Here is a 57,671-nt window from a genome sequence, read left to right as displayed (position 1 = left end):
GACCGCGCCGGACCCGCGGACGAGCGCGAGCGGCGGGGTGCCGTAGTTGTCCATGAGGGCGTGCCGCCACCGGTCGATCAGCGTCATTTCTCCACCACCATCGTGCCGAAGTCCGCGGGTCCGAAGATGTCGAGCAGGGTCGCGTGCGGTACCCGCCCGTCGATGACGTGCGCCACCGGCACCCCGTCGCGGACCGCGCGCAGGCACGCCTCCATCTTCGGCACCATGCCGGCGCGCAGCTCCGGCAGCAGCGCCGCGAGGGCGTCGGCGGTGATCCGGGGGATCGGGCGGTCGCTGTCCGGCCAGCCGGGGCACAGGCCGGGCACGTCGGTCAGCATGATCAGCTTGCGCGCGTCCAGGGCCGCCGCCAGCGCCGCGGCGGCGGTGTCGGCGTTGAGGTTGTGCAGCCGGCCGCCGGCGTCCGGCGCGCAGGTCGCGACGACCGGGATCCGGCCGGCGGCGAGCAGCTCGTCGAGCAGCGCGGTGTCCACCCGGGCGGCGTCGCCGACCAGCCCGATGTCGACGGCCGCGCCGTCGACGTACGCGGGCCGGCGGACCGCGGTGATCAGCCCGCCGTCCTCGCCGGACAGCCCGACGGCCAGCGGGCCGTGCGCGTTGATCTCGCCGACCAGCTCCCGGCCGACGCCGCCGACCAGCACCATCCGGACGACGTCGATCACCTCGGGCGTGGTCACCCGCAGGCCGCCGCGGAACTCGGTGGCGAGGCCGAGCCGGTCCAGCATCGCCGAGATCTGCGGGCCGCCGCCGTGCACGACGACCGGCTTGAGCCCGGCCCGGCGCAGGAACACGACGTCCGCGGCGAACGCGCGGCGCAGCGCGGGGTCGACCGCGACGTGCCCGCCGTACTTGACCACCACGGTCGCCCCGGCGTGCCGGGCGAGCCAGGGCAGCGCCTCCACCAGCGCGGCCGCCCGCGCGCTCGCGGCGGCGAGGTCGGGGCGGGTACCCCCGCTGTCGGGGTCGGCGTCGCCGGGGTCGGGGAGCGCCGCGGCGGCGGCCGGCGCGGGGGCCGGCGTCAGCGTGTCGGTCACGAGGAGTAGGCCGAGTTCTCGTGCACGTACGCGTGGGTCAGGTCCGTCGTCCGGATCGTCGCGGTCGCCGCCCCGGCGTGCAGGTCGACGACGATGGACACGTCCCGGCCGGACAGGTCGACCAGCGACCGGTCGGCCGCCGCCGCCCCGCCGCGGCACACGTCCACGCCGTTGATCGTGACGTCGAGGGCGTCCGGGTCGAACGCCGCGGCGGTGGTGCCGACGGCGGCGAGCACCCGCCCCCAGTTCGGGTCGTTGCCGAACAGTGCGGTCTTGACCAGGTTGTTCCGGGCCACCGACCGCCCCACCTCGACGGCGTCGGCCTCGTCGGCCGCCCCGCGCACCTCGATCGCCACCTGCTTGCTGGCCCCCTCGGCGTCGCCGATGAGCTGCCCGGCCAGGTCGTCGCAGACCGCGGTCAGCGCCGCGGCCAGCTCGGCCGGCGCCGGCCGCACCCCGCTGGCGCCGCTGGCCAGCACCAGCACGGTGTCGTTGGTGGACAGGCAGCCGTCCGCGTCGATCCGTTCGAGGGTGGACCGGGTCGCCGCGCGCAGCGCCGCGTCCAGTTCCGGCCCGTCCACGAGCGCGTCGGTGGTGAGCACGACGAGCATGGTGGCCAGCGCCGGCGCGAGCATCCCGGCGCCCTTGGCGATGCCGCCGACGGTCCAGCCGGCGCCCGCGGCGACCGCGGTCTTCGGTACGGAGTCGGTGGTCATGATGGCCGCCGCGGCGTCGTCGCCGCCGTCCCCGGCGAGCGCGGCGGCGGCGGCGTCCACGCCGGCCAGCAGCGCCGGCATCGGCAGCGGCACCCCGATCAGCCCGGTCGAGCAGACCGCGACGTCGTCCGGTCGCAGCGCCGCCGAGCCGGCCTTGACCACCGCGGCGACCCGCTCCGCGGTCGCCCCGGTGTCCCGCAGCCCCGCCGCGCCGGTGCAGGCGTTGGCGCCGCCGGAGTTCAGCACGACCGCGCGGACCGTACCGGCGGCGAGCACCCGCTCGCTCCACCGCACGGGCGCGGCCTTGACCCGGTTCGCGGTGAACACCGCCGCGGCGGTCGCCGCGGGGCCGTCGTTGACGACGAGTGCGACGTCCGGGGCGCCGCTGGCCTTCAGCCCGGCCGCGACCCCGCTGGCCCGGAACCCCTTGGGAGCGGTGACGCTCACGGCGCCACCCCGTACGCCGTCAGCCCGGCCGCCTCGGGCAGCCCGAGCATGAGGTTGGCGCACTGCACGGCCTGCCCCGCGGCGCCCTTGCCCAGGTTGTCGATCGCGCTGACCACGATGACCCGCCCCGTGTCCCGGTCGACGGTGGCCTGGAGGTGGCAGGCGTTCCCGCCGGCGGTGGCGGCGGTGTGCGGCCACCGGTCCGGCGGCAGGAGGTGCACGAACGGCGCGTCCGCGTACGCCGCGGCGAGCACCTCGCGCGGGTCGGCGTCGCCGGTCGGCGCGGCGGTGACGGTGGCCAGGATGCCCCGCGGCATCGGCGCGAGCACCGGCGTCAGCGACAGCCCGCGGGCGCCGGTGGCCTGCTTGATCTCCGGTACGTGCCGGTGCGTGCCGACGGCGTACGGCGACAGGTCCCCCATGACCTCGCTGCCGACCAGGTGCGCCCTGGCGGCCCTGCCGGCGCCGGAGGTGCCGGACGCGGCCACGACGACGACGTCGTCCGCGGCGACGGCGCCGGCCGCGATGAGCGGTGCCAGCGCGAGCGTGATCGCGGCGGCATAGCAGCCGGTGTTGGCCACCCGGGTCGAGTCGGCGATGCGCTTGCGCTGGCCGGGCAGCTCGGGCAGCCCGTACGTCCAGGTCCCGGCGTGCGGCCCGGCGTAGTACCGCCCCCAGGCCGTCGCGTCGGCCAGCCGGAAGTCGGCGCCGAGGTCGACGATCCGCACGCTGTCGGGCAGCTCGGCGGCGAGCGCGGCGGAGTGCCCGTGCGGCAGCGCGAGGAAGACGAGGTCGGCGCCGGCGAGCGCCGCGGCCCCGGTCGGGACCAGCGTGGCGTCGATGCCGGTGAGCTGCGGGTGGACGGCGGCGACGGGCTCGCCGGCACGGCTGTGCGCCGTCGCGGCGACGAGGTCGAGGTCGGGGTGTCCGGCGATCAGGCGGAGCAACTCGCCGCCGACGTAGCCGCTCGCGCCCGCGACGGCTATCCGCATATTCATACTATCCTCCGCATGAGTATGCAGACAGCGTACCAACGTCATCGGGCCGGGGCAACGCGTTGTGGTTTAGGGCACCCTGAGTAAGAATCGGGCGGGCGCGGGTCCGGGGGCGCCCGCCCGCGCGAACGCCCCCGGCAAACCACCGGGCCGTACCGCCCCCCACCCCGGGGACGGGCGTGGCCGCACGGTGGCGCGGCGCAGTCGCACGGCGCGGCACCGACCGGCGTGAACACCACCGGGGCCCGGTGGCGACCAGCGGACCGGCCGGCCGAGTGCGACTGCTCGCTGAGGGTAACTGCGCAGGTCCGGGGCGGTCAGCAGCCGCAAACTGGCGCCGACTGGATGATCGTTCCCGTCCCTTGTCGACCCGCCGCCAACCCGTGAAGCAGGTCAGCCGCTGCCGCAGCGACCACGTGGTCGACCTGCCGCTGGAGCCGATGATCGGCACCATCGGCGTCGCCCCCGCGGCCGGGGAGTCGCGACTGACGATCGTCCCGGACCGGCACGGCGGGAACCTCGACACCCCGCACGTGCGCGCCGGCAACACCCTGTACCTGCCGGTGAACGTCGAGGGCGCCCTGCTGGCGTTGGGTGATGGGCACGCCCGGCGGGGGGAGGGGGAGTGCTGCGGCGTCGCGGTCGAGACCGCGATGACCACCGTCCTGATCGTGGACCAGCCGCTGACCGAGGTGCGCCGCGCGGTGGCGACGCCGTCCGCCGGATCCCCGACCGGTACGCCGGCGCGCCGCTGGCCGGCCTGCCGATCATCGGCACGGCGACCGGGGCCGCCGTCGGCGACGCCGCCACCGCCCTCCACACCTGACCGCCGCCGCCGGCGAATAGGGCGAATAGGTGGTGCGGCTGGCCCCACCCACACCCCGAGGGTGGGAGCCAGCCGCACTCCCGCCGGCGTCCCGGCGGGTCGACCGCCTAAGCGGTCTCGGTGAGGTCCCGCTGTACCCAGCTCATCATCGACCGCAACTTCTTCCCGGTCTCCTCGATCGGGTGCTCCGCGCCCTGCTGCCGCCACTTGCTGAAGTTCGGCCGGCCGGCGTCGTCCTCGGCGATCCACTCGCGGGCGAACTCGCCCGACTGGATCTCGGCGAGGATGCGCTTCATCTCCTCCTTGGTCCGGGCGTCGACGACGCGCGGGCCGCGGGAGTAGTCGCCGTACTCGGCGGTGTCGGAGACGCTGTACCGCATCCGGGCGATGCCGCCCTCGTACATCAGGTCCACGATGAGCTTCAGCTCGTGCAGGCACTCGAAGTAGGCGATCTCGGGCGCGTACCCGGCCTCGGTGAGCACCTCGAACCCGGTCTGCACGAGCGCCGCCGCGCCGCCGCAGAGTACGGCCTGCTCGCCGAACAGGTCGGTCTCCGTCTCCTCCCGGAACGTGGTCCGGATGGCGCCGGCCCGGGTGCCGCCGATCGCCGCCGCGTACGCCAGCGCGAGCGCGAACGCCCCGCCGGTGGCGTCCTGCTCGACGGCGACCAGGCACGGCACGCCGCGGCCCTCGGTGAACTGGCGGCGGACCAGGTGGCCGGGGCCCTTCGGCGCGACCATCGCGACGTCCACGTCGGCCGGCGGCTGGATGAAGCCGTACCGAATGTTCAGGCCGTGGCCGAAGAGCAGCGCCTTGCCGGCGGTCAGGTGCGGCGCCACGTCCTGCGCGTAGAGGGTGCGCTGGACGGTGTCCGGGGCCAGCACCATGATCAGGTCGGCCTCGGCGGCGGCCTCGGCCGGGGTGACCACCCGCAGCCCCTCGGCCTCGGCCTTCGGGCGGCTCCTGGAGCCCTCGGGCAGGCCGACGCGCACGTCCACCCCGGAGTCGCGCAGCGACAGCGCGTGCGCGTGGCCCTGGCTGCCGTACCCGAGCACCGCCACCTTCCGGCCGCGGATCACCGACAGGTCGGCGGCATCGTCGTAGTACACCTCGGCGGGCATGTGATTCCTTTCGCTGGGTGGGCGGCGGCCGGGCGGATCCCGGCGCCGCTGGGGTCGGGGGTGCGGGCGCCCCGGGCGGGGCGCCCGCGGGTCAGGACGCGGCGCGCAGCAGCGGGCCGCCCGCTATCGAGCGCGCCCCGCGCCCGATGGCGACGAGCCCGGACTGGGCCATCTCCTTGATGCCGTACGGCTCGAGGTCGCGGATCAGCGCCGCGATCTTGTCGGTGGTCCCGGTGGCCTCGATCGTCAGGACCTTCGGCGACACGTCGACCACCCGGGCGCGGAACAGCGCCACGGTCTCCAGTACGCGCGAGCGCACCGACGGGTCCGCGCACACCTTGATCAGCAGCAGTTCGCGCTGGACGCTCGCGTCCTCCTCCAGTTCCACTATCTTCAGGACCTCGACGAGCTTGTCGAGCTGCTTGGTGCCCTGCTCCAGCGGGCGCGGGTCGGCGTCCACCACGATCGTCATCCGGGACACCTCGGGGTGCTCGGTCTCGCCGACCGCGAGCGAGTGGATGTTGAGGCCGCGGCGGGCGAACAGGGCCGCCACCCGGGTGAGGATGCCGGGCTTGTTCTCCACCAGCACCGACAGCGTGCGCTTGGGCATGATTCGTCACCGATCCGTTTCGGTAGCCGCGGCCTACAGGTCGTCCGCCTCGAACCGCGGCGCGACGCCGCGGGCGAACATGATCTCGTCGTTGCTGGTCCCGGCCGGCACCATCGGCCAGACCATCGCGTCCTTGCCGACGATGAAGTCGACGACCACCGGGCGGTCGTTGATCCGCATGGCGGCCTCGATCGTGGCGTCCACGTCGGCGGCGGTCTCGCAGCGCAGGCCGGCGCAGCCGAGCGCCTCGCCGAGCGCGACGAAGTCGGGCACCCGGTGCTGGTGCGTGCCGAGGTCGGTGTGGGAGTACCGCTCGCCGTAGAACAGGGTCTGCCACTGCCGGACCATGCCCAGGTTGCCGTTGTTGATGACCGCCACCTTGATCGGGATGCCGGCCAGCGCGCAGGTGGCCAGCTCCTGGTTGGTCATCTGGAAGCAGCCGTCGCCGTCGATCGCCCAGACGACCGCGTCCGGGCGGCCGACCTTGGCGCCCATGGCCGCCGGGACCGCGTACCCCATCGTGCCGAGGCCGCCGGAGTTGAGCCAGGTGCCGGGCTTCTCGTACCGCACGAACTGCGCCGCCCACATCTGGTGCTGGCCGACGCCCGCGGCGTAGACCGCGTCCGGGCCGGCCAGGGCGCTGAGCCGCTCCAGCACGTACTGCGGGGCGAGGGTGCCGTCGGTCGGCTCCTCGTAGCCCAGCGGGTACCGGCCGCGGATGTCGTCCAGCGTCGTCCACCAGGCGCGCAGGTCGGGCTTCTCGGTCACGGTGTACGCGGTCCGGACCGCCCCGACCAGCTCGCTGATCACCGCCCTGGCGTCGCCGACCAGCGGGACGTCGACCTCGCGGTTCTTGCCGATCTCGGCCGGGTCGATGTCGGCGTGGACGACCTTCGCGTGCGGCGCGAACGTGGCCAGGTCGCCGGTGACCCGGTCGTCGAAGCGGGTGCCCAGGGCGATCAGCAGGTCCGCCTTCTGCAGGCTGTACACCGCGGGGACCGTGCCGTGCATCCCCGGCATGCCGAGGTGCTGCGGGTGCGAGTCGGGGAACGCGCCGCGGGCCATCAGCGTGGTGACCACGGGCGCCCCGGTCAGCTCGGCCAGCCGGCGCAGCTCGGCGGTCGCCCCGGCGCGCAGCACGCCGCCGCCCACGTACAGCACGGGCCGGCGCGCCGCGGCGATCAGCTCGGCCGCCTCGCGGACCCGGGCCGGCGCCGGCTGGGTGACCGGCCGGTAGCCGGGCAGGTCCAGCGCGGGCGGCCAGGAGAAGTCCATCGGCCCGGACAGCACGTCCTTGGGGATGTCCACCAGCACCGGCCCCGGCCGCCCGGTCGCCGCCAGGTGGAACGCCTCGGCCAGCACCCGGGGCAGCTCCGCGCCGGACCGGACCAGGTAGCTGTGCTTGGTGATCGGCAGCGTGATGCCCCGGATGTCCGCCTCCTGGAAGGCGTCGGTGCCGATCGAGGAGCTGGCCACCTGCCCGGTGATGGCGACCAGCGGGACCGAGTCCATGTTCGCGTCGGCGATCGGCGTGACCAGGTTCGTCGCGCCGGGCCCGGAGGTCGCCATGCAGACGCCGACCCGGCCGGTGGCCTGGGCGTAGCCGGTCGCCGCGTGGCCGGCGCCCTGCTCGTGCCGGACCAGGATGTGCCGCAGCTTCGTCGAGTGGAACAGCGGGTCGTACGCGGGCAGGATGGCGCCGCCCGGGATCCCGAAGATCACCTCCACGCCGAGGAGTTCGAGCGAGCGCACCAGCGCCTGCGCGCCGGTGAGCCGCTCGACCGCCGGCGCCGCGGGCGGTGCGGCGGTCGGGGCGAGGGTCATGGTCGCGGCGGGCGCGGCGAGGGTGGCGCCCGCCGGGCGATGGTCCAGGACGTCGGACGCTGGGCTCGTCGTCATCACAAATCAGTACTTTCGGCTCGGGTACGGGCTGCGGCTGCGCGGTGGCGAACGGCCCCGAGGGGGCCCCACGGCTGGGTCGGGCAACAAAAAAGCCCCCGTGCTCGGAAGCACGCGGGCTAGCGCGTCGACGAGGTGCATCGACGCGCTACATGAGAATTACCTGGAACAGTCGGTGGGACATGAGGCCGACTCTGGCGCATCGGACGGCCGCTGTCAACCGGTTCGGCGGAATCCCACACCGCCGGGTTCCGGCGCCGCCCCGCCCCGCGGCTATGCCCGCTGAGCTGCTGGTGTCACACTCGGGTCATGCCCGAACTGCGGTCCAGGACCTCCACTTCCGGCCGGAACATGGCCGGCGCGCGCGCCCTCTGGCGCGCCACCGGCATGACCGACGACGACTTCGGCAAGCCGATCGTGGCCATTGCCAACAGCTTCACGCAGTTCGTCCCCGGCCACGTACACCTGCGGGATCTCGGCATCATCGTGGCCGACGCGGTGGCCGGGGCCGGCGGGGTCGGCCGGGAGTTCAACACGATCGCCGTGGACGACGGCATCGCCATGGGCCACGGCGGGATGCTCTACTCGCTGCCCAGCCGCGAGCTGATCGCGGACGCGGTCGAGTACATGGTCCAGGCGCACTGCGCCGACGCCCTCGTCTGCATCTCGAACTGCGACAAGATCACCCCCGGCATGCTGCTGGCGGCGCTGCGGCTGAACATCCCGACGGTGTTCGTCTCGGGCGGCCCGATGGAGGCCGGCAAGACCGTGTCGGCCGACGGCGTGGTCCGGCGCAAGCTGGACCTGGTCGACGCGATGGTCGCCGCCGCCGACGCGGGCGTGTCCGACGAGTCGCTGGACGCCATCGAGCGCTCGGCCTGCCCGACCTGCGGCTCCTGCTCCGGCATGTTCACCGCCAACTCGATGAACTGCCTCACCGAGGCGATCGGCCTGGCCCTGCCCGGCAACGGCTCGACGCTGGCCACGCACGAGGCCCGGCGGGCGCTGTTCGAGCGGGCCGGCACGCTGGTCGTGGACCTGTGCCGCCGGTACTACGGCGCGGACGACGGCGCGGTCCTGCCCCGGGCCATCGCCAGCCGGGCGGCGTTCGAGAACGCCGTCGCCCTCGACGTCGCCATGGGCGGCTCGACGAACACCGTCCTGCACCTGCTGGCCGCCGCCCGCGAGGGCGAGGTCGACTTCACCGTCGCGGACATCGACGCCATCTCCCGCCGGGTGCCCTGCCTGGCGAAGGTCGCGCCGAACAGCCCCGACTACCACATGGAGGACGTGCACCGGGCCGGCGGCATCCCGGCCCTGCTCGGCGAGCTGGACCGCGCCGGCCTGCTGCACCGCGACGTGCACGCCGTCCACGCCCCCGACCTGGCCGGCTGGCTCGCCGACTGGGACATCCGCGGCGGCACCGCGACCCCGGCCGCGCACGAGCTGTTCCTGGCCGCGCCCGGCGGGGTCCGCACCACCGAGCCGTTCTCCACCGCGAACCGCTGGGCCACCCCGGACACCGACGCGGCCGGCGGCTGCATCCGGGGCGCGGCGCACGCGTACTCGGCCGACGGCGGGCTCGCCGTCCTGTTCGGCAACCTGGCCCCGGACGGCTGCGTGGTCAAGACCGCCGGCGTGGACGAGGGCAGCCTGCGGTTCACCGGCCCGGCCCGGGTGTTCGAGTCGCAGGAGGACGCCGTCGCCGGCATCCTCGGCGGCGCGGTGGTCGCCGGCGAGGTCGTGGTGATCCGGTACGAGGGGCCGCGCGGCGGCCCGGGCATGCAGGAGATGCTGTACCCGACGTCGTTCCTCAAGGGACGCGGCCTCGGCAAGAGCTGCGCGCTGATCACCGACGGCCGGTTCTCCGGCGGCACCTCGGGGCTGTCCATCGGGCACGTCTCGCCCGAGGCGGCCGGCGGCGGGCTGATCGCGCTGGTCGAGGACGGGGACCCGATCGAGATCGACATCCCGGCCCGCTCGGTCGCCCTGCGGGTGGACGAGGCGGTGCTGGTCGAGCGGGCGGTGACCCAGGACAAGCGGGACCGGCCGTACACGCCGGTGGACCGGGAGCGGCCGGTGTCGGCGGCGCTGCGCGCGTACGCGTCGATGACCACCGCGGCGAGCGACGGCGCCTACCGCCGCGTCCCCTGACCGGCCCCGCGCCGCGGGGCTACCGGCCGGGTTGCTGGCCGCCGAGCGCGGTGATCGCGGCGCGGATCTCCTTGGCGAAGACGCTGACCTGGGCGTAGAAGCCGGGGGTGCCGCGGCTGCCGCAGCCGTACCCCCAGCTCGTGATCCCGACCAGCGTCCAGTCGCCCGCGGCGCCCGCCAGCAGCGGGCCGCCGGAGTCGCCCATGCAGGTGGTCTTCCTGTCGTCGCCGGCGCAGATGTGCAGGTCGGGGCGCTCGAAGTCGGGGTCGTCGGCGCACCGGCGGTCGGTGTCGGGGACCAGGGGAAGGTCGACCTCGCGCAGGATCTTCGCCTGGTGCGAGCCGTACGAGGTCATGCCCCAGCCGATCGCCCGGAACGCCGGCGCGGTGTCCCGGCCGGCGTCGTCGGCCAGGCGCGGGTAGTGGGCGGCCCGGTACGGCTGGTCCAGTTTGACGACCGCCCAGTCGGACTTGCGGACGCCGCGGCCGTAGCGGTAGGCCGCGCCGGTGCGGCGCTGGCCGGCGGCCTCGGCGGTGGTGGGGTCGATCCTGCCGATGTCCAGGACGACCCGGTCCGGCTTGCCGTCGCTGGTGGTCTCCAGGAAGCAGTGGGCCGCGGTGACGACGATGTCCGGGGAGACCTGGCTCCCGCCGCACATCGCCACGCCCTTCGGGACGTGCAGTTGAATCCGGGCCATCCACGGGTAGCGGGCGTCGTCGGGGACCTCGGTGCCGCCGACGATCCGGGGCGCCGGCTCGGGCCGGACGGCCACCGGCGGCGCCGCGCCGACGGCCGTCGCGCCGGCGGCCGTGAGGGTCGCCGTGAGGCCGGTGACGAGCGCGGCGAGCAGGGCGTGGCGGACGGGCACGACGCCTCCTTGGCGGGTGGTGGGCGGACGCCCGTGATGTCGTCGCGAGCGATGCCGCGGACGGGGCGCCGCCGGCCGAACCTACCCCCGGAAGGCCGCCGCCCGACAGAGCCACATATCTACATATGCCGCTTGCCCGCGGGCGGGGAATTACATCTGTACAGATGTACGCGGTGGGTTATCACGAATGCTGTCAACGTTCAATGCTGTCTCGCGCCGACCCCGCGGACATACGTTTCACGGCATCGATCAGCGCCACTGTCTTCGCGGTGGCGCGCCGGGTTTGCCCGGCGATCCCGCGACCCACCCGTCGAGGCCAGGAGACGCCACCATGGGCCACCGCACCGGTTCCACCCGCCGAAGAGTCGGATTCGTCATGGCCGCCGCCGTCGCTGCGGCCGTCGTCGGCGGCGGCGCCGCGCACGCGCAGGAGGCCGTCGGGCCGGTACTCGCCGCCGACAGCCCCGCGGCCATCGCCGGCAGCTACATCGTGAAGTTCAGGGACGGCGCCGTCGCCCGCGGCGGGGCCGCGGCGACCGCCGGCCGGATCGCCGACGCGTACGGCGGCCGGGTCGTCCGCACCTACGACGCGGTGTCCGGCTTCCAGTTCGCCGGTACCGCGGGCGCCGCCGCCCGCCTCGCGGCGCACGCCGCCGTCGCCTACGTCGAGCAGGACCAGCGGGTCAGCCTCGACGACCGGCCGGGCCGGCCCGCCGCCCCGTGGGGCCTGGACCGCAGCGACCAGCGCAAGCTGCCCCTCGACGACCGGTACACGCCGACGGGCAAGGGCGGCGCGGGCGTGAACGCCTACATCATCGACACCGGCATCAAGCAGACCCACACGGACTTCGGCGGCCGCGCCGTACCCGGCTTCGACGGCGTGACCAGCGGCGGCGGCGCCGTGGATTGCCACGGCCACGGCACCCACGTCGCCGGGACGACCGCCGGCACCGCGTACGGCATGGCGCCCGGGGCGAAGGTCCACGCCGTCCGGGTGCTGGGCTGCCAGGGCACCGGCGACATGAGCGTCGTCGTCGCCGGCGTCGACTGGGTCACCAAGAACGCCGTCAAGCCCGCCGTGGCCAACATGAGCCTGGGCGGCCCCGTCAGCCAGGCGTCGGACGACGCGGTCCGGCGCGGCATCGCCTCGGGGGTCGTATTCGTCCTCGCCGCCGGCAACGACCGCAAGGACGCCTGCCGCGCGTCGCCCGCCCGTACCAAGGAGGCGATCACGGTCGCGGCGAGCCAGCGGACCGACGCGGCGGCGTCGTTCACCAACTGGGGGAGCTGCGTGGACATCTGGGGGCCGGGCGTCGACATCGTGAGCGCGTGGGGCAAGGGCGACGACAACGCCACCAAGAGCAGCAGCGGCACGTCGATGGCCGCGCCGCACGTGGCGGGCGCCGCGGCGCTGTACCTCGAGGCCAACCCCGCCGCCACCCCCGCCGCGGTCGCCGAGGCCCTGGCGGCCGCCGCGACCCCGGACGTGATCACGGGCGCGAAGGACACGGTCAACAAGCTGCTGTACGTCGGCTCCTGACCGACCGCAGCCGCGTCCCCTCGGGAGCGGGTGCATTCGTTGTCGTCGTGGCGACCACGGATGCACCCGCTCCGCCGGACGGAGCGCCGGCGCGCGGTCGTCAGTGGGGGATGGCGTCGATCAGGTCGCGGGCGCCCTGCTTGAGCAGGGTGAGGGCGGCGGACGTACCGAGGATCAGCGGGTCGCGGTCCCACTCGTGCGCGTCCAGGACGGTCTTGCCGTCGCTGCTGAACACCTGCGCGCGCAGGCCGATCCGGCCGTCCGGCTCGGTCCGGGCGTACCCGGCGATGGGGCTGTTGCAGTGGCCCTGCAGGACGTGCAGGAACATCCGCTCCGCGGTCGTCTCCCGCCAGGTCTCCCGGTCGCCGAGCGGGCTGACCGCCTCGATCGCGGCCGCGTCGTCGGCCCGGCACTGGAGCCCCAGCACCCCGGCACCGATCGGCGGGCACATCGCCTCGGCGGACAGGATCTCGGTGATCCGGTCGGTCCGGCCGATCCGCTCCAGCCCGGACACGGCGAGCAGCAGCGCGTCCGCCTCGCCGGCGTCGAGCTTGGCCAGCCGGCTGTTGGCGTTGCCGCGGATCGGGACGGTCTCCAAGTCGGGGTGCGCCCGGCGGAGCTGGGCCACCCGGCGGACCGCCGAGGTGCCGATCCGGGTGCCGGGCGGCAGGTCGGCCAGCTTCGCCCCGCCCGGGTGGACGAGCGCGTCGCGGATGTCGTCGCGGGCGAGGTACGCGGCGAACGTGGTGCCGGCCGGGACCGGCCGGTCGCCGGGTACGTCCTTCATGCAGTGCACCGCCAGGTCGACCTCGCCGGCGAGCAGCGCCTGGTCGACCTCCTTGGTGAACGCGCCCTTGCCGCCCAGCGCGGACAGCGGCCCGGCCCACCTGTCGCCCGAGGTGGTGATCGGTACGACGGTGGTGTCGATGTCGGGGTGGGCGGCGGCGAGGTCCCGGCGGACCCGGGCGACCTGGGCGAGCGCCATCGGGGAGGAGCGGGTGCCGATGCGGATGAGCCGACGGGCGGGCATGGCCCCCAGGGTAGGCGGCGGCCGATCCGCCCCGGCGCCGAGCCCACCTCCTCACCCGACCGGGTCACCGCCGGGCCGGCCCGGGCAGCCCTACCCGATCGGCGCGGCATCTCGTGTCCCTGACGAACCGACAGCAAGCTGAACTGCGGAAACGTTGGTCAAATATCTATCAGTCCCATATGACATAGCGGTCTACTGGGTGATGCCGGTCACATACCTCTGGGACACCCGCCCGCCACCGCCTATATTTCGGGAATGGATCGAAGCAAGCGTCTCGTACGGCGCCGCTTCATCGACTTCCTCCGCACGTGCAGCAGCGGTTGTTGAGGTCGCCGAGCGGTGCCGACCGGCACCCGTCCGCCCCGCGCACCCGCGGGCGCTGAACCTCCGACCGCCACACCCCTCCGCCGCACCGCCCGCGCACCCCCGCGCCGGCGGCGCCCCGCCGTACCGTCCGCGCGGCCCACCCGGCGCCGCGCCGACCCCGCACACCCGCCGGCCCCGCCGCCAGCGAAGGAGCAGCCGTGAGCCACACCACGCCCCGATCCGACCGCCACCGAGCCCCCCTGGTCCACCGCCGCACCCTGCTGGGCGGCCTGCTCGGCGTCGCCGCCGCCGGCCTCGCCGGCTGCGCCGACGACGACGCCGCGCCGGGCGTCGAGCTGGCCGCGGCCGCGCCGCTGCCGACCGCCGTCGCACCCGACACCGAGCTGGTGATCTCGATCCACCAGACCCGGCGCGCGCTGGAGGCGTCCGGCGAGATCGGGAAGCTGCCGTTCCGGGTGCGGGACTGGCCGAACATCCAGGCCGGGCCGGACGTGATCCAGGGCTTCCGGGCCCGCTCGATCGACCTCGCGTCCAACGCGGGCATCCCGCCGATCCAGGCCCGGGCGATCAATGTGGGCGCGCGGATCGTGGCCGTGCAGACCAAGCGGGCGCCGATCTACCGATTCGCCACCGCGCCGGGCGGCCCGGTCGCCGGCGTCAGGGACCTGCGCGGCAAGAAGATCGGCTTCTCCCAGGGCCAGGCGCAGGGGCTGGTCGTCCTGCGCACGCTCAAGGAGCAGGGCCTGAAGCCGACCGACGTGAAGCTGGTGACGCTGAGCAGCACCCAGTTCCTCGTCGCGCTGCAGAGCAAGCAGATCGACGTCGCGCCGCTGGCCGAGCCGTCGCTGACCAAGTACCTCGCCGAGTACCGCAAGGACGGCGCGACGGCCATCCCGATCACGGCCGTCGACTACCTGACGATCCTGTGGGCGCCGCAGGACGTGCTCGCCGACGCGCGGAAGGCGGCGGCGATCCGGGCGTTCATCCCGTACTGGGCGCAGTCGAAGGTGTGGGCGCACCGGCACCCGCGGGAGTGGATCGACGCGTACTACGTCAAGGACCAGGGGGTGACCGCCGCCGACGGCGCGCGCATCGTCGACGCCGAGGACAAGCCCGCCTTCCCGCGCAACTGGGACCGGGCGCTGGCCTGGCAGCAGGAGTCCGCCGACCTGCTGGTCGCCGGCGGGTTCATCAAGCCGGTCAGGGCCGGCGACCTGTTCGACCGCCGGTTCGAGACCATCGCCGCGGACGCCGTCCCGGCCGAGTACCGGGAGTGAGCATGAGCGTCCAGGCGTACCCGAAGATCGTCGCGCTCCCGACCGCCGGCCGCGCGCCCGCCCGGGCGGCCCGGGTGCGGCGGCGCCGGCTGGGGCCCGGCCGGCGGGTGCCGTACGCCCGCGCGGTCGGCCCGCTGCTGGTCGTCGCGCTGTGGGCCGCGGCCTCGGCCACCGGCCTGCTGGACCCGCGGCTGCTCTCCGCCCCGTGGACCGTCGTCGCCACCGCCGCCGACCTGATCACCACCGGCAAGCTGCACGCCCACGTGCTCGCCTCGCTGCAACGGGCGGTGCTCGGGTTCGGCATCGGCGCGGTGATCGGCACGGCGCTCGCGGTGGCCGCCGGGGTCAGCCGGGTCGGCGAGGCGCTGATCGACGGCCCGGTGCAGATCAAGCGGGCGATCCCGACGATCGGCCTGATCCCGCTGCTGATCCTCTGGCTGGGCATCGACGAGGGCTTCAAGATCGTGCTGATCGCCATCGCGGTGGCGGTGATCATGTACGTGCAGACGCACGCCGGCCTGACCGGCATCGACGCGCGGTACGTCGAGCTGGCCGAGGTGCAGAACTACACCCGCTGGCAGTTCCTCCGGCACGTCGTGCTCCCCGGCGCGCTGCCCGGCTTCTTCGTCGGGCTGCGGCTCGCGGTGACCGGGTCGTGGCTGATCCTCATCACGGTCGAGCAGATCAACGCGCTCAGCGGCATCGGCTACATGATGGCGCAGGCGCAGTTGTACGCGCAGACCGACGTGATCGTCGTCGGCCTGGTCGTGTACGGGCTGTTCGGCTTCACCTCCGACTCCGTGCTCCGGCTGATCGAACGGAGGGTGCTGGCATGGCGCCGCACGCTGACGAGCTGACCGCCGGTACCGGCGTCCGGATCGCGGGCCTGACCCGCCGGTTCGGCAGCCACCTCGTCCTCGACGAGCTGGACCTGGACCTCGCGCCCGGCGAGTTCGTCGCCGTCCTCGGCCGCAGCGGCTCGGGCAAGAGCACGCTGCTGCGGGCGCTGGCCGGGCTGGACCACGCGGTCGAGGGGGACGGCGACCTGCACATCCCGCGCCGCGTCTCGGTGGTGTTCCAGGACTCCCGGCTGCTGCCCTGGCGCCGGGTGCTGGAGAACGTGATCCTCGGCCTGCGGCACGCCGAGGCCCGCCGGCTCGGCACCGAGGCGCTCGCCGAGGTCGGCCTGGCCGGCCGCGAGCGGGCCTGGCCGCACCAGCTCTCCGGCGGCGAGCAGCAGCGGGTCGCGCTGGCCCGGTCGCTGGTCGGCGAGCCCGAGCTGCTGCTGGCCGACGAGCCGTTCGGCGCGCTGGACGCGCTGACCCGAATCCGGATGCACCGGCTGCTGCGCGAGCTGTGCGACCGGCACCGCCCGACCGTCCTGCTGGTCACCCACGACGTCGACGAGGCGGTGCTGCTCGCCGACCGGGTGGTCGTGCTGGACGCCGGCCGGATCGCCGTCGACCTGCGGCTGGAGCTGGCCGGGCGGCGGTCGCCGCGCGACCCGGCGTTCCAGGGGTACCGGGAGCGCCTGCTGGCCGCCCTCGGCGTCGTCGAGGACGGGGTGCCGGCATGAGCCGCCGCCCCGGGCACCTGCACCTCAACGCGTTCCTGATGACCGTCGGCCACCACGAGGCGGCCTGGCGGCTGCCGGCGACCGACCCGCACGCGCACGTCGACATCGGCCACTACCGGCGCCTCGCCCGGACCGCCGAGGCCGGCAAGCTGGACTCGCTGTTCCTCGCCGACAGCCCGGTGCTGCGCAACAACGTCGGCCGGCGGCCGTCCGGCGGGCTGGAGCCGACCGTGCTGCTCACCGCGCTGGCCGGGGCGACCGCGCACATCGGGCTGATCGGGACGGCGTCGACGACGTACAACGAGCCGTTCAACCTGGCCCGCCGGTTCGCCTCGCTGGACCACGTCAGCGGCGGCCGGGCCGGCTGGAACGTCGTGACCACCGCCGGCATCGACGCGGCCCGCAACTTCAACCTGGACGAGCTGCCGGCGCACCGGGAGCGGTACGAGCGGGCGGCCGAGTTCCTGGACGTGGCGATCAAGCTCTGGGACAGCTGGTCCGACGACGCGGTGCTGGCCGACAAGGCCGCCGGGGTGTGGGGCGACCAGGACCGGATCCACCCGGCCCGGCACGCCGGCCGGCACTTCCGGGTGGCCGGCGCGCTGAACCTGCCGCGCTCGCCGCAGGGCCACCCGCTGCTGGTCCAGGCCGGCTCGTCGGCGGACGGCCGGGAGCTGGCCGCCCGGTACGCCGAGGCGGTGTTCACCGCCCAGCAGACGCTCGACGAGGCCCGCGCCTTCTACACCGGGCTGAAGGACCGGGCCCGGGCGCTCGGCCGGGACCCGGCCGCGGTGAGGATCCTGCCCGGCCTGGTGCCGGCGATCGGCTCGACCGAGCGGGAAGCGCTGGCGCTCGAGGAGGAGCTGGACCACCTGATCCGCCCCGAGTACGCCAAGCGGCAGCTCGCGCAGACTCTCCGGGTCCGCCCGGAGGACCTGGACCTGGACCGGGAGCTGCCGGCCGACCTGCCGGGCGAGGACGAGATCGAGGGCGCCAAGAGCCGGTACACGCTCGTGGTCGGGCTGGCCCGGCGGGAGCGGCTGACCGTGCGCCAGCTCATCGGCCGGCTCGGCGGCGGGCGCGGGCACCGCACGTTCGCCGGTACGCCGGAGCAGGTCGCGGACGCGATCCAGCACTGGTGGGACGCGGGCGCCGCGGACGGGTTCAACATCATGGCGCCGGTGCTGCCGTCCGGGCTGGAGGTGTTCGTGGCCGAGGTGGTCCCGATCCTGCAGCGCCGCGGGCTGTTCCGCACCGAGTACACCGGCCGGACGCTGCGGGAGCACTTCGGCCTGCCCCGCCCGGCCAACCGGCACGACACCGCGCGGGCCCCGGTGGCCTGACACCGACCGAAGGAGCAGACATGGTGGAGTACCGGCCGTTCGGCCGCACCGGCGTCGAGGTCAGCACGCTGACCCTCGGCGCGATGAACTTCGGCCCGCGCGGGAACCCGGACCACGCCGACGGCATCCGGATCATCCACCGGGCGCTGGACGAGGGCATCAACGTCATCGACACCGCCGACGTGTACTCGCAGGGCGAGTCGGAGACGATCGTCGGCAAGGCGCTGCACGGCCGGCGGGACGACGTGTTCCTGGCGTCGAAGTTCCACGGCCAGATCGGCGAGGGCCGCAACACCCGGGGCAACTCGCGCCGGTGGATCCACGCCGCGGTCGAGCACAGCCTGCGCCGGCTGGACACCGACTGGATCGACCTGTACCAGGTGCACCGGCCCGAGCCGGGCACCGACTTCGACGAGACGCTGGGTGCGCTGAGCGACCTGGTCCGGCAGGGCAAGATCCGGTACATCGGGACGTCCACGTTCGAGCCGTCGGCGATCGTCGAGGGCCAGTGGATCGCCGACAAGCGCGGGCGGGAGCGGGTGGTCAGCGAGCAGCCGCCGTACTCGATCCTCGCCCGCGGCGTCGAGCGCGAGGTGCTGCCGGTGGCCCAGCGGTACGGCCTGGCGGTCCTGCCGTGGAGCCCGCTGGCCGGCGGCTACCTCTCCGGCCGCTACCACGGGGGCCTGACCGCGCCGATCTCGAAGCGGGCCGACCGCTTCCCGGCCCGGTACGACCCGACCCGGCCGGACAACGCCTCGAAGCTCGCCGCCGTCGAGCACCTGACGGCGCTGGCCGAGGAGGCCGGGTTGTCGCTGATCCACCTGGCGCTCGGCTTCGTCCTGCAACACCCGGCCGTGACCTCGGCGATCATCGGGCCGCGCACGCTGGAGCACCTCGAGTCGGCGCTCGGCGCCGCCAAGGTCGCCCTGCCGGCGGACGTGCTCGACCGGATCGACGAGATCGTCCCGCCCGGCGTCACCCTGAACCCGGCCGACGCCGGCTACCAGCCTCCCTCCCTGACCGAGCCCGCGGTGCGGCGCCGCTGAGCCGGTCCCGACCCGGTCGCCGGCGCGTGTGGACGGACGCGCGCCGGCGACCGGGTTCCCCTGTGCGCGCCGGTGCGGCGTGGCGCGGTATGCTGGTCGATTCGCCCCGAAACATCAGACCTGACGCTTTCGCTATGATCATGGCCGATCCGCCGCGCCGGCCGCCGGCCTGGCCGATCATGATTCGGTGGGCTCCCTGCTCAGTGCGCTCGCGCGGGGCGACAGCCGCCACACGGCTGTCGCATTCGCGGTGATCACGCTGGGTATCGGGCTCGCGGTCACCCTGGTCTCGGCGGACCTGCTGGAAGCGAACCGGGACGGGGTCGCCCGGCAGGTGATGGACCGGCACACCGCGCTCGCCCGGCAGGCCGTCAGCGCCGAGGCCACCCGGTACGTCGACGCCGTCCGCAACGTCGCCGCCGCCGCCGGGTCGCAGACCGACCTGACCCGGGCGGACTTCCAGGACCTGACCGCGCCCCTGGCCGACCAGCAGTTCAGCGGCGCCTCGGCGGTGGTGTTCGTGGTACCCGCGGCGCACGACCGGGTGCGGGCGGTCGAGGCGTTCTGGCGCGGGCGGGGCGCCGGCGGCCTGACCCTGCGGCCGGTCGGCGCGGGCGAGCACATGTTCAGCGTCTTCGAGCGCAACCTGGACGGGACGAACGAGACCGTCACCGGCATCGACGTCACCCAGGCGCCGCAGTCGCGGGCCGCGCTGCTGCGGGCCCAGCGGGCCGACGCGGTGACGGCGTCGGACACGTACCAGCTCCTCCGGGACCGGGACCTGCCGCCCGACCAGCAGCAGCACTCGTTCGTCATCGCCGCGCCGGTGCACAGCCCGGTCGGCGCCGACGGGCGGCGGGCGTTCCGCGGCTGGGTGCTGATGGGCCTGCGCGGGCAGGACTTCATCGAGGGGACGCTGCGCAGCTCGGCCGGCGACCTGCTCGGCGCGACGCTGGTCGCCTCCGGCGCGGCGGGCCCGGAGCCGGTGGCGGCGTACGGCGGGCCGGCCGGCGCCGACCTGAACCGGACCGTGACGATCCCGGTCGCGCAGGAGCAGTGGTCGCTGCGCACGACGGCCCGGTCCACCCGGCTGCCGGGTGGCGGGACGTTCCTGGTCCGGCTGGCGCTGATCTGCGGTACGGCGATCGCACTGCTGCTGTCGGTGCTCGCGTTCATCCTGCTCAGCGCGCGGGCCAGGGCGCTGAGCCGGGTGGTCGAGGCGACCGCCGAGCTGCGCCGCCGGGAGCAGGAGGCGCGGGAGCAGGCCGACCTGCTCGGCACGATCATGGACAGCATCGGCGAGCCGGTGCTGGTGGTCGACCGCGGCGGCGCGCTGGTCCACCACAACGCGGCCGCCCGGGTGCTCGTCGGCGCCGACCCCGGCGCCTGGCCGGCCGGGGACGCCGTCCGGCACCCGGACGGGTCGCCGTTCCCCGAGCCGGAGCTGCCGTGGATCCGGGCCGCCCGCGGCGGCGAGGCCGTCGACCGGGTGGAGCTGACGATCGTCGGCAGCGGCCCGTACGAGGGGGCGGTGCTGAGCGCGAGCGCCCGTGCCCTGCGCTCGGCGGACGCGCCGGGCGCGGTCGCGGTGCTGCGCGACATCACCGCCCGCAAGCGGCACGAGGAGCAGCTCGCCCGGGCGGCCGACCTGCTGGAACGGGAGCTGGGGCAGCGCCGGGAGACCGAGGAGCAGCTCCGCGAGCAGACCGCCGAGCTGGACGCGTTCGCCGGGATCGTCGCGCACGACCTGAAGGCCCCGCTCGCCGCGGTCGCCGGGTACAGCGAGCTGCTCCAGTACGACCTGGCCTCGGGCCTGACCAGCGAGGCCGGGCGGGCGGCCCGGTCGAGCGTCGACTCGATCGTCAACGGCGTGGACCGGATGCGCCGGCTGATCGACAACCTGCTCAGCTACGCCACCGCCCGGGACGCCCCGCACCACCCGGTCCGGGTGGACCCGCGGCTGCTCGTCGACCAGATCGTCACCGAGCGCACCGCGCACCTGCGGGCGGCCGGCGGGGTGCCGCCGGTGATCGAGGTGGTCGGCGAACTGCCGACGGTGCGCGGGGACCCGGCGATGGTCCGGCAGCTCCTGGACAACCTCATCGGCAACGCGGTCAAGTACACCGCGCCGGGCCGCCCGGCCGCGGTGACGGTGTCCGGCGGCCCGCGGCCGGACGGGACGGTCGAGCTGGTGGTGGCGGACCGGGGCATCGGCATCCCGGCCGACCAGGCCGACAAGGTGTTCCAGACCTTCCACCGGGCGCACCCCGGCACCGGGTACCAGGGCACCGGTCTGGGCCTGGCGATCTGCCAGCGGATCGTCCAGCGGCACGGCGGGAGCATCCGGGTGGAGCCGAACCCCGGCGGGGGCAGCCGGTTCCGGTTCACCCTGCCGGCTGCCGGGAACCGCCGGACATTGCCCGTTATTGACTGACTACAGGCTGTTTCAATTGGCATCGAGTGGCGATTGAAACCCTTCAAGATTGCTTCTGGTTTCCGACGTTGTCGGTAGTCGGCGGGCTCTCTCACGGTCACGCGGGGTGATACTCGGTGCTTCCCCGGCAGCAAGGAATCGACAATGACCGAAACGTTGGCCCGACCTTTGGATCGGGAACTAGAGCAGGTACTCCGTACCGGTCCGTTCTCGGTCGCCCTGCACCTGGCGATCGAGTGCCGCGGCTGGAGCCTCGAGCGGATCCAGCAGGAGCTGCTGGCCCGCGGCATCGGGCTGAGCCTCAGCACGCTGAGCTACTGGCGACGCGGCCGAAGCCGTCCCGAGCGGCCCATCTCGATGCGGGCCGTGCCCGTGCTGGAGGAGCTGCTCAAGCTCCCCGGCGGATCCCTGTCCGCCCTGCTCGACGTGCCGCGGCGGCCGCGCGGCCGCTGGCTGGACCGGACGGTGCCGAGCCTGCCGCCGCAGCGGCTGTGGCCGGCGCCGGAGGGGCTGAACCGGCTGTACGCGCAGCTCGCCGTCCCGCCGCAGGACCACCTGCTGCGGGTGTCCATCCACGACGAGTACCGGCTCGGGCCGGACCGCCGGTGCCGCTCGCTGCGCACCCGGCTCGTGGTGCTGGCGCTCGCCGACCGGGTGTCCCGGTGCCGGGTCGTGTACTGGTGCGAGGAGCCCGGCGCCGACCGGCCGGTCATCGGCCGCACCCGGTACTGCCGGCCCGGCCGGCTGCGCGCCGACCCGGAGACCGGCTTCTCGGTCGCCGAGCTGGTGCTCGACCGGGTGCTGGAACGGGGCGAGTACGCCACGCTGGACTACGAGATCGTCCCGCCGCCCAGCGACGCCGTGATCGACGAGTACGTCCGCCGGCACGCCCTGCCGATCCGGGAGTACTCGCTGTCGGTCGACTTCGACCAGGCGGCCCTGCCGGCGCGCTGCTTCAAAGTGGACCGCCGGTCCGCGGACACGCACGCCGACGAGGGCGAGGAGCTGTGGCTGGGCACGTCCGGCACGGCCCAGATGGTCACGGTCGACGCGCCGCCCGGCCTGGCCGGGATGCGCTGGGAATGGGAGTGAGCAAGGGCTGAACGCCGTGGGGCCCGGTCCGCGAACGGACCGGGCCCCACGTCTCGGTCGGGACGGCGCCCCACTTGACCCGCCGAGTCCGGAGAGAACCGGAATTACTTGATGTCGCCCGTGTACACCAGCAGGTTCGGCGAACCGCTGCCCGGGTTGGTGACCTTGCCCTTGATCGCCGAGTCGGTGAGGGCCTTGGTGACCTCGGCCTGGTTGGCCTGCGGGTGGCGCTGGAGGTAGAGCGCGACGACGCCGGTCACGTGCGGGGCCGCCATCGAGGTGCCGGACATCGTGGCGCTGCCGGTGTCGCTGCTGTGCGACGCCGACGGGATGTTGTCGCCCGGCGCGAAGATGTCCAGGCAGGTGCCGTAGTTCGAGAAGCTCGCCCGGGCGTCGTTGCGCGAGGTGGCGCCGACGTTCAGCACGTCCTTGGCCACGCCGCCGGGGCCGGTGGAGCAGCCGTCGGTGTTGCTGTTGCCCGCCGCGGCGACGTAGACGAAGCCGGCGGCGATCGAGTTGGCGAGCGCGGTGTCGCCCAGGTGGGCGTCGTCGAACGTCCAGCTCATGTTCACCACGGCCGGCTTGACGCCGTTCTTGGTGATCCAGTCGATCGCCTCGACGCCGGCCGAGTCGGGGCCGTTGCCGGTGCAGTTCGTGCCGAGCATGCGCAGGGCGACGACCTTGGCCTTCTTGGCGACGCCGACGGTCTTGCCGACCGAGGTGCCGGCGGTGTGCGTACCGTGGCCCTGGCAGTCGATGCCGTTCTTGCCGTCCTTGATGAAGTCGGCGCCGACGGACGCCCGGCCCTCGAACTCCGCGTGGGTCGGGCGGATGCCGGTGTCGGTGTCGTACACCGTCACGCCCTCGCCGGTCGCGTTGTACGTGTACTTCTTGTCCAGCGGGAGCGCCTGCTGGTCGATCCGGTCCAGGCCCCAGTTCGGCGGGTTGTCCTGGGTGTCGACCGCCCGGGCGAGCCCGTCGGCGCGGACCTGCGCGACCGCCGGGTCGGCGGCGAGCCGGTGGGCGGCCCGGTCGGACAGGCCGCGGACGGCGAAGCCGTGCAGCGCGTGCGTGTACACGGCGTGCACGTCGCCGCCGTAGCGGCGGCCCAGGCCCGCGGCGGCGGCCTCGATCGCGGCCGGGCCGGCGGCGATGCGGGCGCTCTCGCGGAGCTGGACGATGTAGGCGCCGGCGATCGGCCGCTCGACGGCCGAGCGGACGAAGCCCTCCGCCGGGGCGCCGAGGGCGGCGGCCGGTACGGCGATGACGGTGGCGAGGGTGACGACGCCGGCGGCGGCGAGGGCCCAGCGTCCGGTTGCGGTGCTTTTCACAGTTGGGTGCCTCCTGCAATAGGCCCGGCCGACGGCGCTCACAACCGGGTACGCCGCCCGGAATGGGTGTGTTTCCCGGGCGGAAGATATTGACGCTAACCAGTGAACGCTATTCGCGGATAGCTGGCTACAAGCCGACCGGCCCCCACGGTTCGCAACTTTCGGTTTATTGGTGCCGATGCCCGAATGTGTCCGGGGAACCGCTGGTCACGGCCCCGGCGCGGGCTAGAGCCAGCCGCGGTGCGCGGCCTGCAGGGCGGCCTGGAACCGGGTGGCGGCGCCCAGGCCCTCCATCAGCAGGGTGATCCGGCGGGTGACCGTGCGCTCGGTGACGCCCAGCGCCCGGGCCATCGCCCGGTCCTTCATGCCGGCGGCGAGCATCATCAGCAGCTCCCGGTCGCGCGGGCTGGGCCCGTCCGGCGCCGGCCGGGCGCCCACCGGGGTGGCCTTGTCCCAGAGCAGGTCGAACAGCATGACCAGCACGCTCAGCAGCGGCGACTGGTGGATGAGGATCCGCACCTTGGTCTCGGCCCCGCCGAAGCTCAGCGGGATCACCGCGACCCGCTGGTCCACGATGATCATTTTGAGGTGGATGTCCGGCAGCGCCCGGGCGTCCTCGCCGAGCGCCATGCACTGCAGGACGTTCTGCAGCTTGGTCGGCTCGGCCAGCAGCGGGGCGTGGTAGATCGCCCGGTACCGGATGCCGCGGTTCATCGCCTGCGTCTGCTCGTCGTTGGCGATCGGCTGCCCCATCAGGTACGGCGGGCAGTCGATGATCGTCACCTCGCGCTCGGCCGCGAGCTGGATGCGGGCGAGCTGGTGCAGGACGGCCTGGTCGCCCTCGATCAGCTCGATCAGGTCGGTCGCGTTGCCCCGGGGGATGGCGGCCATGCCCCGGGTGAGGTCGCGGGCCCGGGCCCGCAGCCGCTCCAGCGCCTCCTGCCGGCGCAGCGCGAGCGCGTCGATCGCGAGGTCCGGGGGCGCGGGGACGTACCGGGCGGGGGTGCCGGCGAGTCGGGTGATCAGCGCGTGCTCGGTCAGCCGGGTGAGCGCGCCGGTCAGCTCGGCGGCGGGCAGGCCGGTGGCGACGGCGAGGTCGTCGGCGCTGCTGCGGGGGGCGGCGAGCAGGCGCACGTAAAGGGCGCTCTCCAGCGCGCCCAGGCCCACGGGTTCCAGTAGCTCGTCCATACCGGCGCCAGCCTATCCACGTGCCCGAGTGGGCACCGCCATTGTCGGGAATCCGAAAAATGCGGCGGGGCGGGCGCCGGATGCGCCCGCCCCGCCGTCGCCGGCTCGGCGCTCAGCCGGACGTTCGGGTTCCCGCTGCCGTACCGATCTCGCCGACGGCCCAGTCGCCCAGCTCGCCGGTCAGCTTGGCGAAGCCGCTGGACGAGCCGCAGCCCGTCTTGACGAACGAGGCCACGCCCACGACGACGCCGTCGACGAGCGTGCCGCCGCCGGAGTCGCCCTGGCAGATGCCGGTCTTGCCGTCGGCGAAGCCCGAGCAGAACATGAACTTCGCGTTGTACGTGGGCAGGAACGACTTGCAACTGCTCTCGGCGATGACCGGCAGGTCCGTCTTGAGCAGGACGGCGCTGTCGTTCTCGTCGGCCTTGATCCGGCCGTACCCGACGAAGTTGGTCGTCTTGCCGATGGCGGTCAGCGCCGTGTCCTTCGACGTGGCGACGCGCGGGAACTTGTACCCGGACGGCACCGGCACGTCGGCCGCGAGCGTCACGACCGCGACGTCGTACCCCTTCTGCCACCCGTTATTGCTGTCGTACTTCGGGTGGGCCTTGTAGTCGGTGACCTCGATCCAGGTGCCGCCGGCATCGCTGGTGTATTTGTCGAGGCCGTACAGGAATCGCTTGTCGCCGTCGGCGAACTTGCAGTGCGCGGCGATCAGTACCTTGCGCGGGGCGACGACCGAGCCGGTGCAGCTCGCGCCCTGCGGGCGGGGTCCGCCCTTGCGGGTGCCGATGATGACGTACGGGTAATCCTTCACGGAGGCGGGCGAGCCGTTGATGACCCGGGGGGTCGCGGTCTCGTCCGCATTCGGGGTGGTCGCGACGGGCGCGGCCAGTGCGGGTGTACTGGTGATGGCCTGCACCGCGATGACCGCGGCAACGAGCCCGAGCCTACGAATTTTCACCGTGCTCCTCTCTCGAACAGCAATTGCACGGTAGGCGTCCGGCAGGCCAAGACATAAGTATCCTTCAATGCGTTGATCCCACGGGCCAGCTATTCTGTTGAATAGCGGGGCTCGCCATTAGCCACAGTGGCCGCCAATGGATTGCAGGGAATCGCGCTGTACGACCCGAATTGCCGCACCGCGCCCGGCGGCTTTCCCGGGCCCGGGGTCGGCGGGGTGGCGGCGCCGGCGCGCGCCGGGACGGGTGGCGAAACGCCTGCTCGGCGGCCTCGCTCCTCGGACGACCGGACCCTTGTGTCGCACGTTCGGCCGCCCACGGGCCTCCCGAACCACCGACCCCGATCGCTTTGGTCTGATGTTCCCCCGCGGCGGGGGCGTTCCGGTTCGGCGGCGGCGCCGTTGGGATCTCCGAACGGACAAATCGGGCATTCGGCGTCGGCTATGGAACGCCCGTTCGTCCTCCATTCAGGACTCGCCGCGGGAGGCCACGCCCATGCAGTGCACCACACCCTCGCCATTCCGGGTCGCCGTCGTGGGCCAGGGGTACGTCGGCCTGCCGGCCGCGCGCGCCGCCGTCGCCGCCGGGCACACCGTCGTCGGGTACGACATCGACGCGGCGAAGGTGGCAGCGCTGCGCGCGGGGACCTCGCCCATCGACGACCTCGGCGACCGCGACATCGACGACCTGCTGCGCACCGGCCGGTACCGGCCCACCGGCGACCCGGCCGACCTGGCCGGCTTCGACGTCGCCCTGGTCACCGTCCCGACCCCGCTGCGCGACGAGCGCCCCGACCTGACCGCCGTCCTGGCCGCCGCCGCCGAGCTGGCCGAGCACCTGCGCCCCGGCTGCCTGGTCGTGCTCGAGTCGACCGTCGCGCCCGGCACCACCGACGGGGAGTTCCGCGAGGCGCTGGAGCGCAACCCGGCCGGGATCACCGCCGCGGACGGCGACCTGCTCGTCGGCTTCTCGCCCGAGCGGATCGACCCCGGCAACATCCGCTGGCACTTCGGCAACACGCCCAAGCTCGTCGCCGGGATCAACCCGGCCAGCCGGCAGGCCACCGAGAGCTTCTACGCGTCGCTGTGCGACACCGTCGTGCCGTGCCGCAGCGCGGCCACCGCGGAGATGGCCAAGCTGCTGGAGAACACGTACCGGCACGTCAACATCGCCCTGGTCAACGAGCTGGGCCGGCACGCGCACGAGCTGGGCGTGTCCATCTGGGACGTGCTCGACGCGGCCGCCACCAAGCCGTACGGGTTCCAGCGGTTCGACCCCGGACCCGGCGTCGGCGGGCACTGCCTGCCGGTCGACCCCGCCTACCTCTCCGACCGGATCGAGCGGCGGCTCGGCCGCCGGTTCGACTTCGTCGACCTGGCCATGCGGGTCAACACCGACCAGCCGCGGTACGTGTACGGGCGGATCGCCGACCTGCTCAACCGGCACCGGATCGCCGTCAACGGCGCCGAGATCCTCGTCCTCGGGCTGGCGTACAAGCGGAACAGCGGCGACACCCGGGAGACCCCGGCCACCGGGCTGATCGAGCAGCTCGTCCGGCACGGCGCCGCGGTGTCCGTCGGCGACCCGCTCGTCCGGGACCTGCCCGAGCGGCTCGCCCGCGCCTTCCCCGGCGTCAAGCCGGTCGACCCGGCCGACCTGGTCGCCGCCGCCGCGCGGTCCGACCTCGTCGTACTGGTCACCGACCACGACGCGTTCGACTACGCCGCGATCAGCGCGGCGGCGCCCCGGCTGCTGGACACCCGCAACCGGCTCGCCGTCGCCGCGCACGTCGCGGCGCTCTGAGGCGGCCGCCGTGTACCAGCGCACCCCGCCCGAACCCGCCGCGCCCGCGGCGGCCCCGCCCGCCCGGCCGCCGGCGGCGCCGGCCTGCGACACCACCCGGTACCGCACCGGCCCGATCGGCGTCGCCGCGCTGCTCGCCGTCGGCGCGATCTGCGCGCTGATCGCCTGGCACCTCGGCGTCAAGGTCGCCTACCTGCGCGGCGACCTGCTCACCGCCGGGTACACGGTCGTCGTCACCAGCTACGTGCTCAGCCGGTTCGGCCTGGCCATCCTCTACCGGCGGCCGCGCGACGTCGGGCACGAGCCGACCGTGGCGATCGTCGTGCCCGCGTACAACGAGGGGGCCGCCGTCGCCCGGACCATCCACGCCTGCCGGCAGCTCGACTACCCCGCGCACAAGCTGGAACTGGTCGTCGTCAACGACGGCTCGGCCGACGACACCTGGCAGCGGATGACCGCCGCCGCGGCGCAGTACCCGCACGGCGCCGTCCGCTGCCTCGACCTCGGCGGCAACCGCGGCAAGCGGGCGGCGATGGCCGCCGGCATCCGGGCCACCACCGCGGAGATCCTGGTCTTCGTCGACTCCGACTCGGTACCCGAGCCGGACGCGATCCGGCAGCTCGTCCAGGGCTTCGCCGACGAGCGGGTCGGGGCGATCTCCGGGCTGACGTTCGTCCGCAACGCCCGGGCGAACACGCTGACCCGGATGCAGGCCACCCGGTACTACATCTCGTTCCAGCTCCTCAAGAGCGCCGAGTCGGTGCTCGGCGCGGTCACCTGCTGCTCCGGCTGCTTCGCCGCGTACCGGCGGGCGGCGGTGCTGCCGCTGCTGGAACGGTGGGAGCACCAGCGGTTCCTCGGCACCGCGTGCACGTACGGCGACGACCGGGCGCTCACCAACCGGATTCTCAGGGACGGCTGGATCGCCCGGTACGACTCCGGCGCGCGGGCGCACACCGACGCCCCCGAGGCGTACGGCACCTTCTTCAAGCAGCAGCTCCGCTGGAAGAAGTCGTGGACCCGGGAGGGGCCGCTGCTGCTCGGGCACATCTGGCGCTCGCGCCCCCGGGCGCTGCCCGCGGTAGCGGTCCAGACGCTCGCCGGCCTGCTCAGCCCGGTCGTCCTGCTGTACAGCCTGATCCAGCCGCTCACCCACGGCCGGTTCCCGGTGGTGTACTTCGTCGGCCTGTACCTGATCTCCGGGGCGTACGCGCTGCTCTACCGCGCGCTGCGCAACGACGGGCTGTGGCCGTACGCGTTCCTCGGCGCCTTCTTCTACATCGCGCTGTCGCCGCAGCTCCTCTGGGCGGTCCTGCGCATCCGGGACGGCAAGTGGGGCACCCGCGGCGACGCCGAGCGGCCCGCCGTGCCCGCGCCGCGGCCCGCGGCCGACCGGGCGGCGGTGCGCCATGCCTGAGCCCGCCACCACCGGGCGCGAGGGGCCGATGGGCCGGTTCGTCCGGCTGCTGACCGCCGGCGTCGCGCTGGCCACCCTCGCCGTCGCCGTGGACGCCTGGATCGGGCTGAGCCGGCCGTTCGACCCGCCGCAGCTCGCCGCGGCGCCGCAGGAGCAGTCCGGCACCGGCCGGGCCATCCCGGTCGTCCCGGACACCGTCACGGTGCTGACGTACCACGCGGTCACCGACCGGCCGCACGAGTCCAGCGCGGTCAGCCGGCGGACGTTCGCCGGGCACCTCGCGGCGCTGGCCGCCGCCGGGTACAAGTCGGTCACGCTCGCCGACGTGCGCGCGCTGCTCGACGGCGCGCCCGTGGACCTGCCGCAGCGGGCGGTGCTGATCACGTTCGACGGCGGCGCCATCACCGACTGGACGACCGCCGACCCGATGCTGGCCCGGTACGGCTTCACCGCCGCGGCCTTCCTCAGCACCGGCCGGCTGGTCGACGCCGGCACGCCGTCGCCGTACCTGTCGCACCGGCAGGTGCAGCAGCTCCGGGAGACCGGGCGGTGGGAGTTCGGCGGCCGGACGCACGCGCTGGACACGATGGCCCCGGTACCGGGCAACCTGCGCCCGGCGCTGGCCCACCGGCTCGTCGCCGGCGCGGGCGTGGAGTCGCTCGACGCCTGGCGCGAGCGGGTGCGGGCGGACCTGGCCGCCAGCCAGCGGTACTTCGCCGAGCACCTCGGCGGGCCGGCGGCGGCGTTCGCGTACCCGTTCGCCGACGCCGGCACCGGCGCCGAGGCCGCGGCGCTGCCGCAGGTGCTCGCCGACGCCGGGTACGGGCTGGCGTTCGTCGGCGAGGGCGTGCCCACCGGGCACATCGACGCCCTGCGGGCGCGCTCGCCGCGGTACCGGCTGCCGCGCATCGGCGTGCGCACCACGCTCAGCCCGACCCGGCTGATGGAGTTGGTGTACCGGGCCCAGCCGGTGCCGCCGCCCGCGGCGCTGACGGCGCTGGACCTGCGGCCCGAGCCGGGCAACCCGGCCCGCTGCTTCCGCGCCGGCGCGGTCATCACCGTCGAGGTCGAGCGGGCCGGGATCTGCGAGGACCCGGAGGTCAACACGAGCCGCTGGCTGGACTACACGCTGACCGCCGAGCTGAGCGGCACCAGCCGGGCCTGCACGGCCGTGCTCGCGGTCCGCACCGGCACCGGCACCGGCCACTACGGCCGGGTGGAGATCGCGGTCGGCCACGCCCGGGCGGCGATCCGCGAGCAGATCCTCGCCGGCCCGCGCCGGCAGCTCGCCGCGGCGCCGGTCCCGGCGGGCACCGGGCGGCGGACCGTCGTGGTCCGGGTGCGCGGCCGCGCGGTCAGCGTGCGGGTGGCCGGCTCGCCGGCGCTGACCGCCACCATCGACCGCCGCCTCGCGGCCGGGGGCGTCGCCCTCGGCGCCGAGACCGGCGGCCGGTGCGTCGTCTCGCTGAAGGACGCCCGGCTCACCGGCGTCGCGACGGCCTGACGGCGCACGCACCACGCGACCGGCCGGAGCGCCTCCGGCCCCGAACGAACAGGACATCGATGCGAAAGATCCCCATCCGCCGGGCCGTCTGGCCGGTCACCCTCGCGGTGGCCGCGGGCGCCGCGCTGGTGGCCGCCAGCTCGTACGCCGACACCGAACCGAAGCAGACCATCGTGTCGCTGACGTTCGACGACGGCGTCCGCGGGCACCTGACCGAGGCGGCGCCGCTGCTGAACGCCCGCGGGATGCGCGGTACCTTCTACGTCAACTCCGGCCGGATCGGCGCCACCGGCTTCCTCAGCCAGGCCGACCTGGAGGCGCTGCGGGCGCAGGGCCACGAGATCGGCGGGCACACCACCGACCACGTGGACCTGCCCACCCTCAGCGCCGACGACCAGCGGCGGGAGATCTGCGACGACCGGGTGGCGCTGCTGGACCGCGGGTTCGCGGTGCGCAGCCTCGCGTACCCGTACGGCGACGCCGACGCGACCACCAAGGAGATCGCGGCGGACTGCGGGTACAACAGCGCCCGCGGCGTCGGCGGGATCAAGTCGCCGGGCACCTGCGCCGGCTGCCCGCCGGTGGAGTCCGCACCGCCGCAGCGCCGGCACATGACCCGGGCCAGCGACTCGGTCAAGGACACCACCACCCTGGCCGACCTCCAGTCGTACGTCACCAACGCCGAGAACGCCGGCGGCGGCTGGGTGCAGCTCGTCTTCCACCACGTGTGCGCGAACGCCTGCGGCGGCGTGTACACGATCGACCCCGCGCTGCTCGGCTCCTTCCTGGACTGGCTCGGCGCCCGGGCCGGCGCGGGGACGGTCGTCAAGACCGTCGACGACGTGGTCGGCGGGGCGACGGCCGCGCCGGTCAGCGGGCCGAAGCTGCCCGGCGAGGAGGGCAACCTGGTGCCGAACCCGAGCCTGGAGGCCGTCGGCGCGCAGAACGTGCCGAGCTGCTTCCAGCGCGGCGGCTTCGGCACCAACAGCGTGGTGTGGAGCCGGGTCGCCGGCGGCCGCACCGGCGGCGCCGCGCAGCAGGTCCAGGTCACCGGGTACACCTCCGGCGACCGGAAGCTGATCACCCACCAGGCGGAGGCGGCGTGCGCGCCGCCGGTCACCGTGGGCAAGGCGTACCGGGCCCGGGTCTGGTACCGCGGCACCTGGGGCCCGACGGCGAGCGTCCGGCTGGTGCTGTACTACCGCGACCCCGCCGGGGTGTGGAAGTACTGGCGCACCGGTCCCGCGCAGGCGGCGACCGCCGACTGGCGGGAGGCCGAGCTGACGTCGGCGGCGGTGCCCGAGGGGGCGACGGCGCTGAGCTTCGGCCTGGCGCTGACCGGCCTCGGCACGCTGACCACGGACGACTACCACCTGGCCGAGGTCGGCGCGTGAGCCGGGCGGGTGCCCGGCGCGCCGCCGGCCCGCGCCGCCGGCCGCTGCGCCGGTCGGTGGTCGAGCTGGTCTGTGCGGTGGCGGCGCTCGGCGTCGCCGCGGTCCTGCTGGTCCGGCCGGCGCCCGCGGTCGAGGCGGGCCCGCCCGCCCCGGCGGCGCTGCCGGACCCGCGGCCCGCCCCGAGCGCGCTGCGCAACGCCTGCACCCGCGGGCGGGTGGCGCTGACGTTCGACGACGGGCCCGGCGGGCACACGCCGGCGGTCCGGGCCGTACTCCGGGCGTACCGGGCACCCGCCACCTTCTTCGTCCTCGGCGAGAAGGTCCGCGGCCGGGAGGGCGAGCTGCGGGCGATGGTCGCCGAGGGGCACACCATCGGCAACCACTCGTGGGACCACCCGCACCTGGCCGACCTGGACGAGCCCGCCGTCCGCGACCAGCTCGCCCGGACGCAGGAGGCGATCACCGCCGCCGGCGTGCCGGCGCCGGCGCTGGCCCGCCCGCCGTTCGGCAGCGGTGGCCGGATGGTGCAGGGCGTGGCCGCGGACCTCGGCCTGCGGCTGTCGATGTGGACGGTGGACAGCGAGGACTGGCGCGGCCGCCGCGCCGCCGACCTCGCCGCCGCGGTGGTCGCCGCGGCCGGGCCGGGCGCGTCGATCCTGCTGCACGACGGGACGCTGGACGCCGCGAACACCGTCGAGGCGCTGCCGGCGATCATCGAGGGCCTGCGGGCCAAGGGGCTGTGCACGGTGGCGCTGCGCTGACTTTCCTGTGTTCCCCCGGAAAGGAGCGGGCGGGTCGGCGGCAGCCGGCCCGCCCGCCCCGTTTCGGGTTTGCGTGGGGGCCGGAGAGATGTCCGGCCCCCACGGGCGTCAGTCGGTGGTCGGGGTGGTGGTGGTCGGGTCGACGGCGAAGGCGGCGAAGGCGAACTCGGTGTTGTCGCCGCGCAGCCCCACCCGGCCGGGCGCGGTGATCGGCGCGCAGCCCACCCCGTCGTCGACCGCCCGGACCACGAGCCGCCCCAGCCGGTACACCGCGATGGCCACCGAGCCGGAGGCGTTGGTCCGGATCGTCACCGTGAACCGCTTCCAGGCGTGCGGCAGGATCGGGTACCCCGGCACCTCCTCGCTCAGCTCGTGGTACCGGCCCCCATTGGACGGTCCGCCGGGGCACTTCTTCTTGATCACCAGGCGGCCGTCGCGGCGCAGCAGGCTGGCGTAGTACGTGCTGGTCTCGCTCTGGTGGCGCAGCCACAGGTGGACGCCGTCCCAGTCGGTGCGCGGCGTGGAGCGGGTGCTGTCCTGCTCGTCCACCCTGATCTTGAGCCGGACCGTGGCGTCGTCGAAGTCGGCCCGGCGGCTGACCATGCGGAAGATCGCCGAGTTCGTGCCGGCGCGCGAGTCCGGGTCCGGCTCCCGGTCGTCGACCCGGCCGCTGGCGAACGCCGGCCCGTACGGCGAGTCCATCGCGAACAGTGAGCCGCTGGTCATCTCCCAGTCCGGCGAGACGTGCGCGGCGGACAGCCGCGCGTTGTAGGTGGCCCACTCGTTCGTCACCAGGCCGCGGCCGGGCGACTGCGGCAGGAAGGGCAGGTCGAGGCCGCGTGCCGCGGCCGGCGGGGGAAGGGGCAGGGCGCCGAGGGCGGTCGCGGCGAGCGCGACGGCGGCGCGGGACGATGCGTGCATGTCCGCCTCGGGGGGATGTCGGGCGCGCCGGGGTGCGCGCCATCTCCATTTTAGCCCTAAATCAGCCGTTTTGCCGGGAGTGGGTTGGCGTTCGCCGATACGTCCGAGAAGGCTCAGCCCGCGCCGCCCGACGCCGATGGTGCGTTAACGCCGCTCGGGGTTCATCCCGGCGGCCTCACTCACGGGGGTACGGATGCGCGCGATCAGGTTCCTCACCGCCGCCGCGGCCGTCGCGCTCGGCGCCACGACCGTCCCGGCGCCCGCCGCGGCGGCCACGCTGTTCGCGCCGCAGCCGCCGGCCGGCGAGCAGTTGGTCACCAACGAGTACGCGTACTGGAACCCCGCCGACCCGCGGGCCCACCGCTCGGCGGACTGGCAGCTCGACAGCGGCTCGCTGTTCGCCCGGCCCAGCACCGACGGGATGGCGTTCTGGAGTGGACCGGTCAACGACCGCGCCCCCGACGCCGACTCCGCCCGCGGTACCAACTCGGCCATCCTGCGCCTGGTCAGCAAGCGGACCGACTTCGGCGACGCGCAGGTCCGGACGAAGCTGTGGGTCAGCGCCCAGACCGCCACCCGCAGCACGCCCGCCGTCGACTGGGACGGGGTGCACCTGTTCCTGCGGTACCAGGGCGAGGAGAGCCTGTACTACGTCTCGGTGGCCCGGCGCGACGGCGCGATCGTGGTCAAGAAGAAGTGCCCGGGCGGGCCGAGCAACGGCGGGACGTACTACACGCTGGCCAGCAAGAGCGGGTACCGGATCGCGGCGAGCCAGTGGAAGTGGTACTCGGCGTACGCCAAGAGCAACCCGGACGGGTCGGTGACGCTGGGCGCGGCCCGGGTCGACCTGCCGGTGCTGTCGGTGACCGACCGCGGGACGGGGTGCGCGCCGATCCGCAAGCCGGGCCGGGTGGGGGTGCGCGGCGACAACACCGACTTCCAGTTCACCAACTTCAGGGCGACGTCGCTGTAGGCGGCGGTGCGGTGGGTGCCCGCGTCGCGGCGGGCACCCGGGGCAGTGGTAGCCCGTCAGCCGCGCCGAGGCTCCGGTTCCGCCGGGACAGCGCCAGCGGTCGGGGTGGCTCGCGCCGCCCCGGCCCGCCGGCACAGTGGGTTCAGCGGTCGCCGCCGAGGACGGCGGCGCGCAGGCGGTCGGCGTCGCGCAGGTCGGGCAGCAGGACCGTCGGCCGGGCCGCCGCCAGCACCGCCGCCGAACTACCGCCCGTCGCCACCCCGATCGAGCGCACGCCGGCCTCGTGCGCCGCCTCGATGTCCAGCGGCGTGTCGCCGACCACCACGACCCGGTCCGCGTCGAACGCCGTCCCGAGCCGGTCCCGCGCCCGCTGCCGGGCCAGCCGGACCAGCGCCGCCCGGCGCGCGCCGTCCGAGCCGTACCCGCCGACGGCGAAGTCGATGTGCCCGCCCAGGTCGAACGCGCCCAGCTTGATCTCGGCGACCGGCCGCAGGTTGCCGGTGACGACCGTCTGGTGCGCGACACCGGCCAGGGCGGCGAGCGCGCCGGCCGCACCGGGCAGCGCCCGGCCGAGCCGGCGGAAATCGTCGCGCAGCTCGGCGGCGGCATCGGCCAGGGCGGCGTAGCCGGCGGCCAGCAGGGCGGCGTCCTCGGCGATGCCGTGCCGGTTCAGGGTCTCGCTGAGGATGGCATGCTCGGTGCGGCCGGCCATCTCGGCCAGCTCGCGCAGGGGGGTGCCGGTGAGCTGCCGGAAGGCGCGCTCGTAGAGGGCGCGGCTGAGGGCGCTGACGTTGACGAGGGTCTGGTCGATGTCCCAGAGGACGAGCGTGCCGGTCACCCGTCGATGCTGCCACGCCGGGCACACGCCGCAGAATTGGCGCTGCCTTCCCCGCCGGGGGTGCGACCGGAGGACACCCGTCCTCTCCGGTTCTGCCGGCTCACCTCCCTGCCTGCCGGTTCACCGAGCATCTCCCGGTTGCTGGCGTCTCGGCACGCTGCCTGGCCCGCCCGAGGCTGGCAGCCCGAATTTCGATGAACCTGACCTCCGGCAGCTTCCGCCACGTGGTCAGGCCGCACTTCACGGAGATCCACCAGTCGCCGTCGTCGTAGCGGGTGTCACCGACCGCGGTGACGGTGACGAGAATGCTGCCCTGCCCTGTGCGCCATTCCCTCTCCCGCAGGATCAGCAAGTCACCCGGATGGATCATCGAACGGCCTCCTGTGCCAGTGAGAGCGGGATGGGTGGAGGCCGACTCGGGTTGCCGGCTCTCCACCCGCCGGCATCGGACCCACCTGTCGCCGCGGTGCGTGAGCTGTTCCGCACGGCGTCAGTCCTCGTCCGGGTGCCGTCGAGAACCCTGCCGGCTCGCCGAACTGCGGGTCCATGTCCTTGCCTCTTGTTGTGCCTTGACTGCACGGAGATGTGCACACAGGATGGTGCCGGCACAACATTCGACAAGTAGCGTGCGAGGAGGCAACCGTGAAGATCACCTTGGTGGCCGGCGATCCGATGAGCCAGCCGCACAACAGCCCGACTCTCTACAAGACCGACCGCGGTAGTTGGATCATCCAGGGCTGGGTGGTGACCGACCCCAGCGTTCTTGCCGAGATGGGTATCCCGGAAGGCGAGGCGTGCGTCGAGATTCCGGACCGCATGATCCCCTTCTTCGCCGAAGGGGCGTAGCGATTTGGCGAGCATCGACGTCAAGGAGTTCGAGTGCATTCTCAACTCACTGGAGCGCTCCTACGTCCACCTGGAGATGCGCTCCTCGTACGGCACGGACGCCGAGCGCCTCTTCTTGGGGCGGGACTTGGATGACACATCGTGGCTGGAAGAGTGGCCCGAAATGGTCTCGTGGTGTGACACGCTGCGTCGATACCGCGCGGAAGGGAAGTCCTGCCGTCGCGTTCACATCATCGATGAGCCCCTGAACGACTACTGGCGATGGTCCCACGCCGTCACGAAGCCGCTGGAGGACGCCGGCGAGGAGAACAGGTGGCTGGCGCGACCCACGGCCAGCGGTGTCGAGCTGCCACCGGACGACTTCTATCTGTTCGATGACGAGTTGGTTGTCTACCTGCGCTATACGTCCGCGGGTGAGAACGCGGACTTTCTGACCAGCAGAGCCGACCTCGACATTGAGACGTGCCGCAGTGCGTTCGAGGCGGCATGGAATATCGCTACACCTCACCGTGTCTATCGACCCGCCTGAGGAAGCTCACCGGGCGCTGGGGCTCCGTCTTCGTCAACTGCGCAGGTCGGCGGGCTTGACGGGGCGAGTCCTGGCGCTCGGGCTCGGTATGCACTTCACCCGGCTCAGCAAGATCGAGAATGGCGTCGTGGTGCCCACGGAGGCGAACATCCGCCGGTGGTGTGAACTCACGGACGCCGTCGAGCACGCGGAAGACCTCCTGGCGAGCGTGCGGAACTTGTCCAATGCGTACGTGGAGTTCAACCGGGAAGCGCGGACCCTGCGCAAGATGACGCAGGACCGCAGCATGAATTTATACCGCGATACGACGCTCTTCCGTATCCACGAGAACGTGGTGATCCCCGGCATCTTCCAGGTCGAGCCGTACACCCGCGCGATGTTGGCGTTCTGGTGGCGGTTCCTCGAAGTGCCGGACGACACGGAGACGGTGCTACCCGCCAAGCAGATCCGCACGGGTCACGCGCTGAACTCCTCGAAGCGCGTGGTGGTGACGCTGGAGGAAGAGGCGTTGCGCATGCGATTCGGGGACGCCGGTACGCAGGAAGCTCAGCTCACCCAACTGCTCGCGGTCATGCGCCTGCCGTACGTCAGCCTCGGCATCATCCCATCCGGGATCGATCGCGGTTCCTGCGTCTCCTCCATCGGCTTCTGGATCTTCGACGACGTGATGGTCACCATGGAGACGGCGACCGCCTACATCGAGGTGACGCAGCCGGGGGAGATCCGGCAGTGGGCGAAGCTGTTCGGCCACCTCCAAGCACTCGCCAGCTACGGCAAGGACGCCCGCCGACTGATCACCAAAGCCCTGGACGAGCTGTAGCCGCGGTCGAGCTGAACCGACCTGCTGGCTGCGGTCCGCTGGCGTCCCCCGTGGGCACCGGATCGTCCGGGGCGCGCGGCCGCGAGATAGCTGCCGACAGCCAAAGGGGGCGCCGTCGAGGGGCAACTGTGCCGAGTCGGCATGGTACTGAGATTCCGCTATTTGGGTCGATCGCCATGGATGCGTCTGCGTAGCCAGGACCAGACGCCAAATGTCGCGCCGATGTCACCGGTGGCCGTCCCGGCTGCGGCGGCCAGAGTCAACGCTTCGCCACAGTCGCTGCAAACTCGACGTCCTGTAACCGTTTCCACGAACCGTCTTCGCATTTGCTTGCAGTCCGGGCACTTGCGTCGATTCAATGACAATTTCTGCTCCTGGTTCCCCTTGAGGTGCGCCTGTCCCATTCATGTTTGGCCGGCTTCGCCGAGATGAGCGCCGACCGTTCCCGCGACCGAGCGCACCGAATCAGGGGTACGGCGGGAAGAGGTCGCGGGCGCAGCCGGCCAGGGCCAGCTCCGCCTCCGCGACCACGTCCTGGTCCAACGTGATCCCCAGCACGAAGTCCACCTCCCCCACCCGGTAGAAGTAGATCGCCCCGCACTCCACGTCGAACACCGCCCGCTGCACCGGCCGCCCCACCACGTCCAGCACCGCCCGGCCGAGCAGGTTCATCCGCTCCGCGACGTCGTCGGCGAGTTCGTGGTACCGCACCCGGCGCAGGTCCATCGGCAGGTCGGGGGAGAGCGGGGCCAGCCGGTCCTCGTTCAGCGCGTCCACCACGAACGCGTGCCGGCGCCGGGCCACGTGCGCCACGTAGTGCAGCGCGCCGCCGGACAGCGCCTGCCGGCAGGCCGTGAGCGCCGCCGCGGACGGCTCGCCCTGGACCACCTCGGCGGCGGCCGCGCGGACGGGCGGGCCGTCGGGCTCGGCGGCGAGGCGCTCGGGGCCGGGCTCGGCGGCGTCGCGCAGGGCGGCCGCCCAGCCGCCGAAGTCCCAGTGGGCGAGGCGCATCGAGCGGCGGATGTCGTCGGCGAGTTGGTGGACGGCGATGTCGGCCTCGGTCACGCCGGGGCGGCGGGGGAGCAGCGGGTCGTCCGGCTCCGGGGCGGCGGGCAGGCCGAGGACGGCCACGAGGTACGTGTTCGGGGTGATCGTGGCGACGTACGTGACCGCGTCGGGGCCCTGCAGGACCGTGCGGACCAGGGCGCCGGTGCGCAGGCCGGCCAGCGCGCGGTCGGCCTCGGCGACGTGCACGCCGAGGCGACGGCCGGCGCGGGCGATGGTGCTGCCCACGGCGGCCGGGTCGGCGCCGCGGGCGTGCCACAGGTCGACGTGGTCACCGGTGTGGTGGCCGAGGTACCGCAGGTCGGGCAGGGCGGCGAAGGCCGCGGCGATGCGGTCGGCCCGGTCCCGGTAGCCGGGCGGGAGGAACGGGTCGACCCGGTGGGCCACGTCGGCGGTCACCGGCGGCGGCCCGTCCGCGCAGCGGTGCCGGCCCGGTCACAGATCGAACAGGTCGAAGTCGACATCCCACCGTCCCTCCAGGTCGGTCGTCGTGGCGTTGTGCGCGGCGATCAGGGCGTACGGGTGCTCGGCGGGGAGGAAGTCGCGGCAGTCGCCGACGGCCAGCGCGTCCAGCGCGGCGGCCTCGGCGTCCCGGCCGGCGGCGACGAGGTTGGTGGCGTGGTCGGCCAGCGCGGCGATCGTCCACGGGTGGCCGGGGCGGAGGCGGTCGCGCAGGGCGTCCAGGGCGGCGCCGCTGAGTTCGAGGGCGCGGTCGACCCGGCCGGCGCGGCGGCTGAACAGGCCCACGTTGAGCGCGCAGAGCTGGGTGAGCGGGTGGTCGGGGCCGCCGCGGGCCCGGTGGAAGGCGAGGACCGCGTCGCCGAGGGCGAGCACGTCGGCCGCGGCGGCGGGGGTGCGGTCCTCGGGGTACCGGCTGCGGTGCCGGCCGACCGCGTGCAGCATGTGCGCGGCCCGGCTCTCCGGGTGGTCGGGGCCGAGCGCGGCCTCGTACCGGCGGACCAGGTCGGCGAACTCGCCGGGCAGCGGCGGCCGGTCCTCGTCCCACTGGCCGCGGTGGGCCCGGCGCAGCCGGTTGGCCAGCGCGGCGGCGTCGATCGCCAGGACGACCTGGTGCAGCGAGCCGGGCTCGGCCCGGGCCCAGCGGCGGGCCTCGGCGAGCGACTCGGCCGCGGCGGCGTGGAAGCCCAGCTCGGCCTCGAGGACGGCGACGGTGCCGGCGCACCACCAGGTGTAGACGTCCCGCTGGCCGAACAGGCGCAGCCGGCGGGCCAGCACCTCGCGCTCCTTGGCCAGCGCCTCGCCGAGGTCGCCGTTGAGCCGCAGCGCGGTGGCCCAGTTGTGCACCGCCATCAGGGTGGCGGGGTGGTCGGGGCCGAGCTGGCGCCGCCGGCCGGCGGCCACGGCGGCGTCGCCGGCCAGCGCCAGGCCGTACTCGCCGGTGCCGCGGTGGTCGGCGGCCGTGCCGCTGAGGTTGTCCAGCGTGCGCAGGTGGTCGGGGCCCATCGTGCGCCGCTGCGGGCCGGCGATCCGGTCGCCGAGCGCCAGCGCGGCGGCGTGGTCGCCGAACTTGCGTTCCAGGTTCGCCAGCAGGACGTGCAGGGTGTACCACAGCTCGTCGTGCAGGGCCGGCTGCGTGTCCCAGGCGGTCTTGAGCCGGCGGCCGAACGCGGCGGCGGCGCGCCAGCCGCGCGGCTCGACGGCGTTCATGTGCCGGAGCTGGCCGAGCAGCCAGCGGCGGACGGCGAACTCGGTGCTGTCCGCGGCGCCGCTGGCCAGCGCGTGCGGCTGGAGCATGGCGAACCGGGCCTGCCGCCACTCGTCCGAACCGGTGGACTCCAGCGGGGCGAAGTCGGCGAGTGCCCGCTGGGCCTGCCAGCGGCGCAGCGCCCGCCGCTCGTCGTCCAGGCCGGCCCGGATCGCCCGCTGGAGGTGGCTGGGGATGGCGGCGCGGTGCCGCAGGCCGCCCCAGTCGATGTCCAGCGCGCCGAGCCGGGCGGCCCGCCAGAGCAGCGGGTCGAGGTTGATCGCGTCCCGGGCGAGGCTGCCGGCGACCGAGCCGGGCGCGGCGGTGTCCGGGCCGAGCAGGGCGGCGAGGTCGGCGGCGTCGCCGGTGCCGGCGGGGGCGGCGTCGGCCAGCTCGCGGGCGTCCTCCTCGCGCAGCGCGAGCACGTACCGGCGGACGAACGCCGTCGACCGCAGCAGCCCGAGGTCGATCGGCTCGGGGGCGAGGAACGCGAGCAGTTCCAGCAGTACCCGGGTGGCCCGGCCGGCGGGGGTCAGGCCGAGCCACTCGGCGGTGTGCGTCCAGGCGGCGGCCAGCGCCGGGACGGCGTCGGGGCCGCGCAGCTCGCCGGTCCGCTCGACGTACTCGGCGGCGAGCGTGCCGAGGGTCGGGCGGGCCCGGGACCAGCCGCGGCGGTGCAGCCGGCGGCCGATGTCGGTGATCAGGCAGCCGGCCAGCCGGGCGGCCAGCGGGTCCCGGTCCAGGGCGTCGGCGACCGCGGCCAGCTCGTCGTCGGTGAGGCCGTCGACGTACGTGGCCAGGACCCGGGCCGCGGCGGCGGCGCCGAGCGGGCCGACGGCGATCCCGCGCGCGCCGGCCAGCCCACGCGGGTGCCGCGAGGTGACCAGGACCGCGCCGCGCCCGGCGGTCGGCAGGAACGGGGCCAGGTCGACCTCGTCCACGACGCCGTCGAACAGCAGCAGCCACGGCTCGTCCCGGTCGGCCAGCTCGCGGTGCACGGCGGCCCACGGCTCCCGCCCGACCGGTACGCCCAGCTCGGCGGCGAACGCCGCGCCGTCGGCCAGCAGCGCCGGCAGGTCGGCGCCGGTGAGCCAGCGGCACAGGCCGTACTGGCCGGCGAACCGGCGGGCGTACTCGGCGGCGAGCACGCTCTTGCCCACCCCGGCCGGGCCGTGCAGGTGGACCAGCGCCACGCCCTCGGGCTCGGCCAGCGCGCGGCGCAGCACGTCCAGCTCGGGCTCGCGGCCGTGGAAGTCGGCGACCCGCGGGGTCCGGCCGCCGGCCACCGCGACGCTGTCCCGCTGCTCGGCCGGGTCGCCGGGGAAGACCGGGGCGCCGGCCGGGTACGCGCCGAGCGCCGCCACCCGGGGCAGCCGCAGCAGCCGGCGCAGCCGCTTGCCGGCGTCGGCCGCGCCGAGGCCGTGCAGGTCGATCACCGGCAGGTCGCGCCAGCCGCGGCCGGGCCCGCCCACCCGGACGACGACCGCGGACCCCGGCCGGGCGGCCAGCGCGGCGCCGCCGCCGGCGAGGTACGGGCCGTCGACCACGACGACCGTCGCGCCGCCGGGCTCGGGCGGCCGGTCGGGGTGCGCCCGCTGCATCCGCACGATCGCGCCGGACTCGGTGAGCAGGGCGCGCAGCCAGTCCGCCCACGGCTGGTCGCCGCCGCCGTACAGCAGGGTGTAGCCGGGGCCGCCGGAGCGGAAGGCATCCCGGTAGCCGCGCTGCAGGTCGGCCGGCGCCGGGGCCAGCGCGGTGACCGCGCCGTCGGTGAGCACCGCCACGAGCCGGCGCACCGCGGCGGCGACGCCGTGCGGCGGGATGTCGTCGTCGAGCAGCAGCGCGAGCGCGTGGTGCGCGGTGTAGAGCTGGTCGAACGGCACGCTGAGCAGGTCGGCGCGCTCGCGCAGCACGCCGCGGAACGCCTCGGCCAGCGCCGGCACCTCGGCCACCGCGGCGCCGGCCGGGCCCGCCACCCGGTGCCCGAACGCGAGCACCCGGCTGCCGGCGTCGGCCAGCTCCGCGGCGGCCCGGGCGGCGCCGTCCAGCGAGCGCTGCCGGTTCGCCGCGAACACCACGGCCACGTCGGCCGCCGCCGCGGCGGCGGCCAGGTCCGGCTCGGCCAGGCCGGCGCGCCAGTCGATCAGGACGTCGTCGACCGTACGGCGGCGCAGCGCCCGCTTGAGCGCCGCGAGCTGGCCGGGGCGCGGCGGCGCGACGAGCGGGTCGGGGTGGGTGTCGAGGGCGTACAGCGCGCCGGCCGGGGTGTCGAACTGCCGGGCGTCCCGGCGGGACACCTCCTGCCCGGCGCCCCGGCAGACCGCCCGGACGAACGCCATCAGCTCCGGGTCCAGCGGCGCGTCGACGGCGTCGGACTCCCGCTCGTACGGCAGGTACGCCGCCGCCGACGGCGCCTCGTCGCAGCTCAGGACCAGTACCCGCCGCCCCGCCGCGGCCAGCGCCCAGGCGGTGTTGGCGACGACGGCCGTCCGCCCGACGTTGCCGGTGTCCGACAGGAACGCGGCCACCCGGGGCCGGGCCGCCGCGGCCGGGCGCTGCTCGTCCGGTCTGCCCATGTCTTCTCGTCCGCTCCCTCGTGTGTCGCGCCCCGGTCAGGGCGCGCGGACATACGGCGACTGCTGGTGGTTGCTGTACGCGCAGCCCGCCGGCCGGTCGCCGTCGGCCGCGGCGGCGAGCGCGCGGCGCAGGGCGTGGGCGAACGGGGTGTCGGCGTCGGGCGCCGCGGCGGGGTCGAGGCCGGCGACGTCGAGCGGCCCGTGGTCGGCGTGTGCGCTGCGGTTCACCCGGCCGTCACCCCCCGGTCGTGCGGCACCTGCCTCGATGGACGGGATCGACAGCGTAGCGGTTGCCGTCGCATCACGAGATGTGACCCTCACCATACGTTCGGTCGCCGCCGCGGGTGGGCGCCGGTCCACAGCGGACTGCATGATGCGGGGATGGATCCCCGCCCGCGCGCCGCCGCACCGCGGGCCCCCGCCTTCCACCAGTTCGTCCTGAAGATCCACAGTAGGTGCAACCTCGCCTGTACCTACTGCTACGTCTACACCATGGCGGACCAGCGGTGGAAGGAGCGGCCGCCACGAATGCCCGATGCGGTGATCGACGCGGCCGTGGACCGGATCGCCGAGCACGCCCATGCCCACGACCTCCCCCGGGTCGACATCTCCCTGCACGGCGGCGAACCGCTGCTCGCCGGTCCGCGCGCGGTCGCGCGCTGCGTGCGGCGGCTGCGCGCGCGGGTGCCGGTACCGGTCCGCGCGGCCATGCAGACCAACGGCGTCCTGCTCAACGACGAGTGGCTCCGCGTGTTACGCCGGCTCGGCGTGTCGATCAGCGTCAGCCTGGACGGCGGCGCCGCCGCCAACGACCGCCGCCGGGTCGACCACCGCGGCCGGGGCAGCCACGACCGGGTCGCCGCGGCGCTGCGGCTGCTCGGGCAGCCGGCGTACCGGGCGCTCTACAGTGGCCTGCTGTGCACCATCGACCTGCGGCACGACCCGGTGGCGACGTACGGGGCGCTGCTCGCGCACCACCCGCCCGCCGTGGACTTCCTGCTCCCGCACGGCAACTGGGGCCGCCCGCCGCCGGGGCGGGTGCGCGGCGACCCGGCCACCCCGTACGGGGACTGGCTGGTCGCGGTGTTCGACCGCTGGTACGGCGCGCCCCGGCGGGAGACCCGGGTCCGGCTGTTCGAGGAGCTGCTGCACACGCTGCTGGGCGGCCGGTCCGCGGTCGAGGGCGTCGGCCGGACGCCGCGCGGCTCGGTGGTGGTGGAGACCGACGGCAGCATCGAGCACTCCGACGTGCTCGGCTCGGCCGCCGAGGGCGCGGGGGCTACGGGGCTGTGGGTGCAGCGGGACCCGTTCGACGCGGTGTTCGCCGTACCGCACCCGCTCGGCCCCGGTGGCGCCGCCACCGAGCCCGCCCCGGCCTGCCGCACCTGCACCGCGCTGGCCTCGTGCGGCGGCGGGCTGCACGCGCACCGGTACGACCCGGCGACCGGCTTCGCCAACCCGTCGGTGTACTGCCCCGACCTGTTCCGGCTCGTCGGCCACCTGCGCGCCCGGCTCGCCGCCGACCTCGCCCGGCTGGCGCCCGCCGCCCGCGACCCCGACTTGTCACCGAATGTGTAATGCCCCGGACCCGCACCGGCTGCGAGGCTGGAAGCGCACGCCGGACAGACGGGAGGTGCACGTGACCGGCCCCGCCGCGCCACCGGCGCCGCCCGCCCCGGCCCGCCGCCGGTACCGCGGCGCCGCCCTCGCCGCCGGCGCCGCGCTCGCCCTGGCGCTGGGCGGCTGGCTGCTGCTGCGCCCGTCCGGCCCGCCCGACGCCGACCTGGTCACCTGCCTCGACCCCGGCCACCGGGTCGGCCTCGCCAGGGCGCTGGTGTCGCTCGGCGAGGCCGGGGCGGGGGCCGCCGCGGACCTGGTCCGGTACGCCGGCGCCGACCGTACGGTCGAGGACTTCCGCCGCCGCGACCCGACCGGCTTCGACCGCGCCTGCGCCGCGTTCGCCGAGGCCCGCCGCGGCGGCGCCGGCGGCGGCTCGGGCGCCGGGCAGCTCGCCGTCACCTCGGCGGTGACGCTGCTGGCCACGCTGCTCGGCGGCTGGCTGACCCGGGCCGGGCAGGCGGCCGAGCGGCGGGCCGGCGCGGCGGCGGCGCTGCGGACCGCGCTGGGCGAGCTGGCCACCGCCGCCGAGGCGTACCTGGACGCGCTGCCCACCCCCGACCTGCCGGCCGGCGACCCGCTGCGCGCGCGGGCCCGGGCGGTCGGCGCGGCCGCCGCGGCGCTGCCCGGCGGCCCGGCGCTGGCCGGGCCGCTGCGCGCGCTGGACGCCGAGGTCGCCGCCCGCCCGCTCACCGCCGGGTCGCCGCTGGCCGAGCGGGCCGCGCACGGCGACCGGGTCGGGTCGGCGCTCGCGGCGGTCGAGAGCGCGGCGGCGGCGCTCGCGGCGCCCGGCCCGGGGCGGTGGCGGCCGTGGTGACGAACCCGTTCCACGTGCCCGGCGCGCCCGCGGCCACGCCGCTGCGCTGCACGCTGCGGCCGTGGGCCGAGCCAGGCCACGCGGAGTACTGGGTGGATGTCGGCGGCGCCGGCGCGGCCCGGGCGGCGTTCGGCGCGTCGCTCGCGCTGTTCGTGGCGGGGCTGGGCGACCCGCGCGGCAACGGGCGGCTGGTCACGGTCGGCGGGGAGTCGGCGACCGGCAAGTCCAGCCTGATCCACCAGTGCATCCACGACCTGATGGCGGCGGTGGCCGGGGAACCGGCGGCCGGCGGGGGCGTGGTGGTGGTCGACGCGACCGCGACGCCCGGCATCGACGAGGAGCGGCAGACCGAGGTGTGCTTCGCCATCTGGGACGAGCTGAGCCGGCACCGGGGGTTCACCCGGTTCGTGGAGGCTGACGACCTGTGGGCCAAGCCCCTACAATTTTACGCCAAGCTGTCCGCGTACCTACAGCTCACCTCGGCCGTCGTGGTGGTGCTGCTGCCGGTGCTGCGGGGCCTCCAGCCGCCGGTCCGCCACCTCGACCAATATCCGGGCTTCGCCCGCTCGCACCTGGTGTTCTTCGCCGAGTGCAGCGACCCGCGGGCCATCAGCGCATGGAGCAGGAGCCGAGTCGACGGTGGGACGCTGCAGGAGCGGCTGCTCGATCTCACCCTGACGCCGTTGCGGGCGGAGGACGCCACGCGGTACCTGGAGGCGCGTATGGGGCGAATGGATACCATCGGTCGGCACTTCCGGTTCAGCACCGATGTCGTCACCGCGATGATCTCGGAGGCGCCCGACGACCCGTGGCCGATCGCCCGGCTGCAACACTACCTGGGCAGGGTCTACGACCAGCACCTCCGGCAGGCGACCGCGGTACCCGAATCGGTGCTGACGCCGGAGCAGATGCACGACTACTTCTGGGGCAGCGTCCGCCGGGGCGAGCCCGCCGGCGAGCCGCCCGTCGACCCGGCCTGCGGCGGCGGCGCGGGCGCGACCCCATCCGGAGACGACGATGAGCAGTGACGGCGGCGCCAACCCGTTCGCCCTGGCGTGGGCGGACCGGCCGGGCGGGATCTCGGTGGAGTCCGCCGCGGAGCGCCGGTTCCTGGCGCTGCTCCGCCCGCACCTGCGACCCGACGGCGACCCGCCCCGGCGGACGCTGATCCTCGCGGTCACCGGCGAGTACGGCAGCGGCAAGACGCACCTGCTGAGCCGGATCGCCGCGCTGCGCCCCGACCCCGAACGGGTGACCGTGTGCGCCGCCCGCCCGGACCGGGACGGCTTCCGCAGCGTGTACCGGCAGGTGATCGGCCAGCTCGGCCAGGCCACGATCACCCACCGGGTGCGCCGGCACTACGGCCGGATCGTCGCCGACGCGGTCGGCGCCCCGCCCGGGTACCACGAGGACCTCGTCGAGGGCCGGGTCGACCCGGCCGACGCGGTCGGCTCGCTCGGCCTGATGGCCAGCCGGCTCCAGCGCACCCTGCACGACCGGCTGATCGAGCTGACCGGCACCCGGGCGTACGGGACCGCGCTGACCCTGCTGCTCGAACCCGGCCACGACACGCTGGCCTGGGACTGGCTGCGCGGCCTGCCGCCGCACGCGGCGCTGCGCGAGCACGGCATCGCCACCGCGATCGACTCCGACGAGTCGGCGCTGCGCGGCCTGGCCGCGCTGGCCGGGCTGCACCGCGGCATCGGCCACCGGCTCGCCCTGGTGGTGGACGAGGTGGACCGGCCGCTGCTCGGCCAGTTCCCGCCGAGCGTGCACGCGGCGTTCCGCGGCCTGCTCGACGACCTGCACCGGTGCGGCGGGGTGCTGGTGCTGGCCAGCGTCCCGCAGGCGTTGGAGCTGCTCAGCCCGGACACCCGGCAGCGGATCACCGAGGAGGTCCAGCTCGCCCGGTGGACCGACGCCGACGTCGCCGCGTACGTGGCGGAGGTCTGGCGGCGGACCGGCCGGGCGGGGCCGCCACCGTTCGGCGACCGGGTGCGGGGGAGCGTGGCGCGGATCGCCGCGGGGAACCCGCGGAAGATCATCGAGCTGCTGTACCAGCTCCACCAGCGGCAGGCCGAGGCGCCGCCGGGCGCGCCGCCGCCGACGGTGGCCGACGTGGTCGCGACGGCCCGCTCGCACATCGACGTGCCCACGCTCGAGGAGGCCCGGACCGAGATCGGGCACGCGCTGTTCAACGAGGCGATCCCGTACCTGCTGCGGCCGCGCCCCGGCGAGCCGGCCGGGTCGGACGACTACTGGATCCCGTCCGGCGGGTACGGGGCCGGCTGCCAGCTCATCGTCACCGACTCGGTGCTCACGGAGGAGGACGTGGACCGGCTGCGGGCCGAGGTGGACGCCGTGCACGCCGGCAGCCTGCCGCGCCGGGCGGCGGTGGTCATCGTCGGGTACCTCAGCGACGACCTGCGGGACCGGTTCGGCGGGGCGACGGGCATCCGGGCCGAGCCGGTGGTGTACGACCGGTCGGTGTTCCGGCAGGTGCTGATCAGCACGGTCCGGGTGCTGCTGGCCGGGCTGGAGCCGGGCGTCGAGTCGGCGATGGCGATCCGGCTGGACCGGATCGGCCGGCAGCAGGCGGAGAGCCAGCGCCGGTTCGACGAGTACGCCGCCGCGCACGAGGCCGCGCTGCAGGCGTTGGAGCGGCGGGTCCGCAACCTGACCGACGAGCGGGCGGCCGAGCCGCCGGCCGAGCGCCCGCGCCCGCGCCCCGCGGCGGAGCCGGCCGGGGCGGCCGCGGAGCCGGCGCTGCCGGCGGCGGTGGACGAGCCGATCGACGACGTGCTGGGCGAGCTGGCGAAGGTGCCGCGGCTGGACCCGCTGCTGGCCCGGGTGTTCGCGGTGGACGACGCCGGCACCGCCGCCGACGACGCCCGGGCGACCGTGCAGGCCCGGGTCCAGCGGCACGACCTGATCACGGCGATCGGGCTGGTGACCGTGCTGGCCAAGCTGGTCCGGGGATTCCGCGACGGCGTGGCCGGCTGGTACGCCCGGCAGCCCGCCGGCGCCCGGCTCGGCGCCGACGCCCGGCGCGCGCTGGACGACGTCTGCCACAACTACGACGCGATCTTCAGCTACCTGCCGGTCCTGGACCACCTGCACCTGGTGGTCGACCTCGCGGCCGGGCCGGGCGCGGGCGGCTCCCGGGTGGTCGACCTGCACCGGCACCGGCGGGACCTGTACAAGGACCTGGAGAGCCTGGCCGGCCGGGTCCGCCGGGAGCTGCTCCAGCACCTCGCCGAGAACGGCGACCAGCGCACGTCGGCCTGAACCGGCCGGCGAACGGGGCGAGGCCCGCCCCCCGGTGGGGAGCGGGCCTCGCGACACCGGCTATCAGTTGTTCTGGGCCTCCCAGACGAAGTCGGTGCTGATGCTGTCGCCCTGCGCCGTGTTCGGCGTCGAGGCGTTCAGGGTGTACGTGAAGCGGAACACCCGGGTGTTGCTGGCGACGGCCGAGGTCCAGCCCGTGCCGTAGCCGTTGGCGAAGTTGGTCTTGCCGCTGACCGTGGTCATCGTGTCGCCGGGGGCGGCGGCGGTGATGGCCGTCAGGCCGACCGGGGCGCCGCAGGTGCCGGTGCCGACCTGGATCAGCATGTTCAGCCACGTCGGGCCGGTGACGCCGTCCGCCGCGCCGTCGGTGGCGTTGTAGTTCGCCACGTACAGCTTGACGGTCGAGGTCGCCGAGCCGCTGTACGTCACGACGATGCAGTTGTTGGCCGTCTGGCCCGGCAGCAGGCCGGTGACCGAGAACAGCGCCGTACCGGAGTCGTTGTCGCTGATGGTGACCGTACCCATGGCCAGCGAGTTGCCGGGGTTGGTCGTGGTGGCGCTGAAGGCACTCAGCGTCGAGTTCCACACCAGGCTGGTCGCGACCGCGGCGGCCACGACGGCCGCCATGGCCCGGCGGCGCGGGGTTCCGGCGACGACACGCCCCACCCGGTACGCCCAATTGGTCCGCTGCGGCACCTCCACCTGCGCCTGCGTTTCCTGCGTCATCTCCATGGCAACCTCCTTTCGCTCGCACACTCGGTCTTCGACTGCACCGAGGATCGGTCGCGGGCGGGGGGACCTGAAGATTTCCCGGCCGGGGATGACGCGCGCCACAGTGATCCGCAGTGGGGTCACCATCGGTCGGTTTCGGCGGCGGTGCAGGAAATCGACCCGGCAGGTTTCGCGGCCGCTTCCGAGACCGGCCGCCCGCCTGCCAATCAGTAACGCCCGCCATGAACGGGGCCCGCGCAGGAGGAGGTCGCATGCGCCGCCCGAGGGCCGGCCCACGTCGTTCGGGCTCACCCGGGACCTCAGCGGCACCTCCGGCCGCATCAGCGACAGCGGCACCAGCGGCACCGACAGCCGCGCGCCCACCGCGCCGCGGGGTCCGGCGGTGCCGGCGAGTACGTGAGCTTCGGCGCCGCCATCATCACCCGCAACACCGGTCACCGACGCAAGCCCAACCACTGACGGGTATCACCCGCCGGCCGCAGTCCTCCCACCCGTACGGGTGGCGTACCCGCGCGAAAGCCCATCGACGGCGATGCGCCCGGCCATGCTGTCCCCGACAAGATCACTTCCGTCCCGCGGCGGCGCCCGACACCGTTGGCCGCCCGGGTCGGCATCGATAGGAGCACCCATGCCCGGACAGCCCGACGACGCCGAGATCCACGTCGGCGGCATCACGCTCGCCGCCCCGCTGACCACCGAGCCCGAGCACCCGGTACCGGTACCGAAGCCCGACCAGGAGTGGGAGCTCCCGCACGGCTTCGCGTGGGTCTTCCACGGCGAGGGCGCCAAGGGGATCCAGCGGCCGGTCGTGCTCGCCGACGGCTTCAACAGCGGCCGCAGCGACCTCGGGTGGCTGTACCAGGGCCTCAACGGCGACGTGCCGTTCATCTCCGACCTGCGCGCGCGCGGCCGGACCGTCATCCTGATCGGCTTCGACGAGCGCAGCGACTCGATCCTGGTCAACGCCGAGACGGCCACCGCGGCGATCATGCGGACGATCGCCGAGCAACTCGACGACACCCGGCTCGTCGTCGGCGGGTTCAGCATGGGCGGCCTGATCACCCGGTACGCGCTGGCCAGGATGGAGATGCAGCGGATGGACCACCGCGTCGGGGCGTACTTCTCGTACGACACCCCGCACCGCGGCGCGGTCATCCCGATCGCCCTCCAGGCGTTCGCCCACTTCATCCCCGGCCCGGAGAACGCCTTCGCCCGGCAGATGAACAGCCCCGCCGCCCGGCAGATGCTGTGGCGCCACTACGACAGCGAGACCGGCGAGATCCGCCAGGACCCGGCCCGGGCGGAGTTCCTGTCGGAGCTGGACCGGCTCGGCGGCTGGCCGCGGATCCCGCGGCTGCTCGGCATCGCCAACGGCGCCGGCGACGGCATGGGCTTCAAGGTCCCGCCGGGCGAGATCGCGCTGCGGATCAACGGGATCGTCTTCCCCGGTACGACCCTGTACACCCAGGCGGCCGGCGACGCCATCGTGGCCGAGCTGAAGCGCCTGCTCCCGCCGGCCCAGAAGACGATCAAGACGAGCGGCTTCCCCGAGCTGGACGGCGCGCCGGGCGGCACGCTCGACTCGTTCCGCCTGCTCGCCGACGAGCTGGAGCGGCGCGGCGGCCGGGTCGACCTGCGGCACGACACGGTCTGCTTCGTCCCGACGGTCAGCGCGGTCGCGATCCGCGACATCGACCGGCAGGAGGACCTGTACGCGAACGTCGACCAGCTCTCGCCGGAGGAGAGCGAGTTCGACGACTTCATCTGCTCCAGCACCAACACGCCGCACACCGCGATCACCCGCGAGCTGTGCGACTGGATCCTGGACCGCCTGCCCGACTGAGGCGGTCCGTCGGGGGTGCGCCCAGCGGCGGCGGGCGCACCCCACCCCCGATCCCGAACCGGTGCCCGCGCGCGCCGGAGCCGTGGCGGGTGCGGCCACGGCTCCGGGATGCGCGGATCGCTAGCCGGCCGCGCCGATCTCCTTCTTCGCCCAGTCGCCCATCTCGTTGGTCAGCCGGGCCATGATGCTGTACCGGTCGCAGTTCGACGACCCCCACGACACCACCCCGACGACAACCCCGTCGACGATGTACGGCCCGCCGCTGTCCCCGCTGCACGTGGCCGTCCGGCCGTCGTTGTAGCCGATGCAGACCATCACCGCCGGGTTCACCTTGACGGCGCCGAAGACGTTGCAGCCGCTGGCCTCGTTGATCGGCAGGGTCGTGCGGTACAGCACGCCCGAACCCCCGCCGGCGGCGGTCTTCCCGTACCCGATGGCGGTGCCGGACTTGCCGGGCTCGGTCAGCGCGCTGTCGGCCGATCCGGCGACCTTCACCCACTGGCTCTGCGGCACGGGGAGGTCGTCCGCCGTGGTGATCACGGCGACGTCGTACCCCTGCTGCCACGAGTTCGGGCCGGTGTACCGGGGGTGCACCTTGTACGAAGCCACGGCCGTCCGGAACGTCTCGTCGCCGGCCGAGGTCAGGTCGTCGTCGCCGTACACGTAGCTCTTGGCCCCACCGACGTCGATCATGCAGTGTGCCGCAGTGATGATCTTGCGCTTGCCGGCCACCGACGCGGTGCACGACTGGCCCTGCGGCCCGCCGCCGCCGGCGCGCAGGCCGGCGATGATGAACGGGTTCGCCGCCACCGTGGTCCGCTCGCCGTTGACGACGCGGCTGGTGCCGCCCGGCCCGGTGCGCAGCGTGTCGGTGGGTACGGCCGCCGCGGCGCCGCCGGTGATGTACCCGGTGTACAGCAGCTTGTTCGGCGAGCCGGTGCCCGGGCCGGTGACCAGGTCCGGGGTGGCGTTGGTGACCAGCGCGTCGCGGACCTGCTGCGGGGTGGCGCCGGGGTTGGCGGCCAGGTGCAGCGCCGCCACGCCCGCGCCGTGCGGGCTCGCCATCGACGTGCCGCTGCCGGTGCGGTACCCGCCGGTGTGGTCGGCGGAGTGGATGTTGCCGCCGGGGGCGAACAGGTCGACGCAGGTGCCGTAGTTGCCGCTGCGCCCGCCGCCCTGGTTGATCATGCCGATGGTCAGTGCCTCGGGTACCCGCGACGGGCTCATCGAGCAGGCGTCCACGCCGTTGTTGCCGGCGGCGACGGCGACGACGAAGCCCTTCGCCACCAGCGCCTTGATCTGCTCGTCGCCGACGCCGACGGTGTCCATGGCCAGGCTGAGGTTGACCACCGCGGGCGTCTTGCCGTTCTTGGCCACCCACTCCAGCGCGCTGACGGTCGCCGAGTCGGGCGCGGAGCCGCCGCAACCCAGCGAGCGCAGCGCCACCACCTTCGCCTGCTTGGCGATGCCGACGGTCGACCCGGCGATGGTGCCGGCCACGTGGGTGCCGTGCCAGAAGCAGTCGGCGGCGTCCGCGTCGTTGTCGACGAAGTCCCAGCCGTACGAGGCCCGGCCCTCGAACTCCTTGTGCGCCTTGTGTACGCCGGAGTCGACGACGTAGGCGGTGACCGCGGCGGCGGTGCTCGGGTAGACGTACTTCTTGTCCAGCTTGGTGGTGCGCTGGTCGACCTGGTCCAACCCCCAGGACGGCGGGTTGAGCTGCTCCCCGGCCGCCCGGGTCGTGCCGTCCTCGTGCACCCGGCGGACCGCCGGGTCGGCGGCGAGTCGCCGGGCCTGCCGGGCGCTCAGGTCCCGGACCGCGAAGCCGTTGAACGTCGCGGTGTACGTGTCGGCGACGGTGCCGCCGTACCGGTCGGCGAGGCTCGCCGCGAGGCCGTCCGCGGCCGATCGGGCGTCGTTGTCCAGCACGACGACGTACCGGCCGGGAACCGGATGGTGGGCGGCGACGACATCGCCGCCCGGTGCGGCGGCCGAGCCGGCGCTGGCCGCGCTGCTCACGCCCAATGCCACGATTGTCGCGCCGATGAGAATGGCGCTGACGCGCGGGGTATGCATATTTCCCTCCAGGGTTACGGGTGCCCGACGGCCGGGTGGTGGCCGCGGCGGGTCGTTGGCTCGGAACTCTGCCCCCGCCCAGCGGGCTGAACAACCGTGGAAAGAACCCGTAGCGATACGGGATGAGTGGACGTCGGGCATCGATGCCCGTAATCCTTTTCGGGCCGGAACGGACGTATGGCGGGGTGTCCGGCGGGGACGTCCGCAAGCGGGTTCCGCCCGCCGCTCCGGCGGCCTATCCTGGCCAACACCCATGCTGACCGCGGACGACCGGCAACCGGGAGCGGACGAGTATGCACACCGAAGCGACCCCGAGCGCCGCGCCGCGCGGCGCCATGCGGATGGGGGAGCTGCCGTTGGTCGGCCGTGCCCGCGAATTCGCGGAACTGCGCGCGGCCGTGGCCGATCGTCCGTCGGTCACCGTTGTCGAGGGGCCGCCGGGAATCGGCCGGACGCGATTGGTCGCCGCACTCGATGGTGCATTCGACGGCGATTCGATATGGGTGTCCGGCGCCGCCTGCCAGCCGATGCCGAATCCATTCCCGTACGGCGTGCTGTTCGATTGCCTGACCGGCTGCGCCGACCGGCTCCGCGAGCCGGGGCCGATCACCGGGGCGCTGCGCGCGGCGCTGCCGGAGATCGCCGACCGGCTCCCGCCGGCCCCGCCGCCGGTCGGCGACGCCGGGGCCGAGCGGCACCGGCTGTTCCGGGCCGTCCGCGAGCTGCTGTGCGCGGTGGGCCCCGTAGCGCTCGTCCTGGACGACGTGCACTGGGCGGACCGGGGCACCCACCACCTGCTCGGCTACCTGGTGGCCCGGATGCCGCCCGACCTGGCGCTGGTGCTGACCCGCCGCACCGCCGACCCGCCGGGTGCCGACCGGACCGGCGTGCTGCGCCGGATCCCGCCCGGCGTCCGCGGTTGCCGCCTGCCGCTCGGGCCGCTCGACGCCGCGGCGGTCGGCGAGCTGGTCACTGCGATCGTCGGGGCGCCGACGTCGGCGGACGTCGCCGCGCTCGTCACCGCGCGCACCGGCGGGCTGCCGCTGTTCGTCCGGGAGGCCGCCGCGGCCCTGCCGGCCGCCGCGGCCGGGTCGGCGGGGCTGGCCGCCCAGCGGGCGGTCGACGCCGTACCGGTGCCGGCGGGCGTGCGGGCGGCGGTGGCCGAGCGGGTGGCCGGCCTGCCGGCGTCCGCGCTGGCCGTCGCCGAGGCGGCGGCCGTGCTCGGTGCCCCGGCGCCCGTCGAGCTGCTGGCCGCCGTGGCCGGCGCCGCGGGGTCCGTGGACATCACGGCCCTGCTCGCCCGCGGCCTGCTCGCCGAGACCGCGCCCCACCGGTACGGCTGGCGCCTGCCGCTGGCCCGGCGCGCGCTGTACGAGGGGCTGCCCGGGCCGCGCCGCCGCGACCTGCACCGCCGCGCCATCGACGCGCTGCTGGCCGCGCCCGGCGATCCCGCTGACAGTTCGACCGGCCCGCCGGCCGACGGGCCGGTCGGCGGCCCGGCGGACGGCCTGCCCGGCGGTTCGGCCGAAGCGGGCCTGCCGCACGCCGAGCTGGCCGCCCACTGCCGCGCGGCCGGCTGGACGGCGGACTGGCTGCGGTACAGCGAGCGGGCCGCCACCACCGCCGCCGAGGCCGGCGACGTCCCCGCTGCGATCAAGCTGATCTGCGACGTCGTCGCCGAGCCGGACGTCGGCGCGGGCGACGTGAACCGCCTGGCCACCGCGCTGTGCCGGTACGCGCTGGCCGGCCTGTACGACGCGGAGGTCAGCGGCCGGATCGAGAAGCTGCTGTCCGACCCGCGGCTGTCCGCCGACACCCGCGGCGAGGTGCACCTGTGGTTCGGCCTGCTGCTGATCCGGGAGACCGCCGAGATGGACCGCGCCCGGGCCGAGATCGCCCTGGCGATCGACCTGCTCGGCAACCAGCCGGCCCGGATGCTGCGTGGGATGGCGGTCCTGGCCACCCCGTTCCTCGACCTCGCCCCGATCGCCGAGAACCGGCGCTGGCTGGCCCGGGTGGAGGCCACGCTGGACGAACTGCCGGCCGGGCCCCTGCGCACCACCCTGCTCGCCAGCACCCTCGGCGCCCGCGCGATCAGCGGCGACCCCGGCACCGCCGCGCGTACCGACCTGCTGCCGGCGCCGAGCGAGGTCGACGGCGCCGACGAGATGCGCCAGCTCGCCCGGGCGCACTGCAACATCGCCGACGCGTACGCCTGGACCGGGCACACCCGTCGGGCCCGCCGGCACCTGGAGCGCGGCCTCGCCCTCGGCACCCTGGCCGGCGCCCCGTACATCGTGGCAACCGCCGACGCGACCGCCGTCCGGCTGGACTGGCTGGCCGGCGAGTGGGCCGAGTTGGACGAACGGATCAGGGCGCTGCTGCGGCGGTACTCGCACCTGCAACCGATCACCACCGAGCTGTACCTGGTCCGGGGTTGGCTGGCCGCGGCCCGCGGCGACCACCCGCTGGCCCGGGAGAGCTTCGCGGCGACGTCGGTGGGCCACCCGGCGTCGGCGATCGTGCCGATCGCGATCGCCGCGGCCGGCGCCATGGCGGCCATGCTCCTGGTCGCGGCCGACGCGCCCGCCGCGGCGGCGCAGGTCGCGCACGGGCTGGCGCTGGTCCGGCGCAAGGGCGTGTGGGCCTGGGCGGCCGACCTGCTGCTGCCGGCGCTCGACGTCGGGCTGGCCGCCGGCCGGCTCGGCGCCGTCCGCGACCTCGTGGCCGAGGCCGACGCCGGCCTGTCCGGAGTGGACGCGCCGTACGCCCACGCGGTGCTCGCCGCCGGCCACGCCCGGCTCGCCGCCGCGGCCGGCGAGCCGACGGCTCCCGCGCTGCTGCGGCGGGCTGTCGACCGGCACGAGGAGCTGGGCCTGCCGTACCACGCGGCGCGGCTCGCCGAGCGCGGCGCCACCGACGCCGACGAGCTGGGTGCCCTGGTCCGGACGTACACCGACCTGGGTGCCACGGTGGACGCGGCCCGCTGCCGGCACCGGCTGCGCGGCCTCGGCACCCCGACGCCGTCGCGGCGCGGCCGGCGCGGGTACGGCGCGCAGCTCTCGCCGCGCGAGCGGGACGTCGCCGTGCTGCTGGCCGGCGGCGCCACGAACCGGGAGATCGCCGCGACGCTGTTCATCTCCCGGCGGACGGTCGAGGAGTACGTCGGCAAGGTGATGCGCAAGGTCGGCGCGACCTCCCGCCGCGAGGTCCGTGCCCCCGAGTGACGGGCCGCCCGATCGGGCGGGTCCGCGGCGTCACGCGATCGGACTCGGCCGCTGCGTGGGTTAGCCGATCGCTCGATCCGACAGGCCGTACCGCAGCAGCACGCAGTCGCCGATGCCCCGGGCCTCCAGGAGGCGGGCCCGGTTGCCGCTGTTCGCCGGGAACCGGCCGTCGGCCACGAACCGGGGCGCGGCGGGGTCGCCGACGAAGAACGGCGCGACGACGAGGTGCAGCTCGTCCGCCAGGCCGCGGACCAGGAACTGCGTGTGCACGGCGCGGCCGCCCTCGACCATGAGCCGGGCGACGCCGCGGCCGGCGAGGTCGTCCAGCAGCCGGCCGAACGAGAGCGGCTCACCGGCGTCGACCACGTCGGCGACCGCACCCAGGCGCTCCGTGACCCGGCTGTGCGCCGACGTGGAGGTGTAGACCACCTTCCCGTCGTTCCGGTTGTTCCGGTTGTTCCTGTCGTTCCCGTCGGCACCGGAGGTGAAGAAGGCGGCGTCGGGGTCCAGGTCGCCGCGCTCGGTGACGGTGACCTTCAGCGGCGAGGCGGTACGGCCCTCGCCGACCCGGCGGTCCCGGCGCTCGCGGGAGCGCACGAGGAGTCGGGGGTTGTCCTGCCGGATGGTGTTCGCTCCGACGAGGATGGCGTCACAGGTCGCGCGGACCTCGTCCACGCGGTCGAGGTCCTCGTCGTTGGAGAGCAGGAGGCGCTTGTCGGTGGCGTCGTCGAGGTAGCCGTCGATCGACACGGCGCAGGACAGCAGGACGTACGGGCGTTCGGTCACTTCTTGTCGCTCCCAACGGTGAGGACCTCATCCACGAGGCTCGCATACCCGCCAGCGGTCGTGCCGTCGAGCACCGCTGCACGTCCGGGCACAACGGTTCCCGTGGCGTGGGAGGGGCGGGTCATGCAGGGGTGCGGGATCGGGCGTAGGGGATGGACGCCGATCTGATCTCGATGAAGCGGACCACCGGCGGCGCGCGCCACGTGATCTGGCCACACTTCACCGGTAGCCGGTAGCCCTCGTCGTCGTACCGGAGGTCGTCAGCGGCGATGATCTCGACCACGATCGTGCCCTCGCCG

At 74.7% G+C, this 57,671-nt stretch carries 46 protein-coding genes and 1 pseudogene (2 of these 47 only partly in view); 25 read left to right on the top strand and 22 right to left on the bottom strand.

Going from position 1 to position 57,671, the window contains the following annotated elements; genetic code table 11:
• From IEY94_RS20760 to argC, 4 genes are all read right to left on the bottom strand, one after another.
• Positions 1–87, bottom strand: partial view of an acetylornithine transaminase gene (locus tag IEY94_RS20760; RefSeq protein WP_189171911.1) — the beginning only. 1,098 nt of this gene lie to the left of the window's left edge; the window shows 87 of its 1,185 coding nt (coding positions 1–87); its start codon is at positions 85–87; the stop codon falls past the left edge of the window.
• A complete protein-coding gene (gene argB, locus IEY94_RS20755) occupies positions 84–923 on the bottom strand; it encodes an acetylglutamate kinase (RefSeq protein ID WP_229784309.1) in 840 nt (279 codons plus the stop codon). Before argB ends, IEY94_RS20760 begins: the two co-directional genes overlap by 4 nt.
• Positions 924–1,048: 125 nt before the next feature.
• The gene (argJ, locus tag IEY94_RS20750) at positions 1,049–2,215 is read right to left on the bottom strand and encodes a bifunctional glutamate N-acetyltransferase/amino-acid acetyltransferase ArgJ (RefSeq protein ID WP_189171910.1); all 1,167 of its coding nucleotides are present in this window, start codon (positions 2,213–2,215) and stop codon (positions 1,049–1,051) included.
• Positions 2,212–3,213: an N-acetyl-gamma-glutamyl-phosphate reductase gene (gene argC / locus IEY94_RS20745; RefSeq protein WP_189171909.1), complete on the bottom strand. Its 1,002-nt coding sequence runs from the start codon at positions 3,211–3,213 to the stop codon at positions 2,212–2,214. The genes argJ and argC overlap by 4 nt, the downstream gene beginning before the upstream one ends.
• Positions 3,214–3,617: 404 nt before the next feature.
• On the opposite strand from argC, the pseudogene IEY94_RS20740 reads away from it, so the two are divergent.
• A pseudogene (locus IEY94_RS20740) lies at positions 3,618–3,887 on the top strand (acetamidase/formamidase family protein); the annotation flags it as partial.
• A gap of 256 nt (positions 3,888–4,143) precedes the next feature.
• On the opposite strand, the gene ilvC reads toward IEY94_RS20740, so the two are convergent.
• From ilvC to IEY94_RS20725, 3 genes are all read right to left on the bottom strand, one after another.
• Positions 4,144–5,157, bottom strand: coding sequence for a ketol-acid reductoisomerase (ilvC, locus tag IEY94_RS20735; protein WP_189171908.1), 1,014 nt, complete (start codon positions 5,155–5,157; stop codon positions 4,144–4,146).
• Positions 5,158–5,248: 91 nt separating this feature from the next.
• Complete coding sequence (gene ilvN / locus IEY94_RS20730) at positions 5,249–5,767, bottom strand: acetolactate synthase small subunit (protein ID WP_189171907.1); 519 nt, start codon at positions 5,765–5,767, stop codon at positions 5,249–5,251.
• Positions 5,768–5,800: 33 nt separating this feature from the next.
• Positions 5,801–7,591, bottom strand: coding sequence for an acetolactate synthase large subunit (locus IEY94_RS20725; RefSeq protein ID WP_229784308.1), 1,791 nt, complete (start codon positions 7,589–7,591; stop codon positions 5,801–5,803).
• Between the two features lie 384 nt (positions 7,592–7,975).
• Here IEY94_RS20725 and ilvD point away from each other — a divergent pair, with 384 nt between their 5' ends.
• Positions 7,976–9,820, top strand: coding sequence for a dihydroxy-acid dehydratase (ilvD, locus tag IEY94_RS20720; protein WP_189171905.1), 1,845 nt, complete (start codon positions 7,976–7,978; stop codon positions 9,818–9,820).
• Positions 9,821–9,839: 19 nt separating this feature from the next.
• On the opposite strand, the gene IEY94_RS20715 is transcribed toward ilvD, so the two are convergent.
• Positions 9,840–10,688, bottom strand: a complete 849-nt coding sequence (locus IEY94_RS20715; protein WP_189171904.1) for a S1 family peptidase — start codon at positions 10,686–10,688, stop codon at positions 9,840–9,842.
• Between the two features lie 376 nt (positions 10,689–11,064).
• Between IEY94_RS20715 and IEY94_RS20710 the strand changes: the two genes are divergently transcribed.
• Entirely contained in the window at positions 11,065–12,228 is a 1,164-nt protein-coding gene (locus IEY94_RS20710) for a S8 family peptidase (protein WP_189171903.1), read from the top strand.
• Between the two features lie 100 nt (positions 12,229–12,328).
• Here IEY94_RS20710 and hemC read toward each other — a convergent pair whose 3' ends face one another.
• Positions 12,329–13,258, bottom strand: a complete 930-nt coding sequence (gene hemC, locus IEY94_RS20705) for a hydroxymethylbilane synthase (RefSeq protein ID WP_189171902.1) — start codon at positions 13,256–13,258, stop codon at positions 12,329–12,331.
• A gap of 524 nt (positions 13,259–13,782) precedes the next feature.
• Between hemC and IEY94_RS20700 the strand changes: the two genes are divergently transcribed.
• From IEY94_RS20700 to IEY94_RS20670, 7 genes are all read left to right on the top strand, one after another.
• Complete coding sequence (locus IEY94_RS20700) at positions 13,783–14,862, top strand: ABC transporter substrate-binding protein (RefSeq protein WP_189171901.1); 1,080 nt, start codon at positions 13,783–13,785, stop codon at positions 14,860–14,862.
• 2 nt (positions 14,863–14,864) lie between these two features.
• Positions 14,865–15,719 (top strand): ABC transporter permease, encoded by an 855-nt coding sequence (locus IEY94_RS20695; protein ID WP_189171900.1) that lies wholly within the window; start codon positions 14,865–14,867, stop codon positions 15,717–15,719.
• Positions 15,695–16,438, top strand: coding sequence for an ABC transporter ATP-binding protein (locus tag IEY94_RS20690; RefSeq protein ID WP_189171899.1), 744 nt, complete (start codon positions 15,695–15,697; stop codon positions 16,436–16,438). Before IEY94_RS20695 ends, IEY94_RS20690 begins: the two co-directional genes overlap by 25 nt.
• The gene (locus IEY94_RS20685) at positions 16,435–17,781 is read left to right on the top strand and encodes an LLM class flavin-dependent oxidoreductase (RefSeq protein ID WP_189171898.1); all 1,347 of its coding nucleotides are present in this window, start codon (positions 16,435–16,437) and stop codon (positions 17,779–17,781) included. The genes IEY94_RS20690 and IEY94_RS20685 overlap by 4 nt, the downstream gene beginning before the upstream one ends.
• A 20-nt stretch (positions 17,782–17,801) precedes the next feature.
• Positions 17,802–18,827 carry an aldo/keto reductase gene (locus IEY94_RS20680; RefSeq protein WP_189171897.1) on the top strand — a complete coding sequence of 342 codons (1,026 nt, stop codon included), beginning with the start codon at positions 17,802–17,804 and terminating at the stop codon, positions 18,825–18,827.
• 250 nt (positions 18,828–19,077) lie between these two features.
• A complete protein-coding gene (locus IEY94_RS20675; RefSeq protein WP_189171896.1) occupies positions 19,078–21,261 on the top strand; it encodes an ATP-binding protein in 2,184 nt (727 codons plus the stop codon).
• A gap of 144 nt (positions 21,262–21,405) precedes the next feature.
• Positions 21,406–22,353, top strand: coding sequence for a helix-turn-helix domain-containing protein (locus IEY94_RS20670; RefSeq protein ID WP_189171895.1), 948 nt, complete (start codon positions 21,406–21,408; stop codon positions 22,351–22,353).
• 104 nt (positions 22,354–22,457) lie between these two features.
• Here the strand turns inward: IEY94_RS20670 and IEY94_RS20665 are convergent, their stop codons facing one another.
• The 3 genes from IEY94_RS20665 to IEY94_RS20655 all read right to left on the bottom strand — a co-directional run bounded on the left by IEY94_RS20665 (position 22,458) and on the right by IEY94_RS20655 (position 25,836).
• Entirely contained in the window at positions 22,458–23,684 is a 1,227-nt protein-coding gene (locus IEY94_RS20665) for a S8 family peptidase (protein ID WP_189171894.1), read from the bottom strand.
• 225 nt (positions 23,685–23,909) lie between these two features.
• Complete coding sequence (locus IEY94_RS20660) at positions 23,910–24,872, bottom strand: helix-turn-helix transcriptional regulator (RefSeq protein ID WP_189171893.1); 963 nt, start codon at positions 24,870–24,872, stop codon at positions 23,910–23,912.
• A gap of 112 nt (positions 24,873–24,984) precedes the next feature.
• On the bottom strand, positions 24,985–25,836 hold the full coding sequence (locus IEY94_RS20655; RefSeq protein WP_189171892.1) for a S1 family peptidase: 852 nt from the start codon (positions 25,834–25,836) through the stop codon (positions 24,985–24,987).
• A 493-nt stretch (positions 25,837–26,329) separates the two neighbouring features.
• Here IEY94_RS20655 and IEY94_RS20650 point away from each other — a divergent pair, with 493 nt between their 5' ends.
• From IEY94_RS20650 to IEY94_RS20630, 5 genes are read left to right on the top strand one after another with little or no spacing between them, the layout of a single operon-like run.
• Complete coding sequence (locus tag IEY94_RS20650; RefSeq protein WP_189171891.1) at positions 26,330–27,637, top strand: nucleotide sugar dehydrogenase; 1,308 nt, start codon at positions 26,330–26,332, stop codon at positions 27,635–27,637.
• 10 nt (positions 27,638–27,647) lie between these two features.
• A complete protein-coding gene (locus tag IEY94_RS20645; protein ID WP_189171890.1) occupies positions 27,648–29,054 on the top strand; it encodes a glycosyltransferase family 2 protein in 1,407 nt (468 codons plus the stop codon).
• Positions 29,047–30,558, top strand: a complete 1,512-nt coding sequence (locus tag IEY94_RS20640) for a polysaccharide deacetylase family protein (protein ID WP_189171889.1) — start codon at positions 29,047–29,049, stop codon at positions 30,556–30,558. Before IEY94_RS20645 ends, IEY94_RS20640 begins: the two co-directional genes overlap by 8 nt.
• 59 nt (positions 30,559–30,617) lie before the next feature.
• Entirely contained in the window at positions 30,618–31,952 is a 1,335-nt protein-coding gene (locus IEY94_RS20635) for a polysaccharide deacetylase family protein (RefSeq protein WP_189171888.1), read from the top strand.
• A complete protein-coding gene (locus IEY94_RS20630) occupies positions 31,949–32,713 on the top strand; it encodes a polysaccharide deacetylase family protein (RefSeq protein ID WP_189171887.1) in 765 nt (254 codons plus the stop codon). Before IEY94_RS20635 ends, IEY94_RS20630 begins: the two co-directional genes overlap by 4 nt.
• A 108-nt stretch (positions 32,714–32,821) precedes the next feature.
• Here the strand turns inward: IEY94_RS20630 and IEY94_RS20625 are convergent, their stop codons facing one another.
• On the bottom strand, positions 32,822–33,634 hold the full coding sequence (locus IEY94_RS20625; protein WP_189171886.1) for a hypothetical protein: 813 nt from the start codon (positions 33,632–33,634) through the stop codon (positions 32,822–32,824).
• A 193-nt stretch (positions 33,635–33,827) separates the two neighbouring features.
• On the opposite strand from IEY94_RS20625, the gene IEY94_RS20620 reads away from it, so the two are divergent.
• Entirely contained in the window at positions 33,828–34,607 is a 780-nt protein-coding gene (locus IEY94_RS20620; RefSeq protein WP_189171885.1) for a hypothetical protein, read from the top strand.
• Positions 34,608–34,749: 142 nt separating this feature from the next.
• On the opposite strand, the gene IEY94_RS20615 is transcribed toward IEY94_RS20620, so the two are convergent.
• A complete protein-coding gene (locus tag IEY94_RS20615) occupies positions 34,750–35,445 on the bottom strand; it encodes an HAD family hydrolase (protein ID WP_229784300.1) in 696 nt (231 codons plus the stop codon).
• 100 nt (positions 35,446–35,545) lie between these two features.
• Positions 35,546–35,815 carry a hypothetical protein gene (locus tag IEY94_RS20610; protein ID WP_189171883.1) on the bottom strand — a complete coding sequence of 90 codons (270 nt, stop codon included), beginning with the start codon at positions 35,813–35,815 and terminating at the stop codon, positions 35,546–35,548.
• Between the two features lie 272 nt (positions 35,816–36,087).
• Here IEY94_RS20610 and IEY94_RS20605 point away from each other — a divergent pair, with 272 nt between their 5' ends.
• From IEY94_RS20605 to IEY94_RS20595, 3 genes are read left to right on the top strand one after another with little or no spacing between them, the layout of a single operon-like run.
• The gene (locus tag IEY94_RS20605; protein WP_189171944.1) at positions 36,088–36,291 is read left to right on the top strand and encodes a hypothetical protein; all 204 of its coding nucleotides are present in this window, start codon (positions 36,088–36,090) and stop codon (positions 36,289–36,291) included.
• Between the two features lie 4 nt (positions 36,292–36,295).
• Positions 36,296–36,820: a DUF6879 family protein gene (locus tag IEY94_RS20600; protein WP_229784299.1), complete on the top strand. Its 525-nt coding sequence runs from the start codon at positions 36,296–36,298 to the stop codon at positions 36,818–36,820.
• Positions 36,801–37,640 (top strand): Scr1 family TA system antitoxin-like transcriptional regulator, encoded by an 840-nt coding sequence (locus tag IEY94_RS20595; protein ID WP_189171882.1) that lies wholly within the window; start codon positions 36,801–36,803, stop codon positions 37,638–37,640. Before IEY94_RS20600 ends, IEY94_RS20595 begins: the two co-directional genes overlap by 20 nt.
• Positions 37,641–38,105: 465 nt before the next feature.
• Here the strand turns inward: IEY94_RS20595 and IEY94_RS20590 are convergent, their stop codons facing one another.
• From IEY94_RS20590 to IEY94_RS20580, 3 genes are read right to left on the bottom strand one after another with little or no spacing between them, the layout of a single operon-like run.
• Positions 38,106–39,104, bottom strand: coding sequence for a hypothetical protein (locus IEY94_RS20590; protein WP_189171881.1), 999 nt, complete (start codon positions 39,102–39,104; stop codon positions 38,106–38,108).
• 36 nt (positions 39,105–39,140) lie between these two features.
• Positions 39,141–42,986, bottom strand: coding sequence for an FxSxx-COOH system tetratricopeptide repeat protein (gene fxsT / locus IEY94_RS20585; protein ID WP_189171880.1), 3,846 nt, complete (start codon positions 42,984–42,986; stop codon positions 39,141–39,143).
• A gap of 36 nt (positions 42,987–43,022) precedes the next feature.
• The gene (locus IEY94_RS20580; RefSeq protein WP_189171879.1) at positions 43,023–43,214 is read right to left on the bottom strand and encodes a hypothetical protein; all 192 of its coding nucleotides are present in this window, start codon (positions 43,212–43,214) and stop codon (positions 43,023–43,025) included.
• Between the two features lie 153 nt (positions 43,215–43,367).
• Here IEY94_RS20580 and IEY94_RS20575 point away from each other — a divergent pair, with 153 nt between their 5' ends.
• The 4 genes from IEY94_RS20575 to IEY94_RS20560 all read left to right on the top strand — a co-directional run bounded on the left by IEY94_RS20575 (position 43,368) and on the right by IEY94_RS20560 (position 48,708).
• Entirely contained in the window at positions 43,368–44,564 is a 1,197-nt protein-coding gene (locus tag IEY94_RS20575; RefSeq protein WP_189171878.1) for an FxsB family cyclophane-forming radical SAM/SPASM peptide maturase, read from the top strand.
• A 61-nt stretch (positions 44,565–44,625) separates the two neighbouring features.
• Complete coding sequence (locus tag IEY94_RS20570; RefSeq protein WP_189171877.1) at positions 44,626–45,420, top strand: hypothetical protein; 795 nt, start codon at positions 44,626–44,628, stop codon at positions 45,418–45,420.
• Entirely contained in the window at positions 45,414–46,448 is a 1,035-nt protein-coding gene (locus tag IEY94_RS20565; RefSeq protein WP_189171876.1) for a hypothetical protein, read from the top strand. Before IEY94_RS20570 ends, IEY94_RS20565 begins: the two co-directional genes overlap by 7 nt.
• Complete coding sequence (locus tag IEY94_RS20560; RefSeq protein WP_189171875.1) at positions 46,438–48,708, top strand: hypothetical protein; 2,271 nt, start codon at positions 46,438–46,440, stop codon at positions 48,706–48,708. Before IEY94_RS20565 ends, IEY94_RS20560 begins: the two co-directional genes overlap by 11 nt.
• A gap of 63 nt (positions 48,709–48,771) precedes the next feature.
• Here IEY94_RS20560 and IEY94_RS20555 read toward each other — a convergent pair whose 3' ends face one another.
• On the bottom strand, positions 48,772–49,440 hold the full coding sequence (locus tag IEY94_RS20555) for a hypothetical protein (RefSeq protein ID WP_189171874.1): 669 nt from the start codon (positions 49,438–49,440) through the stop codon (positions 48,772–48,774).
• Positions 49,441–50,068: 628 nt separating this feature from the next.
• Between IEY94_RS20555 and IEY94_RS20550 the strand changes: the two genes are divergently transcribed.
• A complete protein-coding gene (locus IEY94_RS20550; RefSeq protein WP_189171873.1) occupies positions 50,069–51,283 on the top strand; it encodes an esterase/lipase family protein in 1,215 nt (404 codons plus the stop codon).
• Between the two features lie 120 nt (positions 51,284–51,403).
• On the opposite strand, the gene IEY94_RS23770 is transcribed toward IEY94_RS20550, so the two are convergent.
• Positions 51,404–53,302, bottom strand: a complete 1,899-nt coding sequence (locus IEY94_RS23770) for a S8 family serine peptidase (RefSeq protein WP_229784298.1) — start codon at positions 53,300–53,302, stop codon at positions 51,404–51,406.
• Between the two features lie 350 nt (positions 53,303–53,652).
• Here IEY94_RS23770 and IEY94_RS20540 point away from each other — a divergent pair, with 350 nt between their 5' ends.
• Positions 53,653–56,586, top strand: a complete 2,934-nt coding sequence (locus IEY94_RS20540) for an AAA family ATPase (RefSeq protein WP_306341614.1) — start codon at positions 53,653–53,655, stop codon at positions 56,584–56,586.
• Positions 56,587–56,646: 60 nt separating this feature from the next.
• Here the strand turns inward: IEY94_RS20540 and IEY94_RS20535 are convergent, their stop codons facing one another.
• Both IEY94_RS20535 and IEY94_RS20530 read right to left on the bottom strand, forming a co-directional pair.
• Entirely contained in the window at positions 56,647–57,372 is a 726-nt protein-coding gene (locus IEY94_RS20535) for a RibD family protein (protein ID WP_189171872.1), read from the bottom strand.
• Positions 57,373–57,493: 121 nt separating this feature from the next.
• A protein-coding gene (locus tag IEY94_RS20530; RefSeq protein WP_189171871.1) for a hypothetical protein crosses the window boundary here: on the bottom strand, positions 57,494–57,671 show its 3' portion. It continues 50 nt past the right edge of the window; 178 of the gene's 228 nt are visible here — the last part of the coding sequence; its start codon lies off the right edge, out of view; the stop codon is at positions 57,494–57,496.

The sequence above is a fragment of the Pilimelia anulata genome (genome assembly GCF_014647895.1).
Classification (GTDB): Bacteria; Actinomycetota; Actinomycetes; order Mycobacteriales; family Micromonosporaceae; genus Pilimelia; species Pilimelia anulata.
This window is presented reverse-complemented; position numbering and strand designations above follow the sequence as displayed.

Excerpts from the sequence above, each read along its gene's own strand:
- argC (WP_189171909.1), bottom strand. The coding sequence starts at position 3,213 with ATGAATATGCGGATAGCCGTCGCGGGCGCGAGCGGCTACGTCGGCGGC.
- hemC (WP_189171902.1), bottom strand. The coding sequence starts at position 13,258 with ATGCCCGCCCGTCGGCTCATCCGCATCGGCACCCGCTCCTCCCCGATG.
- IEY94_RS20610 (WP_189171883.1), bottom strand. The coding sequence starts at position 35,815 with ATGATCCATCCGGGTGACTTGCTGATCCTGCGGGAGAGGGAATGGCGC.
- ilvD (WP_189171905.1), top strand. The coding sequence starts at position 7,976 with ATGCCCGAACTGCGGTCCAGGACCTCCACTTCCGGCCGGAACATGGCC.
- IEY94_RS20640 (WP_189171889.1), top strand. The coding sequence starts at position 29,047 with ATGCCTGAGCCCGCCACCACCGGGCGCGAGGGGCCGATGGGCCGGTTC.
- IEY94_RS20660 (WP_189171893.1), bottom strand. The coding sequence starts at position 24,872 with ATGGACGAGCTACTGGAACCCGTGGGCCTGGGCGCGCTGGAGAGCGCC.
- IEY94_RS20695 (WP_189171900.1), top strand. The coding sequence starts at position 14,865 with ATGAGCGTCCAGGCGTACCCGAAGATCGTCGCGCTCCCGACCGCCGGC.
- IEY94_RS20540 (WP_306341614.1), top strand. The coding sequence starts at position 53,653 with ATGCACACCGAAGCGACCCCGAGCGCCGCGCCGCGCGGCGCCATGCGG.
- ilvN (WP_189171907.1), bottom strand. The coding sequence starts at position 5,767 with ATGCCCAAGCGCACGCTGTCGGTGCTGGTGGAGAACAAGCCCGGCATC.
- IEY94_RS20685 (WP_189171898.1), top strand. The coding sequence starts at position 16,435 with ATGAGCCGCCGCCCCGGGCACCTGCACCTCAACGCGTTCCTGATGACC.
- IEY94_RS20620 (WP_189171885.1), top strand. The coding sequence starts at position 33,828 with ATGCGCGCGATCAGGTTCCTCACCGCCGCCGCGGCCGTCGCGCTCGGC.
- IEY94_RS20575 (WP_189171878.1), top strand. The coding sequence starts at position 43,368 with ATGGATCCCCGCCCGCGCGCCGCCGCACCGCGGGCCCCCGCCTTCCAC.
- IEY94_RS20550 (WP_189171873.1), top strand. The coding sequence starts at position 50,069 with ATGCCCGGACAGCCCGACGACGCCGAGATCCACGTCGGCGGCATCACG.
- IEY94_RS20680 (WP_189171897.1), top strand. The coding sequence starts at position 17,802 with ATGGTGGAGTACCGGCCGTTCGGCCGCACCGGCGTCGAGGTCAGCACG.
- IEY94_RS20690 (WP_189171899.1), top strand. The coding sequence starts at position 15,695 with ATGGCGCCGCACGCTGACGAGCTGACCGCCGGTACCGGCGTCCGGATC.
- IEY94_RS20625 (WP_189171886.1), bottom strand. The coding sequence starts at position 33,634 with ATGCACGCATCGTCCCGCGCCGCCGTCGCGCTCGCCGCGACCGCCCTC.
- IEY94_RS20555 (WP_189171874.1), bottom strand. The coding sequence starts at position 49,440 with ATGGAGATGACGCAGGAAACGCAGGCGCAGGTGGAGGTGCCGCAGCGG.
- IEY94_RS20710 (WP_189171903.1), top strand. The coding sequence starts at position 11,065 with ATGGCCGCCGCCGTCGCTGCGGCCGTCGTCGGCGGCGGCGCCGCGCAC.
- IEY94_RS20670 (WP_189171895.1), top strand. The coding sequence starts at position 21,406 with ATGACCGAAACGTTGGCCCGACCTTTGGATCGGGAACTAGAGCAGGTA.
- fxsT (WP_189171880.1), bottom strand. The coding sequence starts at position 42,986 with ATGGGCAGACCGGACGAGCAGCGCCCGGCCGCGGCGGCCCGGCCCCGG.
- IEY94_RS20725 (WP_229784308.1), bottom strand. The coding sequence starts at position 7,591 with ATGACCCTCGCCCCGACCGCCGCACCGCCCGCGGCGCCGGCGGTCGAG.
- IEY94_RS20635 (WP_189171888.1), top strand. The coding sequence starts at position 30,618 with ATGCGAAAGATCCCCATCCGCCGGGCCGTCTGGCCGGTCACCCTCGCG.
- ilvC (WP_189171908.1), bottom strand. The coding sequence starts at position 5,157 with ATGCCCGCCGAGGTGTACTACGACGATGCCGCCGACCTGTCGGTGATC.
- IEY94_RS20560 (WP_189171875.1), top strand. The coding sequence starts at position 46,438 with ATGAGCAGTGACGGCGGCGCCAACCCGTTCGCCCTGGCGTGGGCGGAC.
- IEY94_RS20650 (WP_189171891.1), top strand. The coding sequence starts at position 26,330 with ATGCAGTGCACCACACCCTCGCCATTCCGGGTCGCCGTCGTGGGCCAG.